Origin of the sequence: Methylocapsa sp. S129 (assembly GCF_009765995.1) — a bacterium.
Lineage (GTDB): Bacteria > Pseudomonadota > Alphaproteobacteria > Rhizobiales > Beijerinckiaceae > Roseiarcus.
Window position 1 is genome coordinate 56578 of the sequence record NZ_LMUI01000050.1, and the last position, 56068, is coordinate 112645.

A 56068-nucleotide genomic window follows, 5' to 3' on the forward strand; every position below is an offset into this window, starting at 1 on the left:
CACGCTCGACGAGCCGCGCTTCAGCGGCGCCCATGATCCGATCGCCGCGCTGGTCCTATGCGGCGCGCATCGCGCCGACCGGGTGATGATCGCCGGCCAATGGCGGGTGGTCGATGGCGCGCCCGTCGGCGTCGATCTCGCCGCGTTGATGGCCGAGCACAAGGCGGCGGCGCGCGCTTTGGCCTAGTGGTCTGCGTCAACCAAATTGAAAGGACGCCAATATTCCCTCCCCCCTTGTGGGGGAGGGTTTGGGGAGGGGGGTCGCACCGCTCTATCCGGTTGAGGCGCAAATCCTTTTATCGGCAAGGTCTGCGCGACCCCCCATCCCGGCCTTCCCCCACAAGGGGGGAAGGGGAAAGCAGGCGTCCTTTCAATTTGGCTGACGCATAGCACTGGCAACCCGCGCCTAGAGGGATTCCCCGCCGTCGATCGTCAGCGTCGCGCCGACGATATGGCGCGATTGCTCGCTGGACAGGAACAGCACGAGATTCGCGATATCCGTGACATCGGCGATGCGGCGCGCCGGTATGGCGCGCATCATTGCGTCATGGTCGAGCCTGCCGGATTCGAAATCCGCCAGGACGCCGTCGGTATTGACGTGGCCCGGCGCGACGCCGTTGACGCGAATTCCTTTGGGCGTCCATTCGAACGCCATCGACTTGGTCAGGCTGTTCAGCGCCGCCTTGGTCGCGGAATAGAGACCGCAACCGAAGGCCGGCCGCGCGCCGCTGATGCTGCTCACGTTCACGATCACGCCGGTTCGGTTGTTCGTCGTCGCCCAGCGCGCCAAAGCCTGGCCGCAAAACAACGGACCGCAGAGATTGGTGGAGAGGAATTGCGAAGCGTCCGCGGCGCCCGCGTCGAGCAACGGAACCAAGGCAAAATAGGCTGCATTGTTCACCAGGATATCGACGGCGCCGAACCGCCCGACCGCCGCCTCGATCAAGCCGTTGCAATCGGCGACGAGGCTGACGTCCGTCCGGACGGCAAGCGCCTCTTTTCCGAAGTCACGCTCGATGTCGGCGACGACATGGCTTGCCGCTTCAAGATTTCTGCCCGCGACGACGACTTTCGCGCCGCGCCCGGCGAAGGCAAGCGCGATGGCGCGGCCGATGCCGGCGCTGCCGCCGGTGACGACGACGACTTTCCCGTGGAATTCCGACGGATCGGTTTGGTCTAGCGCCGGCATGATATTTCTCAGGTCCGATGTTCGTAGAGCAGCCTGGCGCGGATCGTTCCCTCCAGCGCCCGGATTTCCGCCAGAACGCGCTGACTATCCGTGGCCGAAGCGTCTGCGTCCAAGACGACATAGCCGATATCGGCATGGGTCTCGTAATATTGCGCGGCAATGTTGATCGCGTGCCGCGCGAGCGCCTCATTGAGCCGCCCGAGCATGCCGGGCAGATTGCGCTGGACCTGGATGAAGCGGGTCCCCACCGGTCGGGCCGGCAATTGCACTTGCGGAAAATTGACGGCGCCCATCGTCGAGCCGTTGTCGCTATAGTCGATCAGCTTGCGCGCGACTTCGGCCCCAATGCGCTCCTGCGCCTCCTCGGTCGAACCGCCGATATGGGGCGTCAAAATGACGTTGTGCAGCCCTTGCAGCGGCGAGGTGAATCGCTCGGCGTTCGAACTGGGCTCGACCGGGAAAACATCGATCGCCGCGCCGCGGAGCCTTCCCTCGCGCAGCGCGGCGGCAAGCGCGTCGAGGTCGACCACGGTGCCGCGGCTGTTGTTGATGAGATAGGCGCCCGGCTTCATCGACCGGATCTCCTCAACGCCGATCATCCCATGGGTGGCCGGCGTCTCGGGCACATGCAGGGTCACGACATCGCTCTGCGCCAGCAATTCCTGCAGGGTGGCGGTCGGCTCGGTATTGCCGCGGCGGAGCTTGTCGGTGTGGTCAAAGAATATGACCCGCATGCCGAACGCTTCTGCGAGATAAGAAAGCTGCGAACCGATGTTGCCATAACCGATGACGCCAAGGGTCTTGCCTCTCACTTCGAGGCTGTCGTTGGCCGACTTGTCCCACCGGCCGTCATGCGCGGCGACGGATCGCGGAACAATGCGCCGCAGAAGCATGACAATCTCGCCGATCACCAGTTCGGCGACGCTGCGCGTGTTGGAGAAGGGCGCATTGAAGACAGGAACGCCTATTTGCCGCGCGGCGTCAACATCGACCTGGTTGGTGCCGACATTGAAACAGCCGATCGCGATCAGCCGGTCGGCGGCTTCGAGGATTTCGGCGGTGATCTGCGTGCGGGACCGAATGCCAAGCAAGTGGACGCCTTTGACGGCCTCCTGAAGCGCGGCGCCGTTGAGCGCTTTGGGGAGGCGCTCCACGCTGGAATAGCCCGCCGCGCTCATCATCTCGGCCGCGCTGTCGCTGACGCCCTCGAGAAGCAGGATCCGGATCTTGTCTTTCGACAGAGAAAGCTGTGGCGGAGATGAAGCGCTAATGGGCACGATTGGCGAATCCTTCGGCAAGAGATGGGCGGGCCAGACCGAAACGCTGCGCAGAGCCTATCAGACGAAAGGCGCGAACCATTATTTCCTTCAGCGGCCGTTTCACGCCTCTTCACCCATATACAGAGGACCGCCGCAAGCTTCCATCCTTGCGCTCGCCGCAGACCATCGGATTCAAACGGCTCCAAACGAAGGCGTCGCCGTCTCACAATCGCGTTGATAAACTTACAAAATCTCGCTTTGCCCCGCTTGGTCAGCCTCGCGACGCTACATAATGTCGCTGGATCGCCGACGCGGCCGCCCAGACGAGACGCGTTCCGCTAGCGCCCCGCGACTTCTCGCGTATAAATCCCCTTATGCGCCCCGCCTTGCTCGATCCGCTGTTCGCTCCCGCCGCCACTCTCCCCGGCGTCGGTCCCAAGATCGCCAAACTGCTCGATCGGCTGCTCGACCGCCCGGCCGGCGCGCGCGTCATCGATGTTTTGTTCCATTTGCCCTATGCGACGCTCGACCGGCGGGCGCGGCCAAAGATCCGCGACGCGCAGCGCGACGCGATCGCCACGCTCGAAGTGCGCGTCGCCGAGCACCGGCCGCCGCCCAACGCACGCTCGAAAGCGCCGTTCAAAGTGCTGGTCGAGGATGAGACGGGCGATGTCGAACTGGTGTTCTTCCTCGCCAATCACGACTGGATCCGCAAGCAATTGCCGCTCGGCGAAACGCGCTGGGTGTCGGGCAAGCTTGAAATGTGGGACGGCCATTTGCAGATGGTCCATCCCGACCGGGTGATGGACGCCGCGGCGCTCGCCAACATGCCGGCCGTCGAGCCGGTCTACGGGCTGACCGAAGGTCTGTTCCCCCGCGTTCTCGCCAAGGCCGCGCAAGGGGCTCTGGCGAGATTGCCCAGACTGCCCGAATGGATCGCCGACAAGAATGCGCAGCGCCTGCGCGCGCCGACTTTCGCCGCCGCGCTGGCGGCGATGCACAATCCGCAGCAGCCCGGCGACATCGATCCCGCCGGTCCGGCCGGGACGCGGCTCGCCTATGACGAATTGCTCGCCAATCAGCTTGCGCTTTTGATGGTGCGCGCGCGCATGCGCACGCTGGCGGGGCGCTCCAATATTTCGGATGGGCGCCTCGCGGCGAAGATCGAAGCCGCCCTGCCCTTTCGCCTCACCGGAGCGCAGGCCAGGGCGTTCGCCGAAATACGCGCGGACCTGGCTTCGCCCAAGCGCATGTTGCGGTTGCTGCAGGGCGATGTCGGCTCGGGAAAAACCATCGTCGCGCTGCTCGCTATGGCTGATGTCGTCGAATCCGGGCGGCAGACGGCGTTGATGGCGCCGACCGAAATCCTCGCGCGCCAGCATTTCGAACGCATGCGCCCGCTCGCCGAAGCCGCCGGGCTGCGCATCATCATTCTGACCGGGCGCGACAAAACCTCCGAACGCAACCGCACCCTGGCCGCGCTTGCCGCCGGCGAAATCGACATCGCGCTCGGCACCCATGCCCTGTTTCAGGAAAGCGTCGCCTTTCGCGATCTCGGCCTCGCCGTCGTCGATGAGCAGCATCGGTTCGGCGTTCGTCAGCGCCTCGCTTTGGCGTCCAAGGGCGAAGCGGTCGATCTCTTGGTGATGACCGCGACGCCGATACCGCGCACGCTGGTGCTGACTTATTTCGGCGATATGGACGTCTCGGCGCTGACCGAAAAGCCGCCCGGCCGCACGCCGATCGACACGCGCGCGATCCCGCTGGATCGCCTGAGCGACGTCATCGCCGGCATCGGCCGCGCGATCGCGTCAGGCGCCCGCGCCTATTGGGTCTGCCCGCTGGTCGAGGAGAGCGAAGAGCTCGACGTGGCTGCGGCGCAGGAGCGGGCCGAGGCGCTGCGCGCGATATTCGGCACGGCGGTCGACGTCATTCACGGCCGCATGAAAGGCGCCGACAAGGACGCGGCGATGGAGCGGTTCCAGCGCGGCGAGACGAAAATTCTGGTCGCCACCACTGTCATCGAGGTCGGCGTCGACGTGGCGGAGGCGACGATCATGGTGATCGAACATGCCGAGCGCTTCGGCCTCGCGCAATTGCACCAATTGCGCGGCCGCGTCGGGCGCGGCGCGGGCCGCTCGACCTGCCTCTTGCTCTACAAGGCGCCGCTCGGCGAGGTTTCGCGCGCCCGGCTCGAAATCCTGCGCGAGACGGAAGACGGCTTTCGCATCGCCGAAGAAGATCTGCGGCTGCGCGGCGAGGGCGAAGTGCTTGGCGCGCGCCAAGCCGGCGCCCCCGGCTTCCGCCTCGCCCGCCTCGACCTGCACGGCCAGTTGCTGACGCTGGCGCGGGATGAAGCGCAGGCGGCGCTGGAGCGCAGCCCAAGGCTGGCGGGCGATGAGAACCGGCCGCTGCGGACATTGCTCTATCTGTTCGAGCGCGATGAGGCGGTGCGGTTGCTGGAGGCGGGGTAGCTTGAAATCAAACGCTCGGCGTCCAAATCACGGGGGCTTCTTCGGGTGGACGGCGGGCGTAAATGCTTTCTCGAAAGCCGCCGCAACAATATTGTTGCGCGTTCAGCGACGATGGTTGGAATCGGACCTCCATCTGGATAATCTCGCAAGAGAGGCCGGAGGGTTCCTGCATGCGTCTTCTTTACGTGGCGACGCTCTTGGGCGCGTTTGGCGTTGGTCAAGCTTCGGCCGAAGACAACGGCGAGAGACTTCTCCAGATTTTCGAGAAGACGTGCGCCGGGAAGCCGGTCTCCGGCGAGGCGCTGGATGCGCAGGCGCGTGGCCTTGGCTATGTCCATCAAAACGGGGCTGTCGCGCCCGACGACCTCAAGCGGGACCCCGATGACATCCATGACTGGAAGCTCCCTGAGCAGGGATCGAACTTCGCCCTCGATGCTTATTTCGCCGGGCCCCGGACGCACTATCGGACTGTTTGCGGAATCCATGCCGACAATGTCGACATTGCCGCCTTCGTCGAGCGCCTCATGCGCGAGACGACATTGCCGCAACCGCAAACGAAATCAGATCCGAAGACGGGCGCGCTGAGCTATATTTGGACGGCGGAGGCCGACGGCGGGAAGGACACGCTGGAAGTCGACGCCTATAAGAATGGCAGGGTCAGACTCGCTTTCTCATACGACGTGATCGCACGTTAGAGCCGTCCGCGTTCGTATGACTGCCGACTATGAAAGCCGTCAAGGGGCGATCTTGGCCTTCGCTTCAAGGAATGCCGCAGCGGCCGCCGCCGCCGCCACCTCAACTCAGCGCCAAGTTCGCATCCCCGCGCGAAGGCGTCCGCGAGGAAATCGATGAAGACCCGGACCTCGGTCGGCAGCCGGCGTCCGGCGGGATGGACGGCGCTGGTCGCCGGCGCGCCTGGCTCATAGTCGCGTAGCGCGAGGCGGACCGCGCCCGAGGCGATTTCGGGGGCGAACAAAATAACTCGGCGCATGTTTGCGGTTAAGACCTCGCCGCCTGCGCCAACATGGTCCGCACGATGACGCGGTGGAACGGCATGATGAAGGCGAGATAGGCGCGGCCCATCCAGTTATGCGTGCGCACCAATGTCGTCGTCGTCACCTGCTGGCGATCGGCGCCCAGCGAGAGCACGTCGACGACGACGCGAAAATCGAGATGCCAGTCGTCAAAGCCCATCACGACGCGATCCGGCGTCTCGCTGACGACGGGAAAGAAGCCGATGCGGCGTCGCCTCTCCGGCGGCAGGTCTTTATCGATGGCCGTCTCGTCGGCGCCCTTCAACCCGATCAAGGCGACGAGCCGGTTGCGCAAGGCGAGAAGCGCGCGGATCCAGCGCGGCGTGCGCCCGAAAATGCGCTGAGCGGCGGCGGCGGCGTCAAGCGCCGGAGTCGCGACGATCAGTTGGTAGGCGTCGGCAAAATCGGCGCCGGCGAGAAGCGGCGCGGTCGTCGCCCCCGGCGCCATGGCGTGAACGGACATATTCATTCCGCCGCCCGCCCCTGCTGCCCGATCGCCTCCAGCGCCTGCTCCTGCCGCGCCGCCTGGGCCATCGCGGCCAGCGCCGCCTGGCCTTCGGGCTGGACGACGCCCGCCGACACGATCAGCTTGACGGCGTCTTCGGGCGTCATCGGCAATTCGATGACGTCGCTGGTCGGAATGAAGAAATAGAAGCCGGTGGTCGGATTGGGCGTGCAGGGCAGGAAGACCGAGGTCATATCGCCCGGCGGCAACACGCCGGCGACCGCCGCGGCCGGTTCGGCGGTGATGAAGACGATCGACCAGGAGCCTTTGACCGGGAATTCCACCAGCCCCACTTTACGAAACTGCGTGCCGCTCTGGCTGAAAACGGTTTCGAAAATCTGTTTGACGCTCTTGTAGATGCCGCGCACCACCGGCGTCCGGTCGAGCAAAGCCTCGCCGATGCGCACCAAAGTGCGCCCGGCAATATTGGCCGCCAGAAATCCGAGCAGCGTCAGGCCGACAAGCGCGATGACGACGCCAAAGCCCGGCACGTGAAAGGGCAGATAGGAATCGGGCCAGAAGCGAGCCGGCAGCAGCGGCTTGACCCAATTGTCGACGGTGTCGATGAACCACCAGGCGATATAGACGGTCACCGCGACGGGGCCGAAGATCACGAGGCCGGTGAAGAACCATGTGCGTAGCCGCGCGCCCAGGCTGCGCGGCGAAACCGGCGCCGGCTCAATGGCGATATCGCTCGTTTTGGGCGCTAGGGTCATGGCGGTCTCTGAAGGAGCATTACGACGCGAAATGGCCACGGCTTCGCGCAAAAACAAGGCGGCGCGCCGCGACGACAATCCTCCCCTGGCCCGCCGCTCGTCACTGGGCCTGGGCGAACCATGGCCACTCGCGCCGCCAAATGCAAGACGGCGGCGACAGGCTTGTCCCCTTACGCCGCCATTGCCGATTTCGCCAGATTGCGCGGCCGGTCAGCATCCCTGCCCATGATGACAGTGGTGTGATCCAGCGACGATGTGCTTTATCACGGCAGACGAAACAGGATATGCTGACTCATGAAGAAAACGCCGCCGAACGCCATTGAAGACGCCCGTCAACGAGTCCTGACGATTCGCCTGCTGTTTGTCGTGGGCGCGCTTGCCGGCATGGTGGCGTGCGTTTTGGTTTCCCGCATGCTTTGAAACGGCCGCCCTATTCCACCGTCACCGATTTGGCCAGATTGCGCGGCTGGTCGGCGTCTTTGCCCATGATGACGGCCGTGTGATAGGCGATCATCTGCACCGTCGCGGCATAGACGATGGGCGCGAATTCATGGCCCATTTCCGGCATCGCTAGGAAATGCGCGAGACCCACCGCCGCCTCTTCCGCCGCGCTCTTGTCGCCGATCAGGATGATGCGCCCGCCGCGCGCGGCCACTTCCTGCATGTTCGACACCGTCTTTTCGAAGACGGGATCGCGCGGCGCGATGACGATGACCGGCATCGCCTCGTCGATCAGCGCGATCGGTCCGTGCTTGAGTTCGCCCGCCGCATAGCCTTCGGCGTGGATATACGACAATTCCTTGAGTTTCAGCGCGCCTTCAAGCGCCAGGGGATAGGCGGTGCCGCGTCCGAGATAGAGAACGTCGCGCGCCTTGGCGAGCGAATGGGCGATCGCTTCGACAGCCGGCTCCAGTTTCAGCGCCTGCGCGATGAGGCCGGGAATGGCGACCAGTTCGGCGACGAGCGCGGCCGCGCTCGCCTCGTCGAGAGTTCCGCGCGCCTGGCCGAGGCTGATGGCGATCGCCGCCATTACGGCAAGCTGGCAGGTGAAAGCCTTGGTCGAGGCGACGCCGATCTCCGGACCCGCCAGCGTCGGCGCCAGACTGTCGCTGAGGCGCGAAATGCTCGATGTCGGCACGTTGACGATGCCGACGATCTTGCTGCCGTTCTCCTTGGCGTAGCGCAGAGAGGCCAAAGTGTCGGCCGTCTCGCCCGATTGCGAGATGACGATGGTGACGCCTGATGCGTCGACCGGCGCCTCGCGATAGCGATATTCGGAGGCGACGTCGATCTCGACGGGCAGGCGCGCGAAACGCTCGATCCAATATTTGCCGATCAGCCCCGCCATATAAGCCGTGCCGCAGGCGCAGATCGTGATGCGCGACAGCTTGGCCGGGTCGACCGGCCAGGCGAAGGGGCGCACGCGCTGCTCGCTCATATCGATGTAATGGGCGAGCGTATGGCCGACGACTTCGGGCTGTTCGTGAATTTCCTTGGCCATGAAATGGCGGTAATTGCCCTTCTCGATCAGCAGCCCGCCCGCCGGACTCCTGATCTTGCGGCGCGTGACGACCTTGCCTGTCGCATCATGGAACACCGCGCCCTCGCGGGTCAGAACGACCCAGTCGCCCTCTTCGAGATAAGCGATGAGATCGGTGAAGGGGGCGAGCGCCAACGCGTCCGAGCCCAGATACATTTCGCCTTGGCCATAACCGACCGCCAGCGGCGCGCCGCGCCGGGCGCCGATGAGGAGGTTGTCCTCGCCGTCAAAGAGATAGGCGAGCGCGTAGGCGCCGCGCATGCGCGGCAGAGCGGCGGCCACCGCCTCGATCGGGCTCTTGCCGGCGGCGAGTTCGTCGGTGACGAGAAATGCGGCGACTTCGCTGTCGGTTTCCGTCTCCAGCTTGTGACCCTTTGCGCTAAGCTCCTCCCGCAATGCTTTGAAATTCTCAATGATTCCATTGTGGACCACGGCGAGCTTCTCGCTCGCATGCGGATGGGCGTTAGCCTCGCTGGGCTTGCCATGCGTCGCCCATCGCGTATGGCCGATGCCGATCGCGCCTTCCAGCGGCGCCGCGGCGAGCCGCGTCTCCAGATTGCGCAGCTTGCCCTCGGCGCGCCGGCGCGTCAGGCGCCCTGCCTCCAATGTGGCGATGCCCGCCGAATCATAGCCGCGATATTCGAGCCGCTTCAGCGCATCGACGATCTGCCCCGCGACGGGGCCTGTCCCGAGAATGCCAACGATGCCGCACATACGAGTTCCTCAAGAGGGCTGAATCGAAACGAAGCAAGGGTTAGACCAGCCCGGCGGCACGGCTCAAGTCACGTTGAATGTCCGAAATGTCTCATTTTGAGAGACGCGGAGCGGACGCCAGACGCGGCAATGGCCGGCGCGGCTTTGAATATTTCGACGCAGGGATATAGTCGCGGCCGGCGCCGCAAGGACGATCAACTATCCGGCGCCAGACGGAGCGGCGATGAGAACGTTAGTCCTTGGCGCCCTGGCCGTGTTCTCCGTGCAAGCGGCAATGGCTGGTCAGGTCAAACATCGACTCTGCGCGCCGGCTCATCTTTTCGTCCGCTGCGTCATCGACCCAGCCTCCCTGCCCGCCAACGCGCCCGCCGCGAGCTGCGACTACAATGGCGGCGGAGACCCGAGCAACCGATGCCTATGTCCTCCGATGCCCGGCGTCGCCGCGCAATCGGGACACGTGCGATGCAGCGAGTTCTAAAGCCCGGAATGATCGGAACCTTCACGGGCGGCGGGCGCCTGTCCATCGTGGCTCAGCAAAGCCGCGCAACCAGTTCGGCGAGTTCGCCCAGATGATCGAGGCGGTGGAAGCGCGAAGCGGCGGGCGGCGGCTCGCTATGCTCCTCGGCCCAGACCAGCGCTTGCGGCACATAGACGCCCCAGGCGCCCGCCTCGATCGCAGGTATAACGTCGGACTTCAGGGAATTGCCCACCATCATCGCGCGCTCGGGCCCATCGGCGTGGCGCGCGAAGACGCGCGCATAGGTCGACGCCTTCTTGTCGGAGACGATTTCAACCGCGTCGAAGAAGCTGGCGAGCCCGGATTCTTCCAGCTTGCGCTCCTGATCGAGAAGATCGCCCTTGGTGACGAGGATGAGACGGTAGGCGCCGGCGAGCCGGCCCAGCGCCTCGCGGACATGGGGCAGAATCTCGATGGGATGGCGCAGCAATTCGCGGCCGGCGGATAGAATCTCGCCGGTCAACGCCGCCGAGGCCTGGCCGCCGGTCGCCTCGACAGCGGTTTCGATCATCGACAAGGTGAAGCCTTTGACGCCGAAGCCATAGAGCGGCAGGTTTCGCCGCTCGACTTCCCGCAATTTCAACAAGATGTCTTCGGCCGAGCCATGGCCGGCAAGAAGCGCGGCGAAGCGCGCCTCCGCCCGCTCATAAAAATCCTGGTGCCGCCAAAGCGTGTCGTCCGCATCAAAACCGATCGCTGACAATCTCAAATCGGCGGACATGCTCAAATCCATGGCTTCGCCCATCGGCGCTTCGCTCTCATGTCGGGAGTGGGATCGCTGGTCAAGCGCCGCGCAACTCAATTGCCGGACGTTCGCGGTCCCTGATAAGAATTTACCTCATCGGGACAGGTTGGGAACGGCTGATGCTAAGGGGAGCGACGGTTGCGCTGGAGCCGCTGGAGATGTCGCATCAAGCGCAACTCGTTGAGGCGGCGTCCGATGGGGAATTGTGGACCTTGCAGGTCACGGTCGTCCCCGGCCCCGACACCGTCAGATCGTATGTCGAGAGAGCCCTGGCCGGCAGAGACGCCGGAACCGTCATGCCGTTCGTCATCGTCGAACGGGCGACGGGGCGGGTCGTCGGCAGCACGCGTTTTTGGAAAATCGACCAAGCCAATCGCAAGCTGGAAATCGGCGCCACCTGGCTGGCGCGATCGGCGCAGCGCAGCGGCGTCAATACCGAGGCCAAATATCTCATGCTGTCGCATGCATTCGAGGCCATGAAATTCATCCGCGTCCAGTTTACGACGGATGAGCTGAATGAGCGTTCAAGAGCCGCGATCCTTCGCCTGGGCGCTGTCGAAGAGGGCGTCATCCGGCACGAACGCATCATGCCCGATGGACGTAAGCGGAATTCCGTGCGCTACAGCATCATCGACGCCGAATGGCCCGCCGTGAAGCTACGCCTAGAACAGAAGATGTCGTTGGGCCGGACATAGTCTTCCGAAGCGGTTGGGCCTGGTTGCGGCGCATATCATGCCTTCGCCGCCGCTACCGCGCCGGCCAACGCCAGGCCGGCGCATCGTCGTCGCCATCGACAAGCGTCTCTCCCAATCGCTTGGTCAACACGATCTCCCGCGCCCCCTCCTCGCGCAATGCCGCCGCCAGGCTTTGCGCATGCGAGACGACGACGATCTGCGAGCGCGCCGACGCCCGCGCGATGAGACGGGCGAGCGGAGCCAGAAGGTCGGGGTGCAGGCTCGTCTCGGGCTCGTTGAGGATCATCAGTTCGGGCGGGCGCGGCGACAGCAAGGCTGCGGTGAGCAAAAGATAGCGCAAGGTTCCGTCGGAAAGCTCGGCGGCGCTCAAGGGTCGCAGCAGGCCATGCTGCCTGAGCTCGAGCTCGAATTGCCCATCGGCGCCGCCAACTTCGAGCGTCGCGCCGGCAAAAGCGTCGGCGATCGCCTCGTCCATCTCGTCGGCGGCGCCGATTTCGCGGATCGTCGCGACGGCGGCGGCAAGATCCGATCCGTCGCCGGCGAGCACCGGCGTGCGCGTGCCAATCTGGCGCCGGCGCGCGGGCGCTTCGGCGTCGGTGCGGAAATAATCATAGAAGCGCCAGTTGCGCAGGCGTTCGCGCAAGCCGAGCAGCTCCGCCGCCTCACGTGGATCGCTGCAATGAGTGAGCATGCTGTCGAAGGGCGCGAGATTATGCATGGCCTGCCGCCATGCGCCCGTCGCGTCGCGAATGCGCACGGAGGGGCCAGCTCGCTCCGCGAAGACATTGTTCCTGCCGAGCGTCCCGCCGGCCCACAGACTTTCGCGTTTGATTTCCGGGTCTCTGGAAAACCTGGTCGGCGGCGGCGGCGGGATCGGCAGGCCAAGATCAATGGCGTAGCCGACGGTTTCCGACGAGAACCCCAGCTTCAGACTAACCGGATTGTTGCGCCGCGTGCCTTGGACGGGCTGGACGCCCTGCTTCATGCCGCGCGAGAACGCCTCCGGCCCGGCCCATAGAACGGAGGGCAGGCCGCCTTCGATCGCCAGCGATTGGATGATGCGGCCCTGGGCGATATCGGCCATCAGCCGCAGCGCGCGGTACAGGCTCGACTTGCCGCTGCCATTGGCGCCCGTCACGACGTTCAGCACATCGAGGCTGAGCGTGACGTCGCGCAAGGAGCGATAGCCCGAGATGGAGACCTGCGTCATCATTCGCATCGCGTCATCCTGCCCGCAGTCGGCCGCTTTCGCCAGACATTATGACGCTCTGTGTTTCGGCCGATCGCGTAACCAAAGCCGCGTGAAATACGACTCCTTGCTCCTCCTTCGCTAACATGTCAGTCTTTCCGTTCGGCGACGACACCCGACTTTAACGGGCGGATTTCGCCGAATGGGAGGAGATCGCATGCTTAGAAAACTCACGCTGCTCGTTTGCGGAGCGCTTCTGGCTTTGGCGCTGCCCTTGGCCGCGCAGGCCAAGACTTTTTTCTGGATTTCGCACGGTTCGCCCGCCGATCCCGTCTGGACCTATTTCCTGGCCGGCGCCAATCAATGGGCGAAGGACACCGGCAACACCGTGAAAACATCGTTCCATAACGGCGATGTCGCCTCGCAGCAGGAAGCGGTGCGTTCGGCGATCGCCGCCAAGGCGGACGGCATCGTCACCACCAGCCCCGATCCTGGCAGCCTCGTGCAGGTGACCAAGGAAGCCAATGACGCCAAAATCCCGATCATCAACTTCAACACGCCCGATCCGAAAGCCAGCTTCAACGCCTATGTCGGCGGCGACAATGTCGTGTTCGGCCGCCACTGGGCCCAATATCTCGTCGACAAGGGCTTGGTGAAATCAGGAGACTTCGTCTGGGCCCCTGTGGAAGTTCCCGGCGCCACCTATGGCGTCCAGGAAATGGAAGGCATTATGAGCGTGTTCAAACCGCTCGGGATCACGGCGGAAGTCACGGAAACCACGCTCGATCAGGGTGAGATCATCACCCGAATGGCCGATTATCTCACCGCCAACCGCAAGAAGATCAAGGCGATCATCAGCCTGGGCGACCTCGCCGACGGCAGCATCAAGCGGGTGTTCGATCAGGTGCATGTCAAGCCCGGCGAAATCCCGGTCGTCGGCTGGGGCAATTCGCTCGACACCACGCAAGAAGTGCTCAACGGCTACGTGAACGCCGCGCAATGGCAGGATCCGCAGGCGACCAGCTATGTCGCGCTTTCGCTCGCCGCGATGGCCGCCAGCGGCATCCCGCCCGGCTTCAACATCATCACCGGCGCGCTCTATGAGAAGGATAAGGCGTCGATCTACGACCATATCCTGTCGGGCAAGTAGGCCGGCGACAGCCAACGTTCGCGGTCGCTTGGCCGCGAACGCGAACAGAAGAGATGTTGGGAATCCCCTCCCCCCTTGTGGGGGAGGGTTAGGGAGGGGGGTCGCGCTGACCTGTCGGATCATGGCGCAACGATCTTCGGGATAGTCCTGTGCGACCCCCCACCCCGGCCATCCCCCACAAGGGGGGAGGGAGGATGGCGCCAACCTTTTCAAGGTGGTTGACGCACGCCACTCATTCCAATTTCGATCGGCGGGTTCAGGTGCAACAACGCTCTTTCATTGCGCGGGCGATCGCGCGGCCCGAATTCGGGCCCTTCGTACTGCTTGTCGTCGAACTCGCAGGATTCTGGGCGATCAATCCCGACTTCCTGTCGGGACAGAACATCAGCAATACGCTGGCGTTCACCGTCGAACTCGGCCTCATCGCGCTGACCATGACGCTGCTGATGACCTCGGGCGAGTTCGATCTTTCCGTCGGATCTTTGTTCGGCTTCTCGCCGGTGCTGATGTGGACGCTGTTCAACAGCGGCTGGACGTCGCTGGACGTCGCGTTCGTGGTCGCGCTGATCGTCGCCGCGCTGATCGGCCTCGTCAATGGCTGGTTCGTGACGCGACTGAAAATTCCCTCGTTCCTGGTGACGCTCGGCATGCTGCTGGTCGTGCGCGGCACGGCTCTGTTCGTCACCGACGGTTTCCCGCAGCGCACCTGGAGCGCGGGCGGCCATTGGCTGGCCCAAGCGCTAGTCGGCGATTTCTATATCGGCGGCTTCCGCATCTATATGTCGCTGTTCTGGTTCATCGCGGCGGCGGTTGCGCTGAGCTACACGCTGACGCAAACCAAGGCAGGCAACTGGATCCTCGCCGCCGGCGGCAATCCCGGCGCGGCGCGCGCGCGGGGCGTCAACGTCAATCGGACCAAAGTCGCTTTATTCGTTCTTTCCTCCCTCATGGCCTCGCTGGCGGGCATCATCAGTTCGATCCGCACCTCGGCCGCCAATCCCAACAGCGGCACAGGCTATGAGCTTGAGGTCATCGCCATGGTCGTCATCGGCGGCACCGCGCTGACGGGCGGGCGCGGCACCATTATCGGAACGGTGCTGGGCATTTTCATCCTGCGCGTCATGCGCAACGGCATCGTTCTGATCGGCGTGCCGGGACTCGCCTATAACATCTTCATCGGCGCGATCATCCTGGGGATGATGGCGCTGCACTCCTGGCTGGAACGCCGGCATCAGGCGGGGACTTAAGCCAATGGCCGAAGCCCTTGTTCGCATGGAAAATATCAGCAAGTTCTACGGTCGCGTCCAGGCGCTCGAGGGCGTCAACCTGACCGTCGACGGCAGCGAAATCGTCGGATTGCTCGGCGACAATGGCGCCGGCAAATCGACCCTCATCAAGGTGCTGTCGGGCGCGGTGCCGGCGACAAGCGGCGACATCTATGTGCGCGGACGCAAGGTCAACATCCGCAGCACAACCGACGCGATCGCCCAGGGCATCGAGACGATCTACCAAGATTCCGCGCTGGTCATCCAATTGTCGATCGCGCGAAACCTGTTTCTCGGCCGCGAACCGATCACGGGACCGCGCTTTCTCAATCGGATGGACCATACGCTGATGGAGCAGGTCGCGCGCGACCTCCTCAAGAAGGTCGGCATCGGCAAGGACATTCCACCCGACACGCCCATCTCTTCGCTATCGGGCGGCGAACGGCAAGCGGTGGCGATCGCGCGGGCGATGCATTTCGACAGCGACCTGATCATCCTCGACGAACCCACCAACAATCTGGGCGTCGCCGAGACGCAGGGCGTCCTGCGTTTTGTGCGTAACGCACGCGATTCCGGTCATTCCTGCATTTTCATCGCCCATAATATCCACCACGTTTTCCAGGTGGTGGACCGCATCGTCGTCATGCGGCGCGGCAAGATCGTCGCCGACGATATCGACCCCAAGCGAACGACGGTGGCTGAGGTCGAGGGGGTGATCACCGGGGAGTGAGGGGCGGCCTCGCGCCATCAGGCCTCGGGCGCCGGCGACGAAACATATTTGTTTCTGAAAATAAGAATTTATGATAATCTAGCGACCAATTTCCAAAAAGTCGGCCCGCGGGAAGCTTATCTTACCCTCCCGCCCTCTCCGTCCGAGAGCCCCGATCCAGGTTTGCGCGTGGAAAATTACGATGTGGAAGTCCAAACGAGGTTAAGTCCTTGATATTCCCCGTTTCGCGGATAGAATCGCGCTTCCCCACGCGCGAAAATCAAAGGCTTAGCAGGGATTTTGACGGACCGTATCGGGTCATTCGGGCGCTCCGGCTATTCCCGGGCGCTTCCAGGGCCCACTCACTCCGCCGCCTTCTTCGGCTTCTGCCTTGCCCGGAACGCTTTCGCCCAGCCGGGTTTGGCGACCTGTCTGCCGCGGCCGATGGCCAGCGCATCCGGCTCGACATCCTCGGTGACCACCGACCCGGAGCCGATATAGGCCCCTGCCCCGATGGTCACCGGCGCCACCAAAGCGGAATTGGAGCCGACGAAGGCGCCGGCGCCGATGTCGGTCCTGAATTTCGAGAAGCCGTCGTAATTGCAGGTGATCGTTCCCGCCCCGATATTGGCCCCCGCGCCCACGCGGGCGTCGCCGATATAACTGAGGTGATTGACCTTGGCGCCGGCCTCGACGGAAGCGTTCTTGATCTCGACAAAATTGCCGACCTTGGCGCCGGCCGCGATGTCCGCCCCTGGGCGAAGCCGGGCATAGGGACCGATCGAGGCTTTTGCCGCGACCTTCGCGCCTTCGAGATGGGAGAAGGCGTGGATAATAGCGCCTTCCGCGATCTCGACGCCTTTGCCGAACACGACGTGAGGTTCGACAAGAACGTCGCGCCCCAGCTTCGTGTCATGCGAAAAGAACACGGTGTCCGGCGCGATCAGCGTCGCGCCCTCGCGCATCGCGTGCTCGCGCAAGCGCCGCTGCATGACGGCTTCGGCGGCGGCCAACTGGACCCGATCGTTGACGCCCATAACCTCGTCTTCGGACGCGATCCGCGTCGTCGCCAGGAACCCGCGCGCGGCGGCGACGGCGACGATGTCGGTGAGATAGAATTCGCCCGCCGCATTGTCCGAGCCGATCTGATCGAGCAATTCGAGCGCGCGCGCGCCGGCGATGGCCATCGGCCCGGCATTGCACAGGACGATCGCCCGCTCGGCTTCGCTGGCGTCCTTGTGCTCGCGGATCGCAACAAGGCGACCGTCCTTCTCGACCAGTCGGCCGTAGCCGGCAGGATCGCGCGCGGCGAAGCCGAGCGCGGCGACATCGGCCCCATGAGCCAGACTGTCGCACAAGCCTTCGAGCGTCGCGGCGCGGATCAGTGGAATATCGGCGTAAGTCATCAGAACATCGTCATAGCCCCTGGCGATCGCCTCGCGCGCCGCCAGGACGGCGTGAGCCGTGCCGAGCCGGCGCGCCTGAACGAAGATCGCGGCGGCGGGCGCGACTCTCAGCGCCTCGGCGGCGACATCGTCGCGATCCGGTCCGATGACCACAGCGACATCCAGCGCGCCGGCCGCCGCGACCGCGCCAAGCGCGTGGGCGAGCATCGTCCTGCCGGCGATTTCGTGCAGCACTTTCGGGCGCGCCGATTTCATGCGGACGCCCTCGCCCGCGGCAAGAACGAGCGCCAGGCGCCGGCGCGGCTTGGGTTTGGTCATTGCTTTTTTCCTGTCCGCACGCCGCTTGGGTGAACCATTCTTCACCCGAGGCGTTGAGTTTGGCTTAACTTCAGCGGCGCGGGAAAGTCCAGATCAGCGCATTCAATTAAAGCTCCAAAAAGCGTCTCGCCGCGCTGCAATAATGCGATATAGAAGGCGTGCCGCTCGACGGCGAGTCATTGCTCCTCGAAGGGATAAGACTTGCCGCCAAGCGTTTGTTTTAACGCGGTTTCAGAGGAAGGAACGCGCCTGGTTTCGAGGGCCATGCCCCAGAACCGCCCGGCGCGCGACCCGATCATGATATGTGAAGACTCGATGCGCCAGCGCCGCGATTTTCTGAAGCTCGCCGTAGCCGGCGCCCTATCGGGGGCAGGGGCGACCCTGGGAGGGGCTATGGACGTCGCGCAGGCGGCGGACGCGGAGCCCGCGCCGAGCGCGCCCGCGCCGCCTGCCTTCGCCGCCGACAATGTGATCGAAATGGCGCGCCAGCTCGCCAAATCCCCCTTCAAGGCGCCCAAACCCGCCCTGCCCGATCCCTTCGCCAATCTGACCTACGACCAATATGTCGCGATCCGCTCCCAGCCCGGCGCCGCGCTATGGAACGGCGACAATGTCGGATTTGCGTTGGAGCCGCTGCATCGCGGCTTTATTTTCTCAACGCCGATGGACATCAATATCGTGGAGAACGGGACGCCGCGCAGGGTCCCCTACAGCCGCACGGCCTTCGACTTCGGCAAACTGCAATTGCCGACTGATTTGCCCGATATCGGTTATTCCGGCTTTCGCGTCCTGACGGCGGTGGAAGGCCAGGGCTTTCAGGAAGTGGCGATCTATCAAGGCGCGAGCTTCTTTCGCGCCAAAGCGCGCGGCCAGACCATGGGCGTGACGGCGCGGGGCTTGTCGATTCGCACGGGCGATCCCGATGGCGAGGAGTTTCCGCTGTTTCGCTCGGTCTGGATCGAAAAGCCGACGCTCGCATCGAACGCGCTGGTCATTCACGCCTTGCTCGATTCCGTCAGCCTGACCGGCGCTTTCCACTTTACGCTCCGTCCGGGCGAGGCGACGATCATCGATACCGAACTCACGGTCTTCGCGCGCGCAGCGGTCGATCATATCGGCCTGGGCACGATGAGCGGCGTCTATCTCTTCGGCGATCTCGATCGGTCCAAAATCGCCGACGTTCGCCCCAACGTCTATGAGATCAACGGACTGCAAATGCTGACCGCGAAAGGCGAGTGGATTTGGCGGCCGGTCGCCAATCGCGACACCTTGCAGATATCGGCTTTCGGCGACCCGAATATGCGGGGGTTCGGTCTCCTCCAGCGCAACCGTTCGTTCTACATGTTTGAAGACGACGATCAGCACTGGGAATCGCGGCCCTCGTTATGGATCGAACCTATCGGGGACTGGGGCGAGGGCCAGATACAATTGCTTGAAATTCCGACCGAGTCCGAGAATAACGACAACATCATCGCCCAATGGCGCTCCAACGCCGGCCTTGCCGAAGGGGCGACGAAGGTTTTCGCCTATCGGCAATTTTGGTGCTGGACGCCGCCGGCGCGCCCGACTCTCGCCACCTGCACCGGCGTGCGCATGGGAAAGGTCGGCAAGAACACGCGTTTCGTTCTCGAATTTTCGAGCGAAACGTTCAGCGATGCGACGCGGTCTTCGCAAATCAAGGCCAATATTGTCGCGCATCCCGGCCAAACCGTTTGGAGCCGTTTGTTTGTGTCCGCCGAACGCAAAAGCGTGCGCGTGGCGTTCGACCTCGACCCAGGCTCGGAGCTTTTCTCGGAATTGCGCGTGGTGCTCGAGCTTTCCGGCCAGCCCGCCAGCGAAACATGGCTCTATCGATGGACAGTGTGACCGAGCCCCCTGCTCTGGCTTCATCCGCGACGCCGCCTGAGGCGCCGCTGGCGATGCCTGTGCAATCGCTGACCCGCTTTTCGCGCAAAGAGCGGCGGCCATGGGCGGCGCCCTTGCTCGCCTATAGGCCATGGGCCGCGCGCCTTTTCGTGTTCGGCGGCGCGCTCGCGCTCACCTTGTATGGCGCCTACCAGATGTACCGGGTTGTCGAAGTCGGCGTGATCACGCTGCTCGAATGGGTGCTGGTCGTTCTCTTCGTCGCCAATTTCTCCTGGATCGCGGTCGCCTTCACTTCGGGCATCCTGGGTTTCGTCTGGCTGCTGTTTCGCACGCCCGTTCCCGGACTTCTGCCAAAAAGCCTCGCGAAGAAAACCGCCGTCGTCATGCCGATCTACAATGAAGCGCCCGCGCGCGTCTTCGCGGCGGTTCAGGCGATCTGCGAGGATGTCGAAGCCACAGGCCTGGGCGAGGCCTTCGACTATTTCTTCCTGTCCGACACGACCGACCCCGACATATGGATCGCCGAAGAGCGCGCGCTTGTGGCGATCCGCCAGAGAATGCCGGAGGCGCGCCTCTACTATCGGCATCGCCGCAGGAACACGAGCCGGAAGGCGGGCAATATCGCCGATTTCGTGACCCGCTGGGGCGGCGCTTATGAACATATGGTGGTGCTCGACGCGGACAGCCTGATGACGGGGGATTCCATCGTGCGGCTCGCGGTCGCGATGGAGGCGGACGCCGACGCCGGCATCATCCAGACCTTGCCGCTCATCATCAATCGCAACACCTTGTTTGCGCGCGTCCAGCAATTTGCCGCGCGTATCGCCGGTCCCGTCGTCGCGGCGGGACTGAGCGCCTGGATGGGACGGGACGGCAATTATTGGGGGCATAATGCGATCATCCGCACCGACGCCTTCGCCGCCCATTGCGGCTTGCCGGACCTGCGCGGCCGCCCTCCATTCGGCGGCCATATCCTCAGCCACGATTTTGTCGAGGCGGCGCTCATTCGCCGCGCCGGGTATGCGGTCTATATGCTGCCGACGCTGGGCGGCTCCTATGAAGAAAGCCCGCCTTCCCTGATTGACTTGGCGGCGCGCGATCGACGCTGGTGCCAGGGCAATTTGCAGCATCTGCGCATCTTGCCGACGAAGGGCTTGATTCTGGCCTCGCGCCAGCATTTTGCAAACGGCATTATGGGCTATCTGGCGTCGCCCTTGTGGATGGCGCAATTGCTGGTGGGCATCGCCCTCGTGCTTCAGACGAGCTACATCCGACCCGAATATTTCACCGCCGACTTCTCGCTTTTCCCGGCCTGGCCGCGTTTCGACGCGGCGCGCGCGTTGCAGCTTTTCGAGCTGACGATGGGCGTCCTGCTCGCGCCAAAATTTTTCGGTCTCGTCGCCGCGCTGATCGATCGGCGCACCAGGGTAGCGTGCGGCGGCGCGATTCGCTTGATCCTTTCCGCCCTACTGGAAACGATCATGTCGGCCTTTCTGGCGCCGATCATGATGCTGATCCAGTCGGGCTCCGTCGTGCAAATCCTTTCGGGGCGCGACACCGGCTGGAACCCGCAACGACGCGATGACGGTTCGATCCCGTTCCGAAGCATCGTGCGGCGCCATCGCACCCATATGGCGCTTGGGGTCCTGACGTTGTTCGCGAGCATGCTGATCTCGCCCTCCCTCGTCGCCTGGATGTCGCCCACGATCGCCGGCCTGATCCTCGCGATCCCTCTATCCTGGGCGAGCGGCCAATTATGGATCGGCGTCGCGCTGCGCCGCGTCGGCCTGTTGACGACCCCAGAGGAAACCGCGCCGCCCGCCATCGTTCAGCGCGCCAATGCGCTTTCGATCGAGCTCGCCCGCACAGGCCACGATGGCGACGATGGACTACGCGCCATCCATGACGACGCCGCGTTTCGCGTGCAGCACGAGCTTTTCCTGCCTTCAGCCGCGCGCCGCCGGCGCGGCGAAGTCGATGTCGAAGAGGCGGTGGCGACCGCCAAGCTCAACGATGCGAAGTCTCTTGAGGAAGTTATCGGTTGGCTGAAGCCGAAGGAACGGATGGCGTTGCTGAACGATCGCGCGTTGATTTCGCTCCTGGTGCGCCTGCCCACGGCCGTTCCGCAGCCGGAAAAGGAGGCGAAAACGGAGACTATGGCGGCGCTCAACGCCTGACGGGCGCCGCGCGACGATCAAACAGCGGGAACAGGAAAAGTCCAAGGGCGAAGCCGCCGATATGGGCGAGCCAGGCGACGGGCGCTTCCGAAAGGCCAAAGCTTTGCGCGCCGGCGCCGAATATGAAATTCGTCGCCAACCAAATGACCAGAAAGATCACGACGCGCCGTTCGCGCAACAATTGCAGCAACGGCGGCGCCGGAACGTTATAATCGGCGCCTGGCGATGAGCGCGAATAGCCGCTCGGCCCGCCTAACGGACCGCCTGGCTCGAACATGAAGCGCGCCGCCGCCGCCATCAGTCCGGAATCGGCCGCCGAAGCGCCGATGAGCGGGGTAAAATCCATCATGTTGAACGCCCAATGGAACAGAGCGCCGGCGATCGCGGTCGCCGCAAACAGGGCGAGAAATCGCAGGGGGCCCAGACGCCGCGCCACCGGCGGACCGAAGGCGATGATCCAGATCGAGTTCAAGCCGACATGGCTCCAGGAGCCGTGGATAAAGGCATAGGTCAGCAGCCGCCAAAGATTCAGACCGCCTCCTTGTTGCAGAAGAAAATCCCGAACGATTCTGGCCTGCTGCAGCGCTCCGGGATCAAGGTTGACATGCGCCTGCAGGTCGCGGAACCGTTCGGGCCAAAAAGCAAGGGTGAGCTGGCCGGGGACAAAAGCAAATCGGCCAACGATCGCCTCTTGCGTCGCCTCGGAGCAAAGACTCAGCGCCGCATGAATGACGATCAGGATCGCAACCAGCGCGACGACGACGAGCGGCGCGTCGAATATCGGCTCCCTGACTTTCAGGGCAACATTCGGATTTTCCGGCGGCGAATCGTCAGATGGCATCGGAAAACCCGGTCTTCGAAAGGGCTGTTCCGATAACACAGCGCGGCGCGGCGCGCGACGGCAATTGAGGAAGATCCGGGGGCGGCGTCGCTAGAAATAGAAAGGGAGAGCCTGGAGCAAGGCCCTCCCCTATCCTATTCCACCGTCTCCTCCGTCGGTCCGCGACGGGAGCACGCCACGGAACCTTCAGATGAATCCATCGCTTCAAACGGGCAGCAACCGCGAAACAAAAGATCCCAGGAAACGCACCGCCTCCTGCAGCAAATCAAGCGGCTTTGTTTCAACCTCAGTAACGACAATCTGGCGCATCGCCGACCGACGGGCAATCCAATCTTTAGTCTATTGTTAATTTCGTCAGCCGGCCTTTCGCAGGCGAGCCAAGGACCGCGCGAATATCCCTAACAAAGTGTTGGCATGCGCCCTGCTTCCTTGAGGTCATGGCCGTCCAGGGGCCTTAGCCCTGTGTCATATTCGGACAGCGGCCTTAAGTTGGGATTAGGGGACGCGGGTGAAATTAGCGGCAAGTCGAGAATTGCATTCCTATTGGAATCTGTTGCGCGGCGGCCGCAGCGCGCCGGAGCGTTCCGAGATCGATCCGGGCGCGATCCGCGGCGTTTTGGCCGATACGTTCATTCTCGAAGTTGACAGGTCCAAACGCTACCCGATCCGCATTGCCGGAACGCGGACAAATTCCTTATTTGCACGCGAGCTGAAAGGCGCAGCGTTTCTTGACCTTTGGCAAACGCCGGACCAACGCGAGATAGCCGCAATACTCGCCAGCGTCGCCGACGAGACGGTCGCCGTACTGGCCGGCGTTTCGACCCATCCTCCGGGCCTGCGGCCGTTGGACCTCGAACTCCTTCTGCTGCCACTTCGTCATCACGGCGACACGCGGGCTCGCATCCTCGGCGCTTTTTCACCGGCATTCCTGCCGAGTTGGATCGGCCTGTTGCCCGCTGCGCCGATGACCCTATCGTCGCTCCGAGTGCTCGGACGTGCGGAATCATCGTTCCGGAAACAGCTTTCCGCGGCTCGCGACGAACCCGCCAGGGCGATGGATTTCGGCCGAACGCCTCATTTCGACCGTCGTGGACATCTTTTTGTATTCACGAGCGCAGCTGAGCAACGCTGAACAGCCTCAAACCGCATTGCGGTAATCGGCCATTAACCCAAAGGACAATATGGTCGCGGAGCCAAGGTCGAGCACGCAAGGCATTCAGTCGGTCCAGGAAGGCGTCCACGTGAACTCCAGCGCAATGCCTTTGATAGAGGCCAAAGTCCAGGAGCGTCGCCGCCACCAGCGCGTCAAAGTGGTCCTGCCGGGCCGTTATATGCTTGAAGATCGACGCGAATATCCGTGCCAGACCATCGACATTTCGCCCGGCGGCGTGGCATTCGCCGGGGTCGCCAAAGGCGACGTCGGAGAGCGAGTCATCGCTTATCTGAATCAGATCGGCCGGGTTGAAGGAACCATCGCGCGCCATTTCGGGCAGGGCTTTGCGATCCAGATGAAGCTGCCGGTGATCAAGCGCGAAAAGCTCGCCGATCAGCTTACGTGGCTCGCCAACCGGCAGGCGCTCGGCATGGCCGAGGACCGCCGACATGAGCGCATCCCGCCGCGCTTTTCGCATAGCACGCTGAGACTATCCAACGGCCAGGAACATCTCGCCAAGCTTGTCGACATTTCCATTTCCGGCGCCGCGCTTACCGTTGCGGCCAGACCGCCGATCGGCTCCGCCGTCGTCATCGGCGAAACCCCCGCGCAAGTGGTCCGTCATTTCGAAGGCGGGATCGCGGTCGAATTCAACCGGCTCTTCCCGGCCGAGACTTTCGACGAGAATATAACGCTGTAACTTATCCGGTCGCGATACGACCCCGCTCACGCGAGCTCGACCACCAACCCGTCCTGCAGCGTCACGCGCCGGTCCATGCGAGCGGCCAGATCCAGGTTATGGGTAGCGATGAGGGCGGCGAGGCCGCTCGCTTTCACCAGCCCCGTAAGCGTCCCGAACACATGGTCCGCTGTTTTGGGATCGAGATTGCCCGTCGGCTCGTCGGCCAGCAAAAGACGCGGGCCATTGGCCACGGCGCGGGCGATCGCCACTCTCTGCTGCTCGCCGCCCGATAATTCCGCCGGGCGGTGGTTTTCGCGGGCGCCAAGCCCGAGATAGGCGAGCAACTCGCTTGCCCGCTTGGCCGCATTGGCGCGCGTCAGGCCGCGGATCATCTGGGGCAGAATGAGGTTTTCGGCGGCGGAAAATTCCGGCAGCAAATGGTGAAACTGGTAGACGAAGCCGATCTCGTTGCGCCGCAGCGCGGTGCGCGCATCATCCGACATCGAGGCGGTCGCGGCGCCTCCGACATAAACCTCGCCCGCGTCAGGCGATTCCAGCAGGCCGGCAATATGCAGCAGCGTCGATTTGCCGGCGCCCGACGGCGCGATCAGGGCGACCGACTGGCCCGCCCACAGCGCGAGATCGGCGCCGCGCAGAACCTCGATCGTCGCCTCGCCGCGCCCGAAGCGCCGCTCCACCTGATGCAGCCACAACGCCGGCGTCCCAGCGGGCTCATTCATAGCGAAGCGCCTTCACGGGATCGAGCTTGGCGGCGCGCCAGGATGGATAGATCGTAGCGGCGAGCGACAGGAATAAAGTCATCACGACGACGGCGACGACATCGCCCGTCTCAACGCGCGAAGGCAGCTGAGACAGAAAATAAAGCTCGGCGGGAAACAGATTCGCGCCCAGCAGCCAGTTGAGGCCCTGCCGGATCGTCTCGACATTATGCGCCACGACCAGCCCGAGAATGAGGCCGACCAGCGTGCCGACAATGCCGATCGTCGCGCCGGTGATCAGGAAAATACGCATCACGGCGCCCTTCGTCGCGCCCATCGTGCGCAGCACGGCGATGTCGTGCGACTTGTCCTGCACCAGCATGATGAGACCGGAAATGATGTTGAGCGCGGCGACCAGCACGATCAGCGTGAGGATCGCAAACATCACATTGCGTTCGACATTCAGCGCGTCGAAAAAGGTCTTGTCGCGATCGCGCCAATCAACCTCCATCATCGGGCGCTGCAAAGCGGGCTCAATCGCCGCGCGCATGCCGTCCATGTGATCGGGGTCGTGGACGTAGACCTCGATGACATTGGCCTGCCCATCCATATTGAAATAGGCCTGCGCCTCATGCAGGGGCAGAAAGATGAAGGCGCTGTCGAATGTCGACATGCCGACCTGGAAAGTCGCGGCGACCGTATAGGACTTGCGCCTGGGCGTGACGCCGAACGGCGTCTGCGCGCCTCCCGGCGCGAGAAGCGTGATTTTGTCGCCGATGCGCAGGCTCAGGTTTTCGGCGAGCTTTGCGCCCACCACCGCACCGTCCCCCTCGTCAAAGCCATCCAGCGTTCCCTGTTTGATATTGGCGCCGACGCCTGGCAAGCGCTTCAGATCGGCTTCGCGGATGCCGCGCACCAGCGCGAAGGACGAACTGTAAGGCGATGAGGCGAGCGCATGACCCTCGACGAGCGGCAGCGCGAAACTGACGCCGGAAACCTTGGAGACGCGATCTGTCACCGCTTCATAATCGGTCAGCGGCGTATCGACCCCTTGCAGGAATATGTGGCCGTTAAGGCCGATGATCTTGTCGAGCAGATCATGACGGAAGCCGTTCATCACCGACATCACTACGATCAGCGCAAAGACGCCGAGCACAATGCCCGCGAAGGAAAAACCGGCGATAACCGAGATCGATCCCTGCGAGCCGCGAGCACGCAGATAGCGCAGCGCGATCATCCATTCGAAGGGCGAGAACGGGCGCGTCGCCAACAAACTGGGCTTCGTTTCGAGGGCAGCGTCAGTCATGCAGCGAAGACTTCTGGAGAACAGGAGAACAAGTCACGCGGCGCCGCCGAATCGCACAATGGCGTCTTCGACGCTGATCAGTTCGCGTGCGCCCGAACGCCGATTCTTGATCTCGACCTTACCCTCGCCAAGGCTTTTCGGCCCAACGATAACCTGATTGGGCAGGCCAATCAGATCCATCGTCGCGAATTTCGCGCCGGGACGCTCGTCGCGATCGTCATAGAGAACATCGACGCCCGCCTTGCCCAGAGCGCTGTAAATGCGCGCGCAGGCTCCGTCGGTGGCGCTGTCGCCGACCTTGAGATTGGCGAGGCCAACAGCAAAGGGCGCCACCGCGTCCGGCCAAATAATGCCGGCCTCGTCATGGCCTGCTTCGATCAACGCCGCAGCCAGCCGAGAGGGGCCGATGCCGTAAGACCCCATATGAACCGCATGCTCCTTGCCGTCAGGACCGTTGACGACGGCTTTCATCGGCAGGGAATATTTGGTTCCGAAGTAGAAAATATGGCCGACCTCGATTCCACGCGCAGAAACCTGCAAAGCTGGATCCAGCGCGCCGAACGCCGCCGCATCGTGTTTTTCAGAGGTCGCGGCGTAAAGCGACGTCCATTTGTTCACAACGGCCTGCATGGCGTCCGCGTCGTCGAACGCGATATCTGCTGGCGGCGGCGCAAAGCTCAGAAAGTCCTTGTGGCAATAGACTTCGCTCTCGCCAGTCGAGGCCAGAATGATGAATTCATGGCTGAGGTCGCCGCCGATCGGCCCGGTGTCGGCGACCATCGGAATGGCGGTCAGGCCGAGGCGCGCGAAGGTGCGCAAATAGGCGACGAACATCTTGTTGTAGGAGCGACGCGAGCCAGCCGCGTCGAGATCGAAGGAATAGGCGTCTTTCATCAGGAATTCGCGCGATCGCATCACGCCAAAGCGCGGCCGCACCTCGTCGCGGAACTTCCACTGGATGTGATAGAGATTGAGCGGCAGGTCCTTGTAGGAGCGGACGTAGGCGCGGAAAATCTCGGTGATCATTTCTTCGTTGGTCGGCCCGTAGAGCATTTCGCGGTCATGCCGATCCTTGATGCGCAGCATTTCCTTGCCGTAATCCTCATAGCGTCCGGACTCGCGCCAAAGGTCGGCGGATTGGATCGTCGGCATCAGCACTTCGATGGCGCCGGCGCGATTCTGCTCTTCGCGCACGATGGCGCTGATTTTAGTGAGCACTCTGAGGCCTAACGGCAGCCAGGCGTAGATACCCGCCGCTTCCTGGCGGATCATGCCGGTGCGCAGCATCAACCGGTGCGATACGATTTCCGCCTCTTTTGGCGTTTCGCGCGCGATGGGCATGAAATAACGGGAAAGACGCATGAGGCGAAGACTCTGAAAATGGCGGGCGCCGAATCGAACATTCGGCGCCCGGATTGATTTTATGACGCCAAATGAACCCAACAGAGGCGAAATGACAAGTTTGCCTTGCGGCGCCTCGCGTCGCCCAAGACGGCTCCGCCAACCGTATTCACGTTTTCGTGATCTTAGCGCCGCGTAATCTTCTCCGATCGCCCACGAATAGCTCTCTGTCAGGCCCAACCAAAGGCATGGCGGGCGCGGGACAGATTTTGCGCCCTTCTGTCTCAACCATTCACGAGGACATTTCCATGAACTCCAAGACCGCACTCACCGCCATGACGCTCGCCGGTTCGCTTGCCGCCGCCCTCGCTTTGGCCAGCGCCGCCAAGGCTGGCCCGGCGCCCGTCCAGGCCGGCGCCGACAAGTGCTACGGCGTTTCCCTCGCGGGCAAGAATGATTGCGCCGCCGGCGCCGGCACAAGCTGCGCTGGCACCTCCGCGGTCGATTACGACGCGCACGCCTGGAAATATGTCGCCAAGGGCACTTGCGATGCGATGATGACCCCGAAAGGCCACGGCTCGCTGACCCAGATGTGAGAAGCGACACTTGATTTAGGCAGCCCTCCCCGGCGACGGGGAGGGCTTTTTTGCGGCCCGATCGTCACGCCGCCCTTGCCTCCGTTGAAGCGATCGGCGACTTTTGCGCCCTTGCATAAGGGGCCGAGATGAACGACGAGCCAATGACGTTTGCCGATTTGAGAAGCGCGTTTGGAAGCAGCGCTTCGAGCGCGGAGGAAATCGCTCGCAGCGCCTTCGCGCGCATTGAGCGCGACAATGGAAAATTGCACGCTTTCGTCGCGCTCGATCAAGAGCGCGCGCTGGCCGATGCGCGCCACATCGATGCGCTGCGCAAACTAGGCGTCAAGCTCGGGCCGCTCGCCGGTGCGCCTATCGGAATCAAAGACCTTATCGACGTAGCGGGCCTGCCGACGCGGGCTGGCTCTCTGACGCGCAGCGATGCAGCGCCCGCGACGCATGACGCGCCCGTCGTTAAGCGCTTGCGCGCGGCCGGCGCGATCATCATCGGCAAGACGCATACGGTCGAATATGCGTTCGGCGGTTGGGGAACCAATGAGACGATCGGCACGCCGCATAATCCGCGCGACATGAGCCGGCCGCGCGCGCCGGGCGGCTCGTCTAGCGGTTCGGGCGTCGCGGTGGCGGCCGGATTATGCGTCGCGGCGCTTGGCTCAGACACTGGCGGTTCGGTCCGGCTGCCCGCATCCTTCTGTGGCATTGTCGGCCTGAAAACGACCGCCGGGCTCATCGATAAGAGCGGCGTCCTCCCTTTGACGCCGATGCTCGATACGATCGGACCCTTGACCAATTGCGTCGCGGACGCGGCGGCCCTGCTTGAGGTTCTCGCGCCCGCGCAAGATGAGCGCAGCCCCGGCTGGACGCATCGACTCAACACGATCGCATACGGTCAGGAGGTTCGCATTTCGGGCCTGCGTATCGGCGTCGTCGCCAATCTCGGCGTCAATCTTCACCCCGATACGGCGCGCGTCCTCAAGCAAACGCGCGCACGGCTAGAGGCGCTGGGCGCGATCCAGACCGAAATATCGTTGTCGCAGACGTTGCGCGATCTCGCAGCGCCATGCGGCGACCTTCTGGCGATCGAAGCCTATCGTCTTTACGGCCATCTTGCCGAGGCCGAATCCAGCATTCTGGGCGCCCCGGTGCGCAAGCGAATATTGGCGGGTCGCGATATTCCCGCGCATCGGCTGATGAGCCTGTTCGAGGATCGCGAAGAAAAGAAACGCGAGCTGGCGCTTCTCTTTGAACGGTTCGATGCACTCCTGACGCCGACAACGCCATTCCCGGCGCCGCTTGTCGCCGAGATCGATGAAAGCGTTTCTCCCGGCCTGCTGACGCGTTTCGTCAATTATCTCGACCTGACCGCGCTATCGCTGCCGATGGGCGCGACACAAGACGGGCTGCCGATCGGCATGCAAATCGTCGTTCCCGGCTATGGCGAGCCAACGGCGCTCGAGATCGGCGCGGCATTGGAGGCTGATCGCGGAATATTGCGGTTCGGGCCAGCGGGCGCGTGAACAAGCGCTGGGCGCGATGAGCAAGGTCGCTATTCTCGCCCTTGTCGCCGGATTGATCGGCGCGGTTGCGCTCGTTGTCGGGTTCGGCGCAGGCGCGATCGCCGCCGCGATCGTTGATCTGGGCTGGCTCGGCTTTCTCCTGCTTTGCATCGCCCATGCGCCCGTCGCGGGGCTGCTGGGAATGGGTTGGCGCGTTTGCCTCAAACCGGTCGCAACAGCTTCCTCGTTGGGCCTGATCTGGGCGCGCGTGCTTCGCGACGCCGGCGCTGAAGTGCTGCCCTTTTCGGAGATCGGCGGCATGATCATCGGCGTCCGCGCCGCCATATTGGCCGGCGTCTCGGGCGCGGAGGCTGCCGCTTCGACCCTGGTCGATCTTACGACCGAGTTCGTCGCGCAGCTCGCATTCATTGCGCTGGGCCTCCTCGCGCTTGAAGAGATCCGGCCCGGCGCCGCGATCATCCGCCCCGCCCTTTTCGGCATTGTCGCTTGCTTGGCGTTCACCGGCTTGTTGGCGTTTTCACTGCGCCGCAGCCCATGGCTGTCGCGGCTCGTGCGCGCCGGGGCGAAACGCTGGCTCAGCGCCTTTGGCGAAGTGGACAATGCGCTGACCGCGTTGAGCGAAGTCACGGCGCGGCCTGGCGCGCTCGCCGCTTCCTTCGCGCTGCATTTGCTGGCGTGGCTGGGCGTCGCGTTCGAAGCCTGGCTCGCGCTGCGGCTCATCGGCGCGCCGATTTCGATCGAAGGCGCCGTTGCGATGGAAAGCTTGCTGTTCGCCTCGCGCAGTCTCGCTTTCTTCATACCCAATGCTTTGGGCGTGCAGGAAGGCGCCTATGCCCTGCTGGCGCCGCTGGTCGGCCTCACCCCCGCCGACGCGCTCGCGCTGTCGCTGATCAAACGCGCCCGCGATCTCGCCATCGGCGCGCCGGCGCTACTGATCTGGCAAAGAGCCGAGGCGGCGCGGGCGTGGAGCAAAAGAAGCGGCCCCGCTCATTGAGCCGGCGCGGCGAAGCGGCAAGCTTGTTCGGCCTTGCGCTACCCCTTATTGTCACTAGGCGCTAGGCCGTTTTTTATCTCGGTTGAGACTCCCATGAACCGTTTCGTCGTTCTCGTCGCTTTGGCCTGCTTTGTCGCGTCTGCGGCAAAGGCTGACGATTTCGCGGCGTCCACGCGCCAAACGCTCGAAAGCGGCCAGCTTGCTGTCGGCGAACTGGCCGCAGCGGCGCAGCTTTCCGCCAGCCCCAACAATAATGAAGCGCGATTCGGCCTCGGCCTTATCCGATTCGCTCGAGCCATCGAACGTTATGGCCAGACCCAGTATCGCTATGGCTTGCGAGCCCCGCAGAGTGTGAGCATTCCGCTGCTGCGCTTTCCCGTTCCAGTCAATCCGGCGCCCGAAGAATTATCCTACGAGAAACAGCGCGATGCGTTGAAAGTCTTTCTTGGCGACCTCGCCGATGTTGAGGCGACGCTGGCGCCGATGACGGACAATCCCGTCAAGATCGTCCTCGATCTCAACGCGATCAAATTCGACCTGCGAGGAGACGGCAAGCCCGACGATGCGGAAAAGCTCTCGGCGATTCTCGCCAGCCTGAGGATGACGCCGAGCGACGGCGCGAGCAAGACGGAGCCGTTCGAGGTGGCGTTCGACAATGCCGATGCGCTTTGGCTGCGCGGCTATGCACACCTTCTGTCCGCTTCGATCGAATTCGTGCTCGCTTATGACTGGCGTTTGACGTTTGAAGAGGCGGGGGAACTTTTCTATCCGCGCATTGCGCCGACGCCCTTCGCCAAAGCGGCTCCCGATCCCGGCCTTGAAAGAGACGGAGGATTCCTTGGCTCCCAATTGCAGATTGCGGACACCATCACGCTCGTTCACGAGATTCGTTGGCCTGTCGTCGAACCTTCTCGCCTGCAAAACGCCCATGCTCATCTCAAGCAGGTCATCGCGCTGAATCGTCGGACCTGGAAGGTCATCCTCGCCAGGACCGACGATGATCGCGTGTGGATACCGGGGCCCCAGCAAAAACACGGCGTCATCGCGGGCATGCCGGTCGGTCAGGAGCAGGTGAACGCCTGGCTCAAAGCGCTTGACGAATTTGACGACGTGCTCGACGGCAAGAGGCTTCTTCCGCACTGGCGTTTCGCCCAGGGCGTCAATTTCAAGAAAATTTTCTTCGAACCGCGGCCCTTCGACCTGGTGCTCTGGGCGACAGGCCAGGCCGCGGCGCCCTATCTTGAGGCCGGCCCGATCCTGTCCGCGGCCGAATGGACCGAGTGGCAGCGCATTTTCAACGGCAATTTCCCAGGTTATGCATTCTGGTTCAATTGAACGCGGCGCGCCCCTTTGCGGGCGTCGCTTCCAACCCACAGGCGCCGGCCTCATGAGCGATCCCTCAAATCATCATCATCACGACGATCACGATCACAGCGACAACAATCTTTCGGAAATGGATTTGCGCGTCAGGGCGCTTGAATCGTTGATGGTCGAGAAAGGCTATGTGGACGCTGGCGCTATCGACGCCATTGTCGAGACTTATGAGACGAAGATCGGCCCGCGCAACGGCGCCGCTGTCGTCGCCAAAGCCTGGAGCGACCCGGCCTTCCGTGACTGGCTGCTGCGCGACGCCACAGCGGCGATCGCTTCGCTGGGCTCCACCGGCCGGCAGGGCGAACATATGGTCGCGGTCGAAAATACTGCGGAGGAGCATAACCTCGTCGTATGCACGCTCTGCTCCTGCTATCCTTGGTCGGTGCTCGGCCTGCCGCCGACCTGGTATAAATCGCCGCCCTATCGCTCCCGCGCCGTGATCGACCCGCGCGGCGTCCTTGCGGAATTCGGCTTGAACTTGCCGCCATCGACGCGGATTCGCGTTTGGGATTCGACGGCGGAGCTGCGCTATCTCGTCATTCCCCGCCGCCCGGAGGGCGCCGAGGATTTAAGCGAAAGCGCGCTGGCCGCGCTTGTTACGCGCGACTCGATGATCGGCGTCGGTCTGGCGCGACGGCCCTCGGAGATCTCCAAATGAACGGCGCGCAGGATCTGGGCGGCATGATGGGCTTTGGCCCGATCGCGCGCGAGCCGGAAGATCGCCGCTTTCATGCCGATTGGGAAAAGCGGGCGATGGGCCTGACGATCGCCATGGGCGCTACCGGAAGCTGGACGATCGACGCCAGCCGACATGCGAGGGAATCCCTCAATCCGGCCGATTATCTCGCCTCCAGCTACTACGAAATCTGGATCAAGGCCGTCGAGCGGCTATCTGTGGCCAAAGGCCTGATTACGCGCGACGAACTCCGTCTTGGCAAAGCTTTGGCGGCGCCGGCCCCGGTCAAACGCGTCTTGCGGCGCGACGAGGTTGCGGCAGCGTTGGCGCGAGGAACGCCTTGCAACCGACCCGCGGCTTCGCCGGCTGCGTTCAAGCCAGGCGATGGGGTGCGCACGCGCAATATCAACCCAGCGGGACATACCCGACTGCCGCGTTACACCCGCGCAAAAAAAGGCGTGGTCGAACGCGTCCATGCCGCATTCGTCTTTCCCGACGCCAATGCGCATGGCGGCGGCGAGCAGCCGCAATGGGTTTACACCGTCAATTTCTCGGCCCGCGAATTGTGGGGCGACGCGGCCGATGCCGAGCATTTCGTATCGATAGACGCGTGGGAGAGCTATCTTGAACGCGCCTGAACAAGTCCGCGGCCACAGCGGCGCGGCTGATGAGCCGGTTTTTCAGGAGCCTTGGGAGGCGCAGGCGTTCGCGCTTGCGGTGGCGCTGAGCGAGCGCGGAATCTTCACCTGGGCGGAATGGACCCAAACGCTGGGGGCGACCATCCAGGCGGCGACTAAGCCGCAAGACAGCGACGGCTCCGCCTATTATCAGTGCTGGCTCAAGGCGTTGGAGCAATTGGTCGCCGAAAAGCAGCTTGTCGCCGCGACGACACTGGCGACGCGCAAAGAGGCGTGGCGCCGCGCGGCGCACGCCACGCCGCATGGATCGCCGATCCTGCTGGAGAATGACCCGCTGGCGCGTTCGTGAGACGGAGCTTGGCGCCGCTTTCTCACAATTCATTTCACGGGAGACATGCATGACGACGCCTGGAATTTATCTCGCCGGGCCGGATGTGTTTTTTCCCAACGCGCTTGATGTGCTTGCGGCGAAAAAGGCTCTCTGCGCACGCTACGGTTGCACCGGATTGCCGCCGCTGGATGTCGAACTCGGCGCCAAGGGCAAACCGACCTCGATAAGCATTTTCGAACGCAACCTCGCGCTGATGCGGCGCGCCGATATCGTCATCGCCAATCTGACGCCGTTTCGCGGCGTCAGCGCCGATCCCGGCACGGTGTTCGAACTCGGCTGGTTTCACGGCGCCGGCAAGCCGGTCTATGGCTATTCCAATGTCGTGACGCCCTTCGAGACGCGCGTCGCCGTCGCCTTCGCACCGGTCGCGGATGGGCCGGCCGGCCGCAAACTCGCCAATGACGGCATGTCGATCGAGGGGTTTGGGCTCGGCGACAATCTGATGATCGACGAGGCGCTGCGCCCGCTCGGCGGCCTCATCCGGCCGACAGACGGGAAAAACCGCCCGATCGACGATCTCGTCCTCTTCGAGGAATGTTTGAAGCGGTTCGCCAGGAGCTAAGAATATTCTGCGGAAACTTCTTCCGCCGGGTGTGGCGCGCGGCGCCGCTTCAAGGAAACGTGTTCCCCGAGAACCGTCGCCAACTGCGCGCCGGCGAAGGAGAACTTCGCCCGCGCCACATCTTCGCCCCATATGGGATAAATTAACGCTTCCTTTCCGATCTCATTGGGGGGCGGTCAACAAAGGGGCGACGGGTGTTGGAAACGATCGAAATCCACTCGCAGCCTTCCGCGGCGTCTGCTTGGAAGCGTCTTCCAGTCTATGAACTATCGCGAACAAGTCGTTGATCCCTAAAGCTCAAACCCGGCCAACGCGCACGCGCAGCGTCCAGCCATGACCGCGATGGGCTGAGGGAGATGCATGTTTCGTGAGAAATTCTGACTCTCAGTTCGTCGTCCCGCTTGGCTACGAGCCGGCGCTGAGCGCCGCGCCGCCTTCGGATTTCCGATTCGATCGCCATGCCGTCTTCGTCAGGTGGTTTGTCGCGGTCGCGTTGATGGGCGCCATAGCCTCCGTCCTGATGGTCGGCGCCATCTATGCGGCCTTTGGCCGGATGGCGCGCTCTCCGATGGCCGCCGTGGCGGCGGCGCCGCTTCCTTCACAACCGGCTGCGCCGACCGGCGGCCGCGCAGCTCGGTTCAACCCTGCGGCGGCGCCAGACCCCAGCGACGCGCGGATTCAAGTGGAGCAACTGAATTCTTCGGGATCGCGCATCACCCATTTCACCCATCTTGTCGCCGACCTCGCCCATATCCCGGGCAGTCCGACCCCGAATTCGCCGCCGACGACGACCGAAGGCGATGAACCGGGAGGACGGGGACGAGACGATCGCCCCCAACAGCCCGCTTCACCCTTCGATCTTATGATCGCCGCCTCGCAACTTGCCGCGCCGACCGGCGCCAGCGCCTATGCGCCGATCGAAGGCCAGCGATCGACCAGACCGGCGCCGTTAGGCGCGCCGATCAACGTAACCGTTATTGCGAAAGCGGCTCCCGCCGACGCCGATGTGGAGAAGGAACGCGTCATCATCGCCAAGCCCGGCGACGGGCTGGCGCTCATTCTCCAGACGCTGGGCGCCGCGCCCGCCGACGCCAGCGCGATCACATCGGGGCTCCTGGGCGGCGCAGGGGACGGTTCCCAAACGCTCGCGGGAGGCGAAAGGATCGTCATCCTGCAAGACGCCTCGCAAGAGGCGCACGGCGCGGGCCGTCCGCTGAAGGTGAGCCTGGAATCGCCTGAGGCTCCCACCGCGGCGGTCGCTCTTTCGGATGACGGCCGCTATCTTCGCGTGGCGACGCAAGAGGACGGCAAATCAGATCTGGCGCGCGCGTCCGATCCGCTGAACAAAAGCTCCAACGCCACGGTAATTTCCGCGGGAAGCATCCGCGTCAATCTTTACAATCTGGCCGAGCGCGGCCATGTCGACCGGTCGCTGGTCGACGAATTCATGCGCGTTTGCGAACATGATCTCGATCTCGAACTGCCGGTGTCGGCGGACGATTCGGCTGAGTTTCTCTATGATTCAGACGATGGCGAGGGATCGCAACTCGCCTTCGCCAAACTCACGGTCGGCGGCAAGGCGCGCCAATATTACCGTTTCGAAGCGCCTGATGACGGCAGCGTCGATTATTACGACGAGAGCGGCCATTCGGTAACCCGGTTTCTTCTGCGCAAGCCGGTCGCCGCGGGGCGCCTGGGCGATGGTTTTGGCTGGCGCATTCATCCGGTGCTGGGGGACCGGCGGTTTCACGAGGGGACGGATTATGCCGCGCCATTCGGCTCGCCGATCGTGGCGGCGGGCGCCGGCGTCGTTGAGACGATCGGCTGGCAATGGGGCTACGGCAAATATATTCGCATCCGGCATGATTGGGGTTATGAGACGACCTACGCCCATGTCGCCGGTTTCCCCAATGCGATGAAAGTCGGGACCCGCGTGCGCCAGGGGCAGACCATCGCTTTCGTCGGCTCGACGGGGCTTTCGACGGGATCGCACCTTTATTACGAGGTGCGGATCAATGGGCATAACGTCGATCCGTTGCGCATCAAGCTGGCCGCCGGCCGCGTTCTCCAGGGCGACGCGCTCTCCGCTTTCGAACGCCAGCGGCAAAGCATCGAAGGACTGATCAAGGCGGCGTCGGTCGTCGCATCGAGCGCTCATTGAGCCTTCGCCGCGCGTGGTGGAGCGCCAGCCTCTTGTGCCCAAGCGAGGGCGTCAGGCGCGACATCCGGCCCCTGTTTGCGACAGTCGGGCCATGCTATGCAGCCCCTTATCGTCACAGAGCCGCCACCATGCCCACGCCGATCCGCCCCCTTCGCTCCCCGGCGTCCGAGCCGCATCCAGCGCCCCGGCTCGATCTCGCGCATCGCCCGCGCCGCAATCGCAAGGCCGATTGGACGCGCCGGCTGGTCGCTGAGAACGTGCTGACCGCCGACGATCTGATCTGGCCGCTGTTTCTCGCCGACGGCGCCCAGCGCCGCACGCCGATCGCCGCCATGCCCGGCGTCGATCGCCTGAACGTGGACGAGGCGGTTCGCGAAGCCGAGCGCGCCGTGGCGCTCGATATCCCGGCCATCGCTTTCTTCCCCTATACGGATGGTGCATTGAAGGACGAACACGGCAGCGAAGCCTTCAACGAAAACAATCTGGTCTGCCGCGCCTGCCGCGCGATCAAGAAAGAATTTCCGCAGCTCGGCCTCGTCACCGATGTGGCGCTCGACCCCTATACGAGCCATGGTCACGACGGCCTGATGGCCGGAGACCGCATTCTCAACGACGAGAGCGTCGCGGCGCTGGTGCGCCAGGCCCTTGTCCAGGCGCGCGCCGGCGCCGATGTGATCGCTCCCTCCGATATGATGGACGGCAGGGTCGGCGCTATCCGCGCCGCGCTGGACCGGGAAGGCTTCGAGGATGTGCAAATCCTCGCCTATGCCGCCAAATATGCTTCGGCCTTCTATGGCCCGTTCCGCGATGCGATCGGCTCTTCGGGCGTGCTCAGGGGCGACAAGCGCACCTATCAGATGGATCCGGCCAATAGCGACGAGGCGATCCGCGAAGTCGCCGCCGATCTCGACGAGGGCGCCGATATGGTCATGGTCAAACCCGGCCTGCCCTATCTAGACATCGTTCGCCGCGTGAAGGACACGTTCGCCGTCCCGACCTTCGCCTATCAGGTGTCGGGCGAATATTCGATGATCATGGCCGCCGCGCAGAACGGCTGGCTCGACGGCGAAAAGGCGATGATGGAAAGCCTGATCGCGTTCAAGCGGGCCGGCGCGGACGGCGTGCTGACCTATTTTGCGCCGCGCGCCGCCCAGAAGCTGAAAGCGGAGCGCTAAGGCGCCGCCGCCTTCCCTTCACCGCCGCCATGGCTCATTCTTGGCCTTGTGTTCCGCTGTCTCCTGATTCTCGCTTGCGCGGCCCTGCTCGCCGGCTGCGCGCCGCTTCTTGAAACCGATCAGGCGCGCTTGTGCCGGATGGCCCTGCCGGCCATTGAGGACGGCGACGCTGCGATTCGGATCCTGAAGCAGACCGCCTTTGCTGACGGCCGGGGCCTGCGCGTCGATTATCTCGCGGGCGCGCCCGGCGAGACCCTGACGCCGCACTTCGCCGAATGCCGCTTCCTCGCGCCGGGGCGCCCGAGGAAATCCCAGGATCTGATTTCCGTCGTGACCGATCGCGGCCAGCTCAGCGACTATCAACTGGCGACGCTCATTCGCTTCTGGCTGGCGACTTCCGAAGCGCGCGCCAACGATCCTTTGCCGCTGGCGGGCGCGGAATCGGTGTGGAGCGCGCCAAAGTCGCTGGCCTATGGCCTGCAGCAGGCGATCAACGGATTGCCGCTCGCCGCCATCTACGCCCTGCTCGCGGCGGCCTATTCGCTGGTCTATGGTCTTGTCGGGCGCATCAATCTGGCCTTTGGCGAGCTCGCGGCGGCGGGCGGCTACGCCGCCTCATTCGGCGTGCTGTTGGCGGCCGGTTATGCGCCAGCCGCGATGCTGGTGCTGGCCCTGCTTCTGGCGATATCGACCGCGAGCGCTTTTGGCGTCGCGTCGGGCCGGCTGGTTTTCGCGCCGTTGCACAGGGCCAGCGGGCAGCAGGCGCTGGTCGCGACCGTCGGCCTGTCGCTATTCCTGCAGGAATTCCTGCGCCTGACCCAGGGCGGGCGTCTTCATTGGGTCAACCCGATTCTCAATGAGCCCTTCGCGCTTCTGCGCGCCGGCGACTTTTTTGTCGCGGCGACGCCGATCGCCTTTCTCATCGGCGCCTTCGCGCTCGCCGCCGCCGCGGCGCTGCTGGCGATCATGAAATGGACCCGTTTCGGGCGGCAATGGCGCGCCTATGCCGACGACCCGATCGCCGCTGAAATGTTCGGCGTGAACCCCCGTTCGATCTTCGCCAAGACCTTTGCTTTGGCCAGCGCCTTCGCGGGCCTGTCGGGCTTTGTGATGACGATCTATTACGGCGGAGTCGGCTATGGCGCTTCGACAACGCTCGGCCTGAAGGCGCTGATCGCCGCCATCCTTGGCGGCATCGGTTCGATTCCCGGCGCGTTTCTGGGCGGCCTCATCATCGGCGCCTTTGAAGCGGCATGGTCGGCCTATCTTCCGATCGACTACCGCGACGTCGCCGTTTTCAGCCTGTTGGCGGTCTTGCTCGTGCTGCGCCCGGGCGGCATTATGAGCATCAACGCGTTCACGCCCCGGCGGTAGCGGCGCGTTCCGCCCTTGAATTGGCTTTTCGCCCGCCCCACATCGGGGCGGCCGGATAAGGGATCCGAGGAGTTTATTCGATGTCGAATTTTCCTGGCGCCAATGGAGCGGCGGCCATGTCGCCGCCGGCGTTTCGCGCCGACGCCCTGGCTGGGGTGCGCACGCGGCGAATCCTAGCTCTTTGCGTCGACCTCATCATCGTGTCGATCATCGCTTTGGTCTTATGGCTCGCGCTTCTCGTCATGACCCTTGGCCTGTCGCTTTTCCTGTTGCCGCCGATCTATCCGCTGGTGGCGTTTTTCTACAACGGCCTGACTGTTTCGGGCCGCAAGATGGGGACGCCGGGCATGCGCATGATGGACCTCGAAATGCGTTTGTATGACAGCGGCGGGCGCGTCCCGTTCATCAATGCGGCGGCCCACGCCCTGTTCTTTTATCTGAGCTGGATGTTGCCGCCTATTTTCCTGGTGACGCTTGTCGATCAGGAAAAGCGCTGCGTCCACGACATGCTGGCCGGGGTCGTCGTGTTGCGCCGGCTTTGACCGCACGGCCATTTGATAAAGAATTTGCCGCAGGCCATTCCCGTTCGAGGCAATCCGTTCTAGCCTTGCGGTTCGGACCCGAGGCATGGAGTGGGAAAGGGTGACAAAAGAGCCGCGCGACGCCCCGCAGTTCTACCTGACCGCCCCATCCCCCTGCCCCTATCTGCCGGGCATGGAGGAGCGCAAAGTCTTCACCCATCTGGTCGGCCGAAGAGCGACCGCGCTCAACGACATGCTGACGCAGACGGGGTTCCGGCGCTCGCAGACCATCGCCTATCGCCCGGCCTGCGAACAATGTCGGGCCTGCGTTTCGGTGCGGGTTCTCGTCGACGATTTTCGCCCCAGCGCCAATCTGCGCCGGATCGCCAGCCGCAACAGCGATCTGATCGGCGCGACGGGCCCGGCCAAGCCCAGCGCCGAGCAATATTCCTTATTTCGCGCCTATCTCGACCATCGTCATCCCGACGGCGGCATGGCCGACATGTCGGTGCTCGATTATTCCATGATGATCGAAGACAGTCATATCGAGACGCGCATTATCGAATATCGCCGCAAGGGGCCCGACCATTTCATCACCCATCGCGGCGAGGGCCGGCTTTACGGCGCCTGCCTGACCGACCAACTCGCCGACGGACTGTCGATGGTCTATTCCTATTTCGATCCCGATGAGGAGCATCGCTCGCTCGGCGCTTTCATGATTCTCGATCACATCGAGAAGGCGCGGCGTCTGGGCCTGCCCCATGTCTATCTCGGCTATTGGGTCGAAGGCTCGAAGAAGATGGCCTATAAGGGCCGCTACCTGCCGCAGGAGCGGCTGGGGATGGACGGCTGGAAGCGGGTCGAGCGGGCGTAGCGGCCCAAACCCTCAGTGCAGGATCTGGCTGAGAAACAGCTTCGTGCGCTCGTGCTGCGGGTTCTCGAAAAACTCCTTCGGCGCGTTGATTTCGACGATCTCGCCATTGTCCATGAAAACCACGCGGTCGGCGATTTCGCGGGCGAATCCCATCTCATGCGTGACGACGATCATCGTCATGCCGTCCTGCGCCAATCCGGTCATCGTATCGAGAACCTCCTTGACCATTTCGGGATCGAGCGCGGAAGTCGGTTCGTCGAACAGCATGATTTTCGGGTTCATGCATAGAGCGCGCGCGATCGCCACGCGCTGCTGCTGACCGCCCGACAATTGGCCGGGATATTTGCCGGCCTGCTCGGGAATCTTGACGCGCGTGAGCAGGCGCATGGCGAGCTCTTCGGCCTCTCTCTTGGGCATCTTCTTCACCCAGATCGGCGCCAAAGTGCAGTTTTCGAGGATCGTCAGATGCGGAAACAGATTGAACTGCTGGAACACCATGCCGACATCGCGGCGAACCGTATCGATGCGCTTCAAATCAGCCGTCAACTCGACGCCGTCAACCACGATGCTTCCCTGCTGATGTTCTTCAAGGCGATTGATGCAGCGGATCAGGGTCGATTTGCCCGAACCCGAAGGGCCGCAGATGACGATGCGCTCGCCGCGCCGCACATCGAGGTTGATGTTGCGCAGCACGTGAAAGGCGCCGTACCATTTGTGCACGCCGATCATGGCGATGGCGAGGCTGTCTGGGTCGAACGCCAGCGGAACGCCTGGCGCCGGCTCAACCGTCATGGATAGCTCCTGGTCCGCCATCAGCGCCGTCGCCCCCGGCCAAGCCGCCGCTCCATATAGGCCTGATAGCGCGACATGGCGAAGCAGAACACAAAATAGAACAATGCGGCGAAGGCGTAGCCGGTCGGCGCGATGGTCGGCCCGATCCACACCGTATCCTTGAACGCGTTCTCAACCGTCGCCAGGAAGTCGAGCAAGCCGACGACGGAAACCAGCGTCGTATCCTTGAACAGGCCGATGAACGTATTGACGATGCCGGGGATCACCAGGGTCAAGGCCTGCGGAAGAATGACCAGCCCCATCATCCGCCAGAAATTCAGGCCAAGCGCCATCGCGCCTTCGAACTGACCCTTGTTGATCGATTGCAGGCCGCCGCGCACTTCCTCCGCCATATAGGCGGCGGCGAACAGAACGGTGCCGACGAGGGGACGCAGCAAACGGTCCGGCGCCCAGCCCTCGGGGAGGAACAGCGGCAGCATGAAATTGGCCATGAACAGCACGGTGATGAAAGGCACGCCGCGCACGAATTCGATATAGATGACGCTGGCGAGTTTCACGACCGGCAGATGCGAGCGCCGCCCGAGCGCCAGCAGCACGCCGAGCGGCAGCGAGAAGACGATGCCGACCAGCGCCGTCAATAGCGACACGAAAATGCCGCCCCACAGCACCGTGTCGACGATGGGAAGGTCAAACCAGTCGGAGCCGCGCAGCAGGATGAAGGCGAGAATCGGGAAGGCGATGAAGAACAGCGCCGCGCCGATGGCGCGCCGCGGCGCGCGCGGCCATAGCAGCCAGACGACCAATGCTGCGCCGACGATTTCCGTCAGGTCGACGCGCCAGCGCTCGGTCTGCGGATAGGAGCCGTAGCGGAAATAATCCATCTTTTGCGCGATGAAAGCCCAGCAGGCGCCATCCTGATGGGCGCGGCAAAGCGCGCCGTCGGGCGCCGACCAGACCGCATCGATCGTCGCCCAGGCGATCAACGGCGGGACCAACCAGAGGCACAGGGCGAGCGAGACAAGGGTGAGAGCGCCCGATATCCAACTCGAAAAAAGATTGGCGCGCGTCCAGGCAAGCACGCCACGCGAAAAGATCGGCGCGGGCAGGATTGGCTCGGGCGCGACGCGCACATAGGCGGCCAGGACATCGAGGCGCGCATCGGTCATTTCAGCGCTCCTTCAGCGCGTGGCGCGCATTGGTGACGTTGAGCGCAAGGGCGACAGCAAGCGAGATGACGAGATAGACGCCCATCGTGATCGCCATCACCTGCACCGCCGCCTGCGTCTGGTTGAGCACCGTGCCGGCGAAGACCTGCACGAGGTCGGGATAGCCGATGAAAACGGCGAGCGACGAGTTTTTCACAAGGCTGAGATATTGGCTCGTCAGCGGCGGCGTGATCAGGCGCATCGCCTGGGGAATGACGACGAGCTTCATCGTCAGGCCCGAGCGCAGGCCTAAAGCGCTCGCCGCCTCGCTCTGGCCGCTCGACACCGCCAACACGCCCGAGCGAACGATTTCGGCGATGAACCCGGCGGTATAGGTGATGAGGCCGAAGGCCAGAGCGGCGAGTTCGGGCGACACTTGCACGCCGCCGCGCAAATTGAATCCGACCAGTTGCGCCAGATCGAACTCGACCGGCCGGCCCGCCGCGAAATAGGCGATGGCCGGAAGTCCGAGACAGAACGCCGCGGCGATAATGCCGACCGGCGCCTGCGCCCCCGTCAGAGCCTGACGGCGGCGCGCCCAGAGGCGGTAAGCGAACGCGCCGACGATCCCCAGCGCCAGGGCCAGCGCCAGCCATTGCGAGCCGGGGCCGAATACCGGCTTCGGCACATAGAGGCCGCGGTTATTGAGGAAAACCAGACTCGTCAGCGTGATCGACTGGCGAGGGCCCGGCAGGGCCTTCAAGACCGCATTGTACCAAAACAGAAGCTGCAACAGCAGTGGCGTGTTGCGCATGATCTCGACATAGACCTGGGCGATCCTGGCCAGAATCCAGTTGGGCGACAGGCGCGCGACGCCAATCGCAAAACCCAGCGGCGTCGCCAGCAGAACGCCGAGCGCCCCCACCAGCGCCGTATTGAGGAGCCCGACCCAGAACGCCTGGCCATAGGTCGACAGCGAGGAATAAGGGATGAGTTTCTGGCTGATGTCGAAGCCCGCCGTCTGGTCCCAGAAGCCGAAGCCCATGGGGATGCCGCGCGCCTCCATATTGACGTAGGCGTTATAAGCGGCGGTCCAGACAAGCGCGACGAGAGCGGCGACAAGAAGCGCCTGATACGCGTAGCCCCTGATCCGAGGGTCGTTGAAGAACGACGGCCGGCTTTGCTCGACAGTCTGGGTCATGACATCCGGGTTTCGCGCAGACAGGCGATGATCGCAGCCCCCCCGCCGCAATACAAGCGTTTGCAAACCGCCCCACCCTGGCCCCTTCCCGTTTCACGGCGAGCGGAAATGCGCGCGCCTCCCCTCCCCGCATTGGCGGGGAGGGGCCGGGGGTGGGGACGGTGCAGCAGCCCATTCCGGCGCGCGCGTTTTTCCGCTAGGAAGGCGCGGCATGACATCTTTCTCGCTGGAGCCATAAAGCCATGAAAACGCGCGCCGCCATTGCCTGGGAGGCGGGAAAGCCGCTGACCATCGAGACGATCGAAGTCAGCGGCCCGCGCGCCGGCGAGGTTCTCGTCGAGGTGATGGCGACAGGCGTCTGCCACACCGACGCCTATACTTTGTCGGGCGCCGATCCCGAGGGTCTGTTCCCGGCGATCCTCGGCCACGAAGGCGCCGGCATCGTGCGCGAGATCGGCGCGGGCGTGACGACGCTGAAAGTCGGCGATCACGTCATCCCGCTCTACACGCCCGAATGCCGGAATTGCAAAACCTGCCTGTCGCAGCGCTCGAACCTGTGCACCGCGATCCGCGCGACCCAGGGCAAAGGCGTCATGCCCGACGGCTCCAGCCGTTTCTCCTGCGAGGCGCCCAGCGACAAAGAGCTGTTCCATTATATGGGCTGCTCGACCTTCGCCAATTTCACCGTGCTGCCCGAAATCGCGCTCGCCAAGGTGCGCGAGGACGCGCCTTTCGACAAGATCTGCTACATCGGCTGCGGCGTCACCACCGGCATCGGCGCGGTGATCTGGACCGCCAAGGTCTGGCCCGGCGCCAATGTCGTCATCTTCGGCCTGGGCGGCATCGGCCTCAATGTCATCCAGGGCGCGCGCATGGCCGGCGCCGACAAGATCATCGGCGTCGACCTCAATCCGGCGCGCCAGGCCATCGCCAAAAAATTCGGCATGACCCATTTCGTCAACCCGGACGAGATCGGCCGCGACAAGGTCGTGCAGGCGCTCGTCGATCTGACCGGCGGCGGCGCCGACTTCTCGTTCGAATGCATCGGCAATGTCCACACCATGCGCCAGGCGCTCGAATGCTGCCATCGCGGCTGGGGCACCAGCGTCATCGTCGGCGTCGCCGCCTCGGGCCAGGAAATCGCGACGCGCCCCTTCCAGCTCGTCACCGGACGCGTCTGGAAAGGCACGGCGTTCGGCGGCGCGCGCGGGCGCACCGACGTCCCCAAGATCGTCGACTGGTATATGGAGGGCAAGATCAACATCGACGATCTCATCACCCATAAAATGCCGCTCGCCGACATCAACAAGGCGTTCGACCTGATGCACGAAGGCAAGTCGATCCGCTCGGTGATCGACTACGCGATGGGATGAGCGGGGTGCGCCCTTCTCCCGAGAATCGGGAGAAGGAGCGACCGCGGAACAGCCCGGACGCTCAACGGTCCCTGCCCGGTCCGTCAAAACCCGCGCTAAGTCCTTGATTTTCGCTCCGCAGGAACATCAGTTCTATCCGCGAAACGAGCGAAATCAAAGGCTTGACCCTCATTGGGCTTCCGCATCGAAATTTCGTCGCCCCTATCCGAGCCGATGAAGCGCGCGGCGACCGCGGCGCGGGTCGCGGCGATGCGGTCGATGCCAGCCAGCATGCCCGCGCTTTCCCAGGGGTCGCGACGGGCGAGGGACGATGGAGCCTCCGTTTGCGCATAATAGAGATCGAGCCTTTCGAGCACTTTGACCAGACGATCGATAGCGTTAAGTTTTCCCTCGAGCATTTTCTGCTCGATCAACCGCAGCGCGCCCTCGAGCCGCGCGATCTGCACCAGGACGAAGTCCTGCTTGGGATCGACATTGTCCTTTTTCAGCGCCTCCTGGACGATCTTGCGCACGTGGCGCTGCGTGATCCCCTCGGCGGCGGCGATCGCATGATAGGGCTGGCCTTCCAGCATGCGCGCAAAAATGCGGTCGCGGCGGATGACGCGATCGTGGGCGGTTAGGCGGGGCTCTTTGGGAATGGCGGGGGCGGGCGTGTCCAATGCGGGGCTCCTTGCATATGCGCTTTTTGGGAAAGCGAGGGAAAGAAAGGATAGCATAAATACTGATTTTCAGAAAGAATTTGTTACGTCGATTCCTTTTCTGCCCGGCATTTGGCCCACGCTGAACACCATCATTCAGCGAGTTTGAACTCGCCGTCAATGAGAGAGACGCTCTCGCTGCGACCGTTTAATTCGCGGATCAGGATGCGAGGCTCCGTCGGATCGGCGCGCTAAAACGGAATATTCCTCGCCCGCGACAGCCTCACGCCCGGTTTGGGGAATGCCTCCAATGCACGCTCAAGAGCTGAGTTTCCAGACGCGATGTTGCGCCGTATCTCCTCGACGGGCAGTGTGGCCCGCTTGATCATCACCGATCCAAAGGTAATCGTAGTCCGCTTGGAAAACCGTTTGACGTGTGTCATGGCGACGCCACCCTGCGACAACTCAGCCGTTAGCGAGCGACCTTCGATCCGCAATCGACCGCTCGTACTGTGTCCGATCGCCATTCATGGTGGGGGCTTTTGTAGGTTGACGGATACTACATGATCCGCGCGGGTGCATATTGACAACCGGCACGAGTATGCCACGCCCTTTACGTAAACCGTATACTCGAATCAACGGCTATTCGAGGAATGCCGATTGAGGAGGCTCAAGGATGAGCGTTTTAGAAGCCGGGCCAAAGGCGAAGTACCTAAACCGCAAATGGCAAGTAAACGCGAAGCACGCACTTTATAGTAACACTGGGAAATTTTATCGCGAACTAACGGAATTTCCTGGCGCACTGTTTGACGACCATGGCTATATCAAATTTGAAACCGAGACTGAGTTCCGCGATTGCCCGCAACTTCGCATTGGAAAGAGGGTCAACGTCGACAAGGGAGGTATCGCCGCAATCTTTGGCTACGTCCAAAAGGACGATAGTAACGAATATTCGAGCGCCGTTGACGGTCTGATCGAGAACCCGAATGATGCTCCCAACATTTATCAGCTCGTTCGTGCGAGGGGAGATGTGCAGCGCGCGTTCAAGAGTGCGCTCCTCAGGATATATAGCTCCAAGTGCGCCTTTTGCGGCTTGAGCTTCGAGTCATCGCTTGAGGGTGCTCACGTTAAACCTTGGAGCGAAGCGAAACCGTACGAGCAAATTGACCCTAGAAACGGCGTTCTTTTGTGCGCTACGCACCATCGCATGTTTGACGGGTCCGGCGAAATCACGATCACATCATCTTACCGAATTGCATATTTCGATCCTCTTATGAAAGAACGTCGCTACACCGTGGCGGATAAGGCCTTAACGGTAGACTTGCATGGCAAATTAATAACCCGCCCCAAGAATAGGCAACTATGGCCCACGAAGGATTTTCTCGCTTCTCGCCATGACTCTGACGGTTGGGATGGTACAATATGACCAAACATTCACGTCCGGTGCCTAGCTTGGATTGGTCCCACGGAGCCAAAAAATGGCAACCACGGTCACGGTGAAAGGCCAAGTCACCCTATCCAAAGCCATCCGCGACGCTGCGGGGATTCGACCCGGCGACCGCGTGACCGTGCGTGTTCGGCCTGAACGCGGCGTGATTATCGAAGCGGAGGCTGTCGTCAGCGGCGAGGATGCCTATCGCCTGCGGCTTGAGGATATGAGTCGCCGACGGCCCATTTGCGACGTCTCGACCGAGGACATCATGCGGATGACGAGAGGCGACGATTGAGCTTCGTCGACGCGAATGCCGCCGCTAGGTCGTCATTGCGAGCGGAGCGAAGCAATCCAGAGGTCGTGACGGTTGCTCGTCTGCGCCGCGTCCATTGGGAGTTTCGCAGTCAGGCTCGCGGCATCGTCTTCCCGATGTAATCATTGCCTTTGCAAGCGTATCGAACAATCCAGTGACCGTCTCGATCTCTGGATTGCTTCGCTCCGCTCGCAATGACGATAGGGCGCCGCCTGATAATTATCCGGCGCCCCCGCGTTTTACCTCGCCGGCGCGGTCTTCGCCTGGAAGGCCGGTCGCGTGCGTTGGCCCTGGCGGGCGCGGTGCGGCTGGCCGGGGCGGCCGTTCTGGGCGCGTCGGGGATCATTATGGGGCGCGTGATGCGGTCGGTCAGGCGTCGGAGTCGTCGTCGCCTTGCGGATGACCGGCGCCGGGGCCGGGCCGTTGACGCCGCGCCGGTCGATCGTGAAGATGCGCTGGCGCGTCAGGCGTTCGATGTTGCGCAGCAGATCGCGCTCCGTCCCATCGCAAAGCGAAATCGCATTGCCTTCATGGCCAGCGCGGGCGGTACGCCCGATCCGGTGCACATAGGCTTCGGCGACATCGGGCAATTCGAAATTGACGACATGGGTGACGCCATCGATATCGATGCCGCGCGCGGCGATATCGGTAGCCACGAGCGCACGCGCATTGCCGGCGCGGAAGGAGGCGAGCGCGCGTTCGCGCTGGCCCTGGCTCTTGTTGCCGTGAATGGCGAGCGCGCTAATCCCCGCTTCATCCAAAGTCTGGGCGACGCGGTCGGCGCCGCGCTTGGTGCGCGTGAAGACGAGCGTGCGCGACATTTTCTCGTCCTTGAACAATTCGACGAGCATGTCGCGCTTGCGCGGACCGTCGACGAAAATGATCTGCTGTTCGACGCGGTCGGCCGTCTTGGCGATCGGCGTCACGGCGACTTCCAGCGGATCGTGCAGCAATTCGCCCGCGAGTTTGCGAATGTCGGTCGGCATGGTCGCGGAGAAGAACAGGTTCTGGCGCTTTTTCGGCAGGTCGCGCACGACGCGGCGGATCGATTTGACGAAGCCGAGATCGAGCATCTGGTCGACTTCGTCGAGGACGAAGAATTCCGTGTCGCGAAGCTGCGCGACGCGCGCGTCCATATGATCGACGAGACGGCCAGGGGTCGCGACGAGAACATCGAGGCCTTTGGCCAAAGCCTTGATCTGCGCGCCATGCGGCACGCCGCCAAACACCACGGCGATGGCGAACGGCAGGCCCGCGCTCAGGTCGCGAAAGCTCTGGGCGATCTGGCTGGCGAGTTCGCGCGTCGGGCTCAAGACGAGCACGCGGGCGCCGCCGCGCGGCGCGGCGCGGGGATGGGTCAGGAGGTGGTTGAGGATCGGCAGAGCGAAAGCGGCGGTCTTGCCGGTTCCGGTCTGGGCGATGCCAATGAGATCGCGCCCCGCCATCAGAGCGGGAATGGCCTGCGCCTGGATCGGCGTCGGCTTGGTGTAACCCATTTGAGTCACAGCGGTGACGAGCGGCGCGGCAAGGCCGAAGCCGTTAAAGTTTTCCAATTTAATTTTCTTTCAAACAGCCGCGTAGGGCGCTGGAGGATTCCAGCGCTGCGGCAAGAGGTTTGTTGAGAGGGACGCCCTGCGTGTCTGGGCTGTCGAGCGGCATTCAAACAGGCGCTCAGCAGGAGGACGTTTGGACATCCTTCACGCAGCCGGCGCGCATCGACCGCCATCAGGCGGTGACGTCCTCATGAATGATGCGGCGCAACAAGTCAAGGAAAATGCGTCACTCGCCCTCCCAATCGTCATGGCCGTGCTTGTCACGGCCATCCCCGAGCGAATGCGCAGCATTCGTCCGCACGCGGCGCCGTTGCAAACAATTTGCAAGGTTAGCGGATACGGCTCGGCGTGGATGGCCGTGACAAGCACGGCGATGACGGCAAGGCTGAGGAGACTCTTGCGCGATAGACACCGTTCACGTCGAAGAATCCGTCGATTTGATCAGCACGCAGCCGTTGATCAGCCAGGAGCCGTCGGGCTGGCGCGCGAGCTTGTAGAGCGCTTTCCACACCACATTGTCGTCGTCGACGATCGTCAGGATCTGCGAAGCATTGTCGCCCTCAACCTCCGCTTCGCCAAAATCGACGCTGCGATGGCGGTAGACCGGCGCATAGCTGCCGCGAACCATGGCGAGGAAAGTATCGGGATCGGCGAACATCGTCTTGATCGCGGGGGCGGCAAGCGCATAAGCCGCCGCGGCGTCGTCATGGGCGAAGGCGTCGAGCTGCCGCTCGATCAGCGCGCGTGCGCCCTGTGCGCCGCCCGAACTGTCGCCGGCCGAAGCGGGCGCCGCGAACAGAGCAAACGTCAAACCGATGAGCGAAAGGATGCCAATGCGCGCGCTTGCCATGATCGCCTCCTGCGACGGCCCTGCGCGAAGTAACGAATCAAAGGCGCGAAAGTTTCAAGCGCCATAAGGAAGAGAGGCGTCAGAATCGGCGGCGACAGCGCTCCTCGTGGGGAGATCGCTGTCGCCGCGCGGAGCGACTGGAGGTCAGACCATCTCCACGACAATCTTGCCGAACGGGCCGCGATCGAGATGGTCGAGGGCCCGCGGCAGATCGGCGAGCTTGTAGCGCGCGTCGATGACGGGCTTCAGCGCCAGGCGGTCGATCGTGCGGGTCATATCTTCCAGAGCCCGGCGGTGGCCGACGCCGATGCCTTGAATCGCAACGCCTTTCAGCATCAGCGGGCCGACCGGGCCCGACACTTCGAAGCCTTCCAGCACGCCGATGACCGAAATGCGCCCGCCTACCGCCGCCGCCTCGATCGAGCGCCCGAGATTGGCGCCGCCGACGGTTTCGAGAATATGGTCGACGCCGCGCTCCCCCGTCAGTCCATAAACCGCCTCGACCCAATTGCCCGCGTTGCGATTGACGCCATGCGCGGCGCCAAGCGCCTTGGCTCTGACGAGTTTGTCGTCGCTGCGGGACACGACGATCGCCTCGGCCCCATGCGCTTTGGCGATCTGCAAGCCGAACAGGGCGACACCGCCGGTGCCATGCACGAGGACGGTTTGGCCGACGCGCAGGGCGCCGCGTTCGACAAGCGCGAACCAGGCCGTCAACGCCGCGCAGGGCAAAGTGCTGGCCTCGGCGTCGCTGAGACTCGTCGGCGCCGCCGATAGCCAGTCTTCTGGGAGCGCGAGATATTCGGAAAGGACGCCCTGGTAAAAACCGCCGAGCGTCTGGTAGGGCGGCCTCCGCGCCGTGCCGGCGTTGAGCCCGTCGATCCAGCCGGGCGAGAAGGTCGAAATCACGCGGTCGCCGCGTTTGAACCGCGTCGCGCCGCCGCCGACGGCTTCCACGATTCCCGCCATGTCGGAGGCGGGAGAGAAGGGAAACGACAGCGCCAAGCCCATGCCGGTCTCGATCGCCATCTTGTCGCGATAATTGAGCGAGACGGCCGAAACCTTGACCAGAATCTCGCCCGCCGCCGGTTGGGGAACGGGGGTCGCCGCCAGCGTCAGCCGGTCGCGGCCGAGCGCATCCATGGTCCAGCGTCGCATCGTCTCGGTCATATCCATCTCCATTGTTGGGGGCGCCCTTTGGGCAGTCTGAACAGAGGATACCGTTGCTTTTTGGTCGGCAGTGGCGATAATCTTTCCATCTATTGTAGCTGCAAGATCGACAATCGAGACCCATGAGCGATCGTTTAAACGGCGTATCCGTCTTCGTCGAAGCCGTGGAAGCGGGAGGTTTTTCAGCCGCCGCCGCCCGGCTAAACCTGTCGCGCTCGGCGGTGGGCAAAACTATCGCGCGCCTGGAGACGCGCCTCGGCGCCCGCCTGTTTCATCGAACCACGCGAAGCCAGAACCTGACCGAGGACGGTCAGGCCTTTTACGAACGTTGCTTGCGGGCTCTTGATGAGATCCGCATGGGCGAAGCGATGCTCGATTCGGGACGGCGGGAGGTCGCTGGGCGGTTGCGCGTCTCGGCGCCGATGTTGTTCGGCCGCCGCTGCGTCGCGCCGATCCTCACGGATCTGGCGCGCCAGCACCCGAAACTGGAGCTCGATCTCAATTTCAGCGACCGGCTGGTCGATCTGAGGGAAGACGGTTTCGATCTCGCCATCCGCAACGGCGCGCCAGGCGATGGAGCGGGACTGATGATCCGCCGGATCGCCTATCAGCGCATGACGGTCTGCGCCGCGCCGGCCTATCTCAAGGCGCGCGGAACGCCGCGAACCATCGACGAGATTCGAGATCACGACGCCATCGCCTATGGACGATCGGGATACGATCTCCACTGGCGGTTTCCGGTCGAAGGCGCGCCGCCCGTTGCGATCATGCCGAAGGCCCGGCTACGCTTCGACGATCTGGAGGCGATCGCTGACGCCGCCGTCGCCGGCATGGGGCTCGCATGGCTGTCATGCTGGCTGATCCGCGAGCGCGTCCTTTCCGGCGAACTCGTCCGCGTGCTCGGCAATCGGCCGGGCCTCCTTTTCGATATTCACGCCCTTTGGCCGCAAACGCCGCATCTGCCGCTTCGCGTGCGCCTCGCGGTCGACACGCTCGCCAAAGCGCTGCCGAAAATCATGAATTGACCGCCGGCCGCGTCACCACAATCTCCCGACGCCATAGGCGTCGAGGATTTGCTCGTTCGAGACGAGAACAAGATTTTCCAGCATTGCCTGGGCGATCAGCATTCGGTCGAACGGATCGCGGTGAGGACCTGGCAAGGCTCCACCGACCTGGCCGTGTCGAAGGCTGATCGGCAGGCCAAGGAATCCCTGGTCGGCGATTGCCCTTTCGAGATCGCCGACAATGGCGGCGAGGCCGGGCAGTTTGCCGATGCGATGTTTCGTCGTTATTTCCCAGGCGGACGCGGCGCTGACGAATATGCCATTGCCTTCGTCCGCTATCGCCGATTTAGCGGCGGCGGACAGTGCGTCGTCGCCGGCCAGCCACCAAAGAAACGCGTGTGTGTCGAGCAGCAATTGCACGTCACTGCTCCCACGCGGCCAACTGCTGCTCGGGCAGCGGATCGAAGAATTCGGGTCCGACGCTGATGATTCCGCTGAGCGCGCCAAACCGGCGCTTTGTCGCGGGCGGTTGGAAGGGCGTCAGCTTGGCGATCGGTTTCTTGCCGCGCGCCAGCACGATTTCCTCACCCGCCTCGACAAGTGCAAGAAGCTGCGACAACGTCGTCTTTGCCGTGTGAATCGTGACAGTTTTCATGGCCCCTCGCTTAGCTAAGATTATTTAGCTAAGAAGCCTTCGCTTGTCCACTTCGTGCGCGGCGAGATCAAGAGTACGGTTGGGACCGTGAAGTGAGATCGGCAACGCGCCGATTTGAGCAACTGCCGTTGGTTTGACTCGAAAGCGAAGCAGGTTGCCGCGACCGACCCATCGTGAAGTTCTTCCTGAAATACCGTTGCCAATCAACCACAAGAAGTGGAGATCGCGCCCTTCCGGCCCTCACATGGACTTTGCCCACGCCATGCGCTACAAGGTCGCATCACGTTTAGGCCGAAGACTTTGCCGCGCCCCTACCATGGCCCTGCTCAAGACCTCTATCAAACGCGATCAACCCGGCCCGCGCGAGCAGGCCAAACTCGATACTGACGTCAAGGAATGAATATGGCTACGGGAACTGTGAAGTGGTTTAACGGCGAAAAAGGCTATGGCTTTATTCAGCCGGACAATGGCGGCAAGGACGTATTCGTCCACATCAGCGCCGTCGAACAGGCTGGATTGCGCAGCCTGAATGAAGGTCAGAAGATCAGCTACGACGAGACCGCCGACAAGCGGACCGGCAAGTCGTCGGCGACGAATCTCAAGGCCGTCTGAACATTTTATCGAACAGCTTTCGCCGGCGGGATTTTTCCGCCGGCGAGGTTGTGACTCTATGCCTTAGAAGTGAAATTTCCGCCGCGGCAATATCCGAAACAGGCTGCCGCGCCGCCGATGAGCTCCAGGAACGATCCTCGACCGTGGAAACCCCGGTCGCGCATGCTCCGCTTCATCCTCCATCGATACGATCCTGATACGACCGGGCCAACGAGCGCGGCGGTCTGATTGCGCCCTCCCCTCTGCCGATCGCCCCGGCCGTAGCGCGATGACAAATTACGCGCTAACCTCGGTATTGGACGACCCGTCAGGGCGGCCCAACATAGAGAAGCGGGGCCATTTCAAACCCGGGGGCGTTTACAGGGAGAAAAAATATGTCGGGCACTCTCATCAATATCATCATCCAATTGATCGGCGGCGCGATCGGCGGCAATGCCGCAGGCGGCGCAGCCAGCAATGTGAGTCTGGGAACCGCCGGCAATACGGTCGCCGGCGCGGTCGGCGGCATCGCCGGCGGGACGCTGCTGACCTCGCTCATTCCGATGCTCTCGGGAGGCGCCGGCGGCGTGGATATTGGCGCCATGGCCGGGCAACTGGTCGGCGGCGGCGTAGCCGGGGCCATCGTGACCGCGGTCGTCGGCCTCGTCATGAACAATATGAAGAAGACGACCTGAGAATTCCACGGTCCATTCGGATCGCCGCCGCCGCTGCGGGCGCATCGAAGCCGGTCAGGGAAGAATGAACCCCGGAAAGGCTTCGTAGCGCGCGCAGGGGCGCGCCCGATACAATCGCGCAAGGCGCTCGCGCGCGCTATGAAGTCGGCGCGGCCCGATTTGCCGCGCCTCTGTCGCGAAACTGTCAAACTCTGCGGCGACGGTGATTTTTTATCGGGGAATCGGGCCGCATGGATTTTTTCAGACATCTCACCGTGCTCGTCTGCGCGCCCGCCTTCGATCCCGACGATCTGGAGGGCGCGAGGGTCCAACAGATCGTCACGGCGGTTGAGAAGCTTGGCTTCGAAGTCATCAGGGCGCGCCGGTTCGAGGACGCGGCGATTGCGGTTCAGACCGACGCCGCCATTGGCTGCATGGTGGTCGATTGGGGCAAGCGCGGCATCGACGGCAAGGCGGCCGCGCTCATCAATCTGATGCGCAAACGCGGCCTCGAAATGCCGATCGTCATCATGGTGCGCCGCAAGCGACTGGAGGATATCCCGGTCGAAGTGCTGGATTTCATCGACGGCTATGTCTTCCTTGCCGAGGAAACGCCCGAATTCATCGCGCGCGGCCTCGTCAGCCGCCTCAAGCAATATGCCGAAACCTTGAAGACGCCGTTTTTCGGCGCCCTCGTCGACTATGCCGAGGAGGGCAATCAGCTCTGGACCTGCCCCGGCCATAACGGCGGCATTTTCTACAACCGCAGCCCGATCGGCCGTATCTTCGTGCAGCATCTGGGCGAAGCGGTCTTTCGCGACGATCTCGACAATTCGGTGCTCGAATTGGGCGATTTGCTCGTCCATGAGGGCCCTGCGCTGCAGGCGCAGAAAGAAGCCGCCGTCATTTTCGGCGCCGAGAAAACCTATTTCGTGCTCAACGGCACGTCGGCCTCCAACAAGGTCGTGCTTTCGGCTTTGGTGGCGGAGGGCGATCTCGTCCTGTTCGACCGCAACAATCACAAGGCCGCCCATCATGGCGCGCTGTTTCTTGGCGGCGCGATTCCAATCTTTCTCGAAACGGACCGGAACGCTTACGGCCTGATCGGGCCGATCTATCATGAGGCGCTCGACGAGACGGCGATCCGCGAGAAAATCCGCGTCAATCCGCTGATCGAGGACAAGGCAGCGTGGAAACGCGAGCGGCCGTTCCGCGTCGCCGTCATCGAACAATGCACCTATGACGGCACGATCAATAACGCCGCGATGATCCTCGAAAAGATCGGCCATCTCTGCGACTACATCCTGTTCGACGAGGCCTGGGCGGGCTTCATGAAATTCCACCCGCTCTATGCCGGCCGCTTCGCGATGGGATTGAAAAACCTCGGCGCCGACGCGCCCGGCATTATCGCGACGCAATCCACCCATAAGCAGCTTGCCAGCTTCTCGCAGGCATCGCAGATCCACACGAAAGACAGTCACATCCGAGGGCAGGAAAGACGCGTCGAGCATCGGCGCTTCAACGAAAGCTTCCTGCTGCACGCCTCGACGTCGCCCTTTTACCCGATCTTCGCTTCGCTCGACGTCGGCGCGCAGATGATGAAAGGGCGATCGGGCGAAATCCTGTGGGACGATACGATCAAGCTCGGCATCGAATTGCGCAAGAAAGTGCGCGCGATCCGCCGCGAATTTGAGGAAAAGGAAAAGGATCCGGCCCGGCGCTGGTTCTTCGATCCTTTCGTCGCCGATCGCGTAACGCCGGCGGCCAGCGATGGCGCACACGACGCCAATCCAGAAAGCGTCGCGTGGGAAAGCGTGCCAACCGACGATCTTGCCGCCGATCCCCGCTATTGGGAGCTGACGCCGGGCGCGGCCTGGCACGGCTTCGCCCATGTCGCGCCGGGCTATGCGATGACCGACCCGAACAAATTGACGCTGCTGACGCCCGGCTTCGATCGCCAGACCGGCGCCTATGCAGAGAAGGGCGTCCCGGCGCCGATCGTCGCGCAATATTTGCGCGAGAATCGCGTGGTGCCGGAAAAGAACGATCTCAATTCGCTGTTGTTTCTCCTCACGCCCGGGGTTGAATCCAGTAAGGCCGGTACTTTGCTGAGCGCGCTCGTCGCCTTCAAACGGTTGCATGACGACAATGCGCCGCTCGAAGACGCGATGCCCGAATTCGTGCGGCGCCGGCCGCAACGCTATCGCGGCGCGCGCCTGCGCGATCTATGCGCCGACTTCCATGCCTTTCACCGCGACGCCGACACCTCGGCCTTGCAGCGCGGCCAGTTCGCGCCGCAGCATTTGCCCGAAAT

The 56068-nt window shown here is 63.2% G+C and carries 54 protein-coding genes (2 of these 54 running past the window's edge); 33 read left to right on the forward strand and 21 right to left on the reverse strand.

The genetic code is table 11. From position 1 onward, the window contains the following. A protein-coding gene (locus GSQ90_RS27985) for an 8-oxoguanine deaminase (protein WP_158818272.1) crosses the window boundary here: on the forward strand, positions 1-187 show its final stretch. 1145 nt of this gene lie to the left of the window's left edge; 187 of the gene's 1332 nt are visible here — the last part of the coding sequence; its start codon lies beyond the left edge, outside the window; the stop codon is at positions 185-187. Between the two features lie 219 nt (positions 188-406). On the opposite strand, the gene GSQ90_RS27990 is transcribed toward GSQ90_RS27985, so the two are convergent. Then, entirely contained in the window at positions 407-1189 is a 783-nt protein-coding gene (locus tag GSQ90_RS27990) for an SDR family NAD(P)-dependent oxidoreductase (protein WP_158818273.1), read from the reverse strand. 8 nt (positions 1190-1197) lie between these two features. Continuing rightward, complete coding sequence (gene serA, locus GSQ90_RS27995; RefSeq protein WP_246731817.1) at positions 1198-2466, reverse strand: phosphoglycerate dehydrogenase; 1269 nt, start codon at positions 2464-2466, stop codon at positions 1198-1200. A gap of 356 nt (positions 2467-2822) precedes the next feature. Between serA and recG the strand changes: the two genes are divergently transcribed. Further along, positions 2823-4922 carry an ATP-dependent DNA helicase RecG gene (gene recG / locus GSQ90_RS28000; RefSeq protein WP_158818275.1) on the forward strand — a complete coding sequence of 700 codons (2100 nt, stop codon included), beginning with the start codon at positions 2823-2825 and terminating at the stop codon, positions 4920-4922. 170 nt (positions 4923-5092) lie between these two features. Beyond that, positions 5093-5617 (forward strand): hypothetical protein, encoded by a 525-nt coding sequence (locus GSQ90_RS28005; protein WP_158818276.1) that lies wholly within the window; start codon positions 5093-5095, stop codon positions 5615-5617. A gap of 304 nt (positions 5618-5921) precedes the next feature. Here GSQ90_RS28005 and GSQ90_RS28010 read toward each other — a convergent pair whose 3' ends face one another. Together GSQ90_RS28010 and GSQ90_RS28015 are read right to left on the reverse strand one after the other, a co-directional pair. After that, positions 5922-6425 carry a DUF2867 domain-containing protein gene (locus tag GSQ90_RS28010; protein WP_371418465.1) on the reverse strand — a complete coding sequence of 168 codons (504 nt, stop codon included), beginning with the start codon at positions 6423-6425 and terminating at the stop codon, positions 5922-5924. After that, on the reverse strand, positions 6422-7177 hold the full coding sequence (locus tag GSQ90_RS28015; RefSeq protein ID WP_158818277.1) for a DUF502 domain-containing protein: 756 nt from the start codon (positions 7175-7177) through the stop codon (positions 6422-6424). The genes GSQ90_RS28010 and GSQ90_RS28015 overlap by 4 nt, the downstream gene beginning before the upstream one ends. 294 nt (positions 7178-7471) lie before the next feature. Here GSQ90_RS28015 and GSQ90_RS32745 point away from each other — a divergent pair, with 294 nt between their 5' ends. Then, positions 7472-7597, forward strand: a complete 126-nt coding sequence (locus tag GSQ90_RS32745; protein ID WP_256366635.1) for a hypothetical protein — start codon at positions 7472-7474, stop codon at positions 7595-7597. Between the two features lie 10 nt (positions 7598-7607). On the opposite strand, the gene glmS is transcribed toward GSQ90_RS32745, so the two are convergent. Next, a complete protein-coding gene (gene glmS, locus GSQ90_RS28020; protein WP_158818278.1) occupies positions 7608-9431 on the reverse strand; it encodes a glutamine--fructose-6-phosphate transaminase (isomerizing) in 1824 nt (607 codons plus the stop codon). A 223-nt stretch (positions 9432-9654) separates the two neighbouring features. Between glmS and GSQ90_RS28025 the strand changes: the two genes are divergently transcribed. Next, the gene (locus GSQ90_RS28025) at positions 9655-9909 is read left to right on the forward strand and encodes a hypothetical protein (protein ID WP_158818279.1); all 255 of its coding nucleotides are present in this window, start codon (positions 9655-9657) and stop codon (positions 9907-9909) included. 52 nt (positions 9910-9961) lie between these two features. On the opposite strand, the gene GSQ90_RS28030 is transcribed toward GSQ90_RS28025, so the two are convergent. Then, complete coding sequence (locus GSQ90_RS28030) at positions 9962-10669, reverse strand: HAD family hydrolase (protein WP_158818280.1); 708 nt, start codon at positions 10667-10669, stop codon at positions 9962-9964. A 143-nt stretch (positions 10670-10812) separates the two neighbouring features. Between GSQ90_RS28030 and GSQ90_RS28035 the strand changes: the two genes are divergently transcribed. After that, positions 10813-11388: a GNAT family N-acetyltransferase gene (locus GSQ90_RS28035; RefSeq protein WP_158818281.1), complete on the forward strand. Its 576-nt coding sequence runs from the start codon at positions 10813-10815 to the stop codon at positions 11386-11388. A 52-nt stretch (positions 11389-11440) separates the two neighbouring features. Here the strand turns inward: GSQ90_RS28035 and GSQ90_RS28040 are convergent, their stop codons facing one another. Then, a complete protein-coding gene (locus GSQ90_RS28040) occupies positions 11441-12601 on the reverse strand; it encodes an AAA family ATPase (protein ID WP_158818368.1) in 1161 nt (386 codons plus the stop codon). Between the two features lie 193 nt (positions 12602-12794). Here GSQ90_RS28040 and GSQ90_RS28045 point away from each other — a divergent pair, with 193 nt between their 5' ends. The 3 genes from GSQ90_RS28045 to GSQ90_RS28055 all read left to right on the forward strand — a co-directional run bounded on the left by GSQ90_RS28045 (position 12795) and on the right by GSQ90_RS28055 (position 15722). Then, the gene (locus GSQ90_RS28045; RefSeq protein ID WP_158818282.1) at positions 12795-13727 is read left to right on the forward strand and encodes a substrate-binding domain-containing protein; all 933 of its coding nucleotides are present in this window, start codon (positions 12795-12797) and stop codon (positions 13725-13727) included. 260 nt (positions 13728-13987) lie between these two features. Continuing rightward, on the forward strand, positions 13988-14974 hold the full coding sequence (locus GSQ90_RS28050; protein ID WP_158818283.1) for an ABC transporter permease: 987 nt from the start codon (positions 13988-13990) through the stop codon (positions 14972-14974). A gap of 4 nt (positions 14975-14978) precedes the next feature. After that, complete coding sequence (locus GSQ90_RS28055; protein WP_158818284.1) at positions 14979-15722, forward strand: ATP-binding cassette domain-containing protein; 744 nt, start codon at positions 14979-14981, stop codon at positions 15720-15722. A 341-nt stretch (positions 15723-16063) separates the two neighbouring features. Here GSQ90_RS28055 and glmU read toward each other — a convergent pair whose 3' ends face one another. Next, a complete protein-coding gene (glmU, locus tag GSQ90_RS28060; RefSeq protein WP_158818285.1) occupies positions 16064-17425 on the reverse strand; it encodes a bifunctional UDP-N-acetylglucosamine diphosphorylase/glucosamine-1-phosphate N-acetyltransferase GlmU in 1362 nt (453 codons plus the stop codon). A 315-nt stretch (positions 17426-17740) separates the two neighbouring features. Between glmU and GSQ90_RS28065 the strand changes: the two genes are divergently transcribed. Together GSQ90_RS28065 and mdoH are read left to right on the forward strand one after the other, a co-directional pair. Further along, positions 17741-19291 (forward strand): glucan biosynthesis protein, encoded by a 1551-nt coding sequence (locus tag GSQ90_RS28065; RefSeq protein ID WP_158818286.1) that lies wholly within the window; start codon positions 17741-17743, stop codon positions 19289-19291. Then, positions 19279-21468 (forward strand): glucans biosynthesis glucosyltransferase MdoH, encoded by a 2190-nt coding sequence (mdoH, locus tag GSQ90_RS28070; protein WP_158818287.1) that lies wholly within the window; start codon positions 19279-19281, stop codon positions 21466-21468. Before GSQ90_RS28065 ends, mdoH begins: the two co-directional genes overlap by 13 nt. Here mdoH and GSQ90_RS28075 read toward each other — a convergent pair. After that, a complete protein-coding gene (locus GSQ90_RS28075) occupies positions 21458-22309 on the reverse strand; it encodes a rhomboid family intramembrane serine protease (RefSeq protein WP_158818288.1) in 852 nt (283 codons plus the stop codon). The genes mdoH and GSQ90_RS28075 overlap by 11 nt on opposite strands. A gap of 508 nt (positions 22310-22817) precedes the next feature. On the opposite strand from GSQ90_RS28075, the gene GSQ90_RS28080 reads away from it, so the two are divergent. Together GSQ90_RS28080 and GSQ90_RS28085 are read left to right on the forward strand one after the other, a co-directional pair. Next, the gene (locus GSQ90_RS28080; protein WP_158818289.1) at positions 22818-23441 is read left to right on the forward strand and encodes a PAS domain-containing protein; all 624 of its coding nucleotides are present in this window, start codon (positions 22818-22820) and stop codon (positions 23439-23441) included. 124 nt (positions 23442-23565) lie between these two features. Further along, entirely contained in the window at positions 23566-24162 is a 597-nt protein-coding gene (locus GSQ90_RS28085; protein ID WP_158818369.1) for a PilZ domain-containing protein, read from the forward strand. 26 nt (positions 24163-24188) lie between these two features. On the opposite strand, the gene GSQ90_RS28090 is transcribed toward GSQ90_RS28085, so the two are convergent. The 3 genes from GSQ90_RS28090 to proS are packed head-to-tail and all read right to left on the reverse strand — an operon-like array spanning position 24189 to position 27531. Then, complete coding sequence (locus GSQ90_RS28090; protein ID WP_158818290.1) at positions 24189-24884, reverse strand: ABC transporter ATP-binding protein; 696 nt, start codon at positions 24882-24884, stop codon at positions 24189-24191. Continuing rightward, positions 24877-26169 carry a lipoprotein-releasing ABC transporter permease subunit gene (locus GSQ90_RS28095; RefSeq protein WP_158818291.1) on the reverse strand — a complete coding sequence of 431 codons (1293 nt, stop codon included), beginning with the start codon at positions 26167-26169 and terminating at the stop codon, positions 24877-24879. Before GSQ90_RS28095 ends, GSQ90_RS28090 begins: the two co-directional genes overlap by 8 nt. A gap of 33 nt (positions 26170-26202) precedes the next feature. Next, complete coding sequence (proS, locus tag GSQ90_RS28100; RefSeq protein WP_158818292.1) at positions 26203-27531, reverse strand: proline--tRNA ligase; 1329 nt, start codon at positions 27529-27531, stop codon at positions 26203-26205. Positions 27532-27818: 287 nt separating this feature from the next. On the opposite strand from proS, the gene GSQ90_RS28105 reads away from it, so the two are divergent. The 13 genes from GSQ90_RS28105 to GSQ90_RS28165 all read left to right on the forward strand — a co-directional run bounded on the left by GSQ90_RS28105 (position 27819) and on the right by GSQ90_RS28165 (position 40363). Then, a complete protein-coding gene (locus GSQ90_RS28105) occupies positions 27819-28106 on the forward strand; it encodes a DUF2282 domain-containing protein (RefSeq protein WP_158818293.1) in 288 nt (95 codons plus the stop codon). A 128-nt stretch (positions 28107-28234) separates the two neighbouring features. Then, positions 28235-29623 (forward strand): amidase, encoded by a 1389-nt coding sequence (locus GSQ90_RS28110; protein WP_158818294.1) that lies wholly within the window; start codon positions 28235-28237, stop codon positions 29621-29623. A gap of 16 nt (positions 29624-29639) precedes the next feature. Next, the gene (locus GSQ90_RS28115; RefSeq protein ID WP_158818295.1) at positions 29640-30617 is read left to right on the forward strand and encodes a lysylphosphatidylglycerol synthase domain-containing protein; all 978 of its coding nucleotides are present in this window, start codon (positions 29640-29642) and stop codon (positions 30615-30617) included. A 93-nt stretch (positions 30618-30710) separates the two neighbouring features. Further along, positions 30711-31952, forward strand: coding sequence for a hypothetical protein (locus GSQ90_RS28120; protein ID WP_158818296.1), 1242 nt, complete (start codon positions 30711-30713; stop codon positions 31950-31952). Between the two features lie 52 nt (positions 31953-32004). Then, entirely contained in the window at positions 32005-32649 is a 645-nt protein-coding gene (gene nthA / locus GSQ90_RS28125) for a nitrile hydratase subunit alpha (RefSeq protein WP_158818297.1), read from the forward strand. After that, the gene (gene nthB / locus GSQ90_RS28130) at positions 32646-33305 is read left to right on the forward strand and encodes a nitrile hydratase subunit beta (protein WP_158818298.1); all 660 of its coding nucleotides are present in this window, start codon (positions 32646-32648) and stop codon (positions 33303-33305) included. Before nthA ends, nthB begins: the two co-directional genes overlap by 4 nt. Beyond that, positions 33292-33654, forward strand: coding sequence for a nitrile hydratase accessory protein (locus GSQ90_RS28135; protein ID WP_158818299.1), 363 nt, complete (start codon positions 33292-33294; stop codon positions 33652-33654). Before nthB ends, GSQ90_RS28135 begins: the two co-directional genes overlap by 14 nt. Positions 33655-33703: 49 nt before the next feature. Then, entirely contained in the window at positions 33704-34258 is a 555-nt protein-coding gene (locus tag GSQ90_RS28140; protein WP_158818300.1) for a nucleoside 2-deoxyribosyltransferase, read from the forward strand. 367 nt (positions 34259-34625) lie between these two features. Next, a complete protein-coding gene (locus GSQ90_RS28145) occupies positions 34626-36419 on the forward strand; it encodes a M23 family metallopeptidase (RefSeq protein WP_158818301.1) in 1794 nt (597 codons plus the stop codon). A 128-nt stretch (positions 36420-36547) separates the two neighbouring features. After that, positions 36548-37594, forward strand: a complete 1047-nt coding sequence (gene hemB / locus GSQ90_RS28150; protein WP_158818302.1) for a porphobilinogen synthase — start codon at positions 36548-36550, stop codon at positions 37592-37594. Positions 37595-37642: 48 nt separating this feature from the next. After that, entirely contained in the window at positions 37643-38968 is a 1326-nt protein-coding gene (locus GSQ90_RS28155; protein WP_158818303.1) for a branched-chain amino acid ABC transporter permease, read from the forward strand. Between the two features lie 80 nt (positions 38969-39048). Next, positions 39049-39510: an RDD family protein gene (locus GSQ90_RS28160; RefSeq protein WP_158818304.1), complete on the forward strand. Its 462-nt coding sequence runs from the start codon at positions 39049-39051 to the stop codon at positions 39508-39510. 100 nt (positions 39511-39610) lie between these two features. Next, positions 39611-40363, forward strand: a complete 753-nt coding sequence (locus GSQ90_RS28165) for an arginyltransferase (RefSeq protein ID WP_158818305.1) — start codon at positions 39611-39613, stop codon at positions 40361-40363. 12 nt (positions 40364-40375) lie between these two features. Here GSQ90_RS28165 and GSQ90_RS28170 read toward each other — a convergent pair whose 3' ends face one another. The 3 genes from GSQ90_RS28170 to GSQ90_RS28180 all read right to left on the reverse strand — a co-directional run bounded on the left by GSQ90_RS28170 (position 40376) and on the right by GSQ90_RS28180 (position 43501). Further along, a complete protein-coding gene (locus GSQ90_RS28170) occupies positions 40376-41092 on the reverse strand; it encodes an amino acid ABC transporter ATP-binding protein (protein WP_174247544.1) in 717 nt (238 codons plus the stop codon). Positions 41093-41175: 83 nt separating this feature from the next. After that, a complete protein-coding gene (locus GSQ90_RS28175) occupies positions 41176-42321 on the reverse strand; it encodes an amino acid ABC transporter permease (RefSeq protein WP_158818307.1) in 1146 nt (381 codons plus the stop codon). Between the two features lies 1 nt (position 42322). After that, positions 42323-43501 carry an amino acid ABC transporter permease gene (locus GSQ90_RS28180; protein ID WP_158818308.1) on the reverse strand — a complete coding sequence of 393 codons (1179 nt, stop codon included), beginning with the start codon at positions 43499-43501 and terminating at the stop codon, positions 42323-42325. Positions 43502-43743: 242 nt separating this feature from the next. Here GSQ90_RS28180 and GSQ90_RS28185 point away from each other — a divergent pair, with 242 nt between their 5' ends. After that, entirely contained in the window at positions 43744-44874 is a 1131-nt protein-coding gene (locus GSQ90_RS28185) for an S-(hydroxymethyl)glutathione dehydrogenase/class III alcohol dehydrogenase (protein WP_158818309.1), read from the forward strand. Positions 44875-44969: 95 nt separating this feature from the next. Here the strand turns inward: GSQ90_RS28185 and GSQ90_RS28190 are convergent, their stop codons facing one another. Further along, a complete protein-coding gene (locus tag GSQ90_RS28190; RefSeq protein ID WP_158818310.1) occupies positions 44970-45533 on the reverse strand; it encodes a hypothetical protein in 564 nt (187 codons plus the stop codon). A gap of 655 nt (positions 45534-46188) precedes the next feature. On the opposite strand from GSQ90_RS28190, the gene GSQ90_RS28195 reads away from it, so the two are divergent. Together GSQ90_RS28195 and GSQ90_RS28200 are read left to right on the forward strand one after the other, a co-directional pair. Then, positions 46189-46938: an HNH endonuclease gene (locus GSQ90_RS28195; RefSeq protein WP_158818311.1), complete on the forward strand. Its 750-nt coding sequence runs from the start codon at positions 46189-46191 to the stop codon at positions 46936-46938. Between the two features lie 52 nt (positions 46939-46990). Beyond that, positions 46991-47239: an AbrB/MazE/SpoVT family DNA-binding domain-containing protein gene (locus GSQ90_RS28200; protein ID WP_158818312.1), complete on the forward strand. Its 249-nt coding sequence runs from the start codon at positions 46991-46993 to the stop codon at positions 47237-47239. Positions 47240-47496: 257 nt separating this feature from the next. On the opposite strand, the gene GSQ90_RS28205 is transcribed toward GSQ90_RS28200, so the two are convergent. The 3 genes from GSQ90_RS28205 to GSQ90_RS28215 all read right to left on the reverse strand — a co-directional run bounded on the left by GSQ90_RS28205 (position 47497) and on the right by GSQ90_RS28215 (position 50830). Continuing rightward, positions 47497-48810: a DEAD/DEAH box helicase gene (locus GSQ90_RS28205; RefSeq protein WP_246731818.1), complete on the reverse strand. Its 1314-nt coding sequence runs from the start codon at positions 48808-48810 to the stop codon at positions 47497-47499. A gap of 415 nt (positions 48811-49225) precedes the next feature. After that, complete coding sequence (locus GSQ90_RS28210) at positions 49226-49660, reverse strand: DUF4864 domain-containing protein (RefSeq protein ID WP_158818313.1); 435 nt, start codon at positions 49658-49660, stop codon at positions 49226-49228. Positions 49661-49804: 144 nt separating this feature from the next. Then, positions 49805-50830: an NAD(P)-dependent alcohol dehydrogenase gene (locus GSQ90_RS28215; RefSeq protein ID WP_158818314.1), complete on the reverse strand. Its 1026-nt coding sequence runs from the start codon at positions 50828-50830 to the stop codon at positions 49805-49807. Positions 50831-50952: 122 nt separating this feature from the next. Here GSQ90_RS28215 and GSQ90_RS28220 point away from each other — a divergent pair, with 122 nt between their 5' ends. Then, complete coding sequence (locus GSQ90_RS28220) at positions 50953-51855, forward strand: LysR family transcriptional regulator (protein WP_158818315.1); 903 nt, start codon at positions 50953-50955, stop codon at positions 51853-51855. A gap of 12 nt (positions 51856-51867) precedes the next feature. On the opposite strand, the gene GSQ90_RS28225 is transcribed toward GSQ90_RS28220, so the two are convergent. Both GSQ90_RS28225 and GSQ90_RS28230 read right to left on the reverse strand, forming a co-directional pair. Next, a complete protein-coding gene (locus GSQ90_RS28225) occupies positions 51868-52254 on the reverse strand; it encodes a type II toxin-antitoxin system VapC family toxin (protein ID WP_158818316.1) in 387 nt (128 codons plus the stop codon). Position 52255: 1 nt separating this feature from the next. Further along, entirely contained in the window at positions 52256-52489 is a 234-nt protein-coding gene (locus GSQ90_RS28230) for a type II toxin-antitoxin system Phd/YefM family antitoxin (RefSeq protein ID WP_158818317.1), read from the reverse strand. Positions 52490-52891: 402 nt separating this feature from the next. Here GSQ90_RS28230 and GSQ90_RS28235 point away from each other — a divergent pair, with 402 nt between their 5' ends. From GSQ90_RS28235 to GSQ90_RS28245, 3 genes are all read left to right on the forward strand, one after another. After that, on the forward strand, positions 52892-53101 hold the full coding sequence (locus tag GSQ90_RS28235) for a cold-shock protein (protein ID WP_158818318.1): 210 nt from the start codon (positions 52892-52894) through the stop codon (positions 53099-53101). A 374-nt stretch (positions 53102-53475) separates the two neighbouring features. Further along, complete coding sequence (locus GSQ90_RS28240) at positions 53476-53775, forward strand: hypothetical protein (protein ID WP_158818319.1); 300 nt, start codon at positions 53476-53478, stop codon at positions 53773-53775. A gap of 230 nt (positions 53776-54005) precedes the next feature. Further along, on the forward strand, positions 54006-56068 hold the 5' portion of the coding sequence (locus GSQ90_RS28245) for an Orn/Lys/Arg decarboxylase N-terminal domain-containing protein (protein WP_158818320.1). The gene runs 301 nt beyond the window's last position; the window shows 2063 of its 2364 coding nt (coding positions 1-2063); the start codon lies at positions 54006-54008; its stop codon lies beyond the right edge, outside the window.

What these genes read in the sequence shown, in the direction of transcription:
- GSQ90_RS28035 (WP_158818281.1), top strand. Translation starts at nt 10,813, where the DNA reads ATGCTAAGGGGAGCGACGGTTGCGCTGGAGCCGCTGGAGATGTCGCAT.
- nthA (WP_158818297.1), top strand. Translation starts at nt 32,005, where the DNA reads ATGAGCGATCCCTCAAATCATCATCATCACGACGATCACGATCACAGC.
- GSQ90_RS28095 (WP_158818291.1), bottom strand. Translation starts at nt 26,169, where the DNA reads ATGACTGACGCTGCCCTCGAAACGAAGCCCAGTTTGTTGGCGACGCGC.
- GSQ90_RS28160 (WP_158818304.1), top strand. Translation starts at nt 39,049, where the DNA reads ATGTCGAATTTTCCTGGCGCCAATGGAGCGGCGGCCATGTCGCCGCCG.
- GSQ90_RS28015 (WP_158818277.1), bottom strand. Translation starts at nt 7,177, where the DNA reads ATGACCCTAGCGCCCAAAACGAGCGATATCGCCATTGAGCCGGCGCCG.
- GSQ90_RS28085 (WP_158818369.1), top strand. Translation starts at nt 23,566, where the DNA reads ATGCCTTTGATAGAGGCCAAAGTCCAGGAGCGTCGCCGCCACCAGCGC.
- GSQ90_RS28240 (WP_158818319.1), top strand. Translation starts at nt 53,476, where the DNA reads ATGTCGGGCACTCTCATCAATATCATCATCCAATTGATCGGCGGCGCG.
- GSQ90_RS28055 (WP_158818284.1), top strand. Translation starts at nt 14,979, where the DNA reads ATGGCCGAAGCCCTTGTTCGCATGGAAAATATCAGCAAGTTCTACGGT.
- GSQ90_RS28010 (WP_371418465.1), bottom strand. Translation starts at nt 6,425, where the DNA reads ATGAATATGTCCGTTCACGCCATGGCGCCGGGGGCGACGACCGCGCCG.
- GSQ90_RS28185 (WP_158818309.1), top strand. Translation starts at nt 43,744, where the DNA reads ATGAAAACGCGCGCCGCCATTGCCTGGGAGGCGGGAAAGCCGCTGACC.
- recG (WP_158818275.1), top strand. Translation starts at nt 2,823, where the DNA reads ATGCGCCCCGCCTTGCTCGATCCGCTGTTCGCTCCCGCCGCCACTCTC.
- hemB (WP_158818302.1), top strand. Translation starts at nt 36,548, where the DNA reads ATGCCCACGCCGATCCGCCCCCTTCGCTCCCCGGCGTCCGAGCCGCAT.
- GSQ90_RS28025 (WP_158818279.1), top strand. Translation starts at nt 9,655, where the DNA reads ATGAGAACGTTAGTCCTTGGCGCCCTGGCCGTGTTCTCCGTGCAAGCG.
- glmU (WP_158818285.1), bottom strand. Translation starts at nt 17,425, where the DNA reads ATGACCAAACCCAAGCCGCGCCGGCGCCTGGCGCTCGTTCTTGCCGCG.
- GSQ90_RS28200 (WP_158818312.1), top strand. Translation starts at nt 46,991, where the DNA reads ATGGCAACCACGGTCACGGTGAAAGGCCAAGTCACCCTATCCAAAGCC.
- GSQ90_RS28040 (WP_158818368.1), bottom strand. Translation starts at nt 12,601, where the DNA reads ATGATGACGCAGGTCTCCATCTCGGGCTATCGCTCCTTGCGCGACGTC.
- GSQ90_RS27990 (WP_158818273.1), bottom strand. Translation starts at nt 1,189, where the DNA reads ATGCCGGCGCTAGACCAAACCGATCCGTCGGAATTCCACGGGAAAGTC.
- GSQ90_RS28235 (WP_158818318.1), top strand. Translation starts at nt 52,892, where the DNA reads ATGGCTACGGGAACTGTGAAGTGGTTTAACGGCGAAAAAGGCTATGGC.
- GSQ90_RS28120 (WP_158818296.1), top strand. Translation starts at nt 30,711, where the DNA reads ATGAACCGTTTCGTCGTTCTCGTCGCTTTGGCCTGCTTTGTCGCGTCT.
- GSQ90_RS28065 (WP_158818286.1), top strand. Translation starts at nt 17,741, where the DNA reads ATGCGCCAGCGCCGCGATTTTCTGAAGCTCGCCGTAGCCGGCGCCCTA.
- GSQ90_RS28045 (WP_158818282.1), top strand. Translation starts at nt 12,795, where the DNA reads ATGCTTAGAAAACTCACGCTGCTCGTTTGCGGAGCGCTTCTGGCTTTG.
- GSQ90_RS28005 (WP_158818276.1), top strand. Translation starts at nt 5,093, where the DNA reads ATGCGTCTTCTTTACGTGGCGACGCTCTTGGGCGCGTTTGGCGTTGGT.
- mdoH (WP_158818287.1), top strand. Translation starts at nt 19,279, where the DNA reads ATGGACAGTGTGACCGAGCCCCCTGCTCTGGCTTCATCCGCGACGCCG.
- proS (WP_158818292.1), bottom strand. Translation starts at nt 27,531, where the DNA reads ATGCGTCTTTCCCGTTATTTCATGCCCATCGCGCGCGAAACGCCAAAA.
- GSQ90_RS28090 (WP_158818290.1), bottom strand. Translation starts at nt 24,884, where the DNA reads ATGAATGAGCCCGCTGGGACGCCGGCGTTGTGGCTGCATCAGGTGGAG.
- GSQ90_RS28105 (WP_158818293.1), top strand. Translation starts at nt 27,819, where the DNA reads ATGAACTCCAAGACCGCACTCACCGCCATGACGCTCGCCGGTTCGCTT.
- GSQ90_RS28215 (WP_158818314.1), bottom strand. Translation starts at nt 50,830, where the DNA reads ATGACCGAGACGATGCGACGCTGGACCATGGATGCGCTCGGCCGCGAC.
- GSQ90_RS28180 (WP_158818308.1), bottom strand. Translation starts at nt 43,501, where the DNA reads ATGACCCAGACTGTCGAGCAAAGCCGGCCGTCGTTCTTCAACGACCCT.
- GSQ90_RS32745 (WP_256366635.1), top strand. Translation starts at nt 7,472, where the DNA reads ATGAAGAAAACGCCGCCGAACGCCATTGAAGACGCCCGTCAACGAGTC.
- GSQ90_RS28030 (WP_158818280.1), bottom strand. Translation starts at nt 10,669, where the DNA reads ATGTCCGCCGATTTGAGATTGTCAGCGATCGGTTTTGATGCGGACGAC.
- GSQ90_RS28110 (WP_158818294.1), top strand. Translation starts at nt 28,235, where the DNA reads ATGAACGACGAGCCAATGACGTTTGCCGATTTGAGAAGCGCGTTTGGA.
- GSQ90_RS28230 (WP_158818317.1), bottom strand. Translation starts at nt 52,489, where the DNA reads ATGAAAACTGTCACGATTCACACGGCAAAGACGACGTTGTCGCAGCTT.
- GSQ90_RS28075 (WP_158818288.1), bottom strand. Translation starts at nt 22,309, where the DNA reads ATGCCATCTGACGATTCGCCGCCGGAAAATCCGAATGTTGCCCTGAAA.
- GSQ90_RS28210 (WP_158818313.1), bottom strand. Translation starts at nt 49,660, where the DNA reads ATGGCAAGCGCGCGCATTGGCATCCTTTCGCTCATCGGTTTGACGTTT.
- GSQ90_RS28140 (WP_158818300.1), top strand. Translation starts at nt 33,704, where the DNA reads ATGACGACGCCTGGAATTTATCTCGCCGGGCCGGATGTGTTTTTTCCC.
- nthB (WP_158818298.1), top strand. Translation starts at nt 32,646, where the DNA reads ATGAACGGCGCGCAGGATCTGGGCGGCATGATGGGCTTTGGCCCGATC.
- GSQ90_RS28175 (WP_158818307.1), bottom strand. Translation starts at nt 42,321, where the DNA reads ATGACCGATGCGCGCCTCGATGTCCTGGCCGCCTATGTGCGCGTCGCG.
- GSQ90_RS28220 (WP_158818315.1), top strand. Translation starts at nt 50,953, where the DNA reads ATGAGCGATCGTTTAAACGGCGTATCCGTCTTCGTCGAAGCCGTGGAA.
- GSQ90_RS28170 (WP_174247544.1), bottom strand. Translation starts at nt 41,092, where the DNA reads ATGATCGGCGTGCACAAATGGTACGGCGCCTTTCACGTGCTGCGCAAC.
- GSQ90_RS28115 (WP_158818295.1), top strand. Translation starts at nt 29,640, where the DNA reads ATGAGCAAGGTCGCTATTCTCGCCCTTGTCGCCGGATTGATCGGCGCG.
- glmS (WP_158818278.1), bottom strand. Translation starts at nt 9,431, where the DNA reads ATGTGCGGCATCGTTGGCATTCTCGGGACAGGCCCCGTCGCGGGGCAG.
- GSQ90_RS28195 (WP_158818311.1), top strand. Translation starts at nt 46,189, where the DNA reads ATGAGCGTTTTAGAAGCCGGGCCAAAGGCGAAGTACCTAAACCGCAAA.